Source organism: Streptomyces sp. NPDC026301, from assembly GCF_055567935.1.
The window spans coordinates 1-56,159 of sequence record NZ_JBVHPN010000020.1 but is presented as its reverse complement, the minus strand read 5'-3'; the positions used below and the strand labels follow the sequence as shown (position 1 = coordinate 56,159).

Annotated in this window: 50 protein-coding genes (1 of these 50 running past the window's edge); 25 read left to right on the top strand and 25 right to left on the bottom strand. The window is 72.3% G+C overall.

What is annotated here, in order from left to right; all coding sequences use genetic code 11:
• The 3 genes from ACZ4MH_RS28940 to ACZ4MH_RS28930 form a co-directional block, all read right to left on the bottom strand.
• On the bottom strand, positions 1–241 hold the 5' portion of the coding sequence (locus ACZ4MH_RS28940) for a peptidoglycan-binding domain-containing protein (RefSeq protein ID WP_351587424.1). 1,103 nt of this gene lie to the left of the window's left edge; only the first 241 of its 1,344 coding nucleotides appear in the window; its start codon is at positions 239–241; its stop codon lies off the left edge, out of view.
• 26 nt (positions 242–267) lie between these two features.
• On the bottom strand, positions 268–843 hold the full coding sequence (locus ACZ4MH_RS28935) for a hypothetical protein (protein WP_351587426.1): 576 nt from the start codon (positions 841–843) through the stop codon (positions 268–270).
• A gap of 176 nt (positions 844–1,019) precedes the next feature.
• Positions 1,020–1,544, bottom strand: a complete 525-nt coding sequence (locus ACZ4MH_RS28930) for a hypothetical protein (protein WP_351587428.1) — start codon at positions 1,542–1,544, stop codon at positions 1,020–1,022.
• Positions 1,545–1,656: 112 nt separating this feature from the next.
• Here ACZ4MH_RS28930 and ACZ4MH_RS28925 point away from each other — a divergent pair, with 112 nt between their 5' ends.
• A complete protein-coding gene (locus ACZ4MH_RS28925) occupies positions 1,657–2,121 on the top strand; it encodes a MarR family winged helix-turn-helix transcriptional regulator (protein ID WP_351587429.1) in 465 nt (154 codons plus the stop codon).
• 54 nt (positions 2,122–2,175) lie between these two features.
• A complete protein-coding gene (locus ACZ4MH_RS28920; RefSeq protein ID WP_351587431.1) occupies positions 2,176–3,651 on the top strand; it encodes an MFS transporter in 1,476 nt (491 codons plus the stop codon).
• Here the strand turns inward: ACZ4MH_RS28920 and ACZ4MH_RS28915 are convergent.
• Positions 3,629–4,171: a GNAT family N-acetyltransferase gene (locus ACZ4MH_RS28915; protein ID WP_351587433.1), complete on the bottom strand. Its 543-nt coding sequence runs from the start codon at positions 4,169–4,171 to the stop codon at positions 3,629–3,631. The genes ACZ4MH_RS28920 and ACZ4MH_RS28915 overlap by 23 nt on opposite strands.
• On the opposite strand from ACZ4MH_RS28915, the gene ACZ4MH_RS28910 reads away from it, so the two are divergent.
• Entirely contained in the window at positions 4,170–4,781 is a 612-nt protein-coding gene (locus ACZ4MH_RS28910; RefSeq protein WP_351587435.1) for a helix-turn-helix domain-containing protein, read from the top strand. The genes ACZ4MH_RS28915 and ACZ4MH_RS28910 overlap by 2 nt on opposite strands.
• 49 nt (positions 4,782–4,830) lie before the next feature.
• Positions 4,831–5,487, top strand: a complete 657-nt coding sequence (locus ACZ4MH_RS28905; protein ID WP_351587437.1) for a GOLPH3/VPS74 family protein — start codon at positions 4,831–4,833, stop codon at positions 5,485–5,487.
• A 41-nt stretch (positions 5,488–5,528) separates the two neighbouring features.
• Here ACZ4MH_RS28905 and ACZ4MH_RS28900 read toward each other — a convergent pair whose 3' ends face one another.
• The gene (locus tag ACZ4MH_RS28900; RefSeq protein WP_467754759.1) at positions 5,529–6,770 is read right to left on the bottom strand and encodes a benzoate/H(+) symporter BenE family transporter; all 1,242 of its coding nucleotides are present in this window, start codon (positions 6,768–6,770) and stop codon (positions 5,529–5,531) included.
• A gap of 149 nt (positions 6,771–6,919) precedes the next feature.
• Between ACZ4MH_RS28900 and ACZ4MH_RS28895 the strand changes: the two genes are divergently transcribed.
• Complete coding sequence (locus tag ACZ4MH_RS28895) at positions 6,920–7,483, top strand: helix-turn-helix domain-containing protein (RefSeq protein WP_351587439.1); 564 nt, start codon at positions 6,920–6,922, stop codon at positions 7,481–7,483.
• Positions 7,484–7,534: 51 nt separating this feature from the next.
• The gene (locus tag ACZ4MH_RS28890; RefSeq protein ID WP_351587441.1) at positions 7,535–8,812 is read left to right on the top strand and encodes a DUF1479 domain-containing protein; all 1,278 of its coding nucleotides are present in this window, start codon (positions 7,535–7,537) and stop codon (positions 8,810–8,812) included.
• A 45-nt stretch (positions 8,813–8,857) separates the two neighbouring features.
• Here the strand turns inward: ACZ4MH_RS28890 and ACZ4MH_RS28885 are convergent, their stop codons facing one another.
• Positions 8,858–10,114 carry an ROK family transcriptional regulator gene (locus ACZ4MH_RS28885; protein ID WP_351587443.1) on the bottom strand — a complete coding sequence of 419 codons (1,257 nt, stop codon included), beginning with the start codon at positions 10,112–10,114 and terminating at the stop codon, positions 8,858–8,860.
• Between the two features lie 108 nt (positions 10,115–10,222).
• Between ACZ4MH_RS28885 and ACZ4MH_RS28880 the strand changes: the two genes are divergently transcribed.
• A complete protein-coding gene (locus tag ACZ4MH_RS28880; RefSeq protein WP_351587445.1) occupies positions 10,223–10,807 on the top strand; it encodes a nucleosidase in 585 nt (194 codons plus the stop codon).
• 173 nt (positions 10,808–10,980) lie between these two features.
• Positions 10,981–12,102: an NADH:flavin oxidoreductase gene (locus ACZ4MH_RS28875; protein ID WP_351587447.1), complete on the top strand. Its 1,122-nt coding sequence runs from the start codon at positions 10,981–10,983 to the stop codon at positions 12,100–12,102.
• Positions 12,103–12,122: 20 nt separating this feature from the next.
• On the opposite strand, the gene ACZ4MH_RS28870 is transcribed toward ACZ4MH_RS28875, so the two are convergent.
• The 5 genes from ACZ4MH_RS28870 to ACZ4MH_RS28850 all read right to left on the bottom strand — a co-directional run bounded on the left by ACZ4MH_RS28870 (position 12,123) and on the right by ACZ4MH_RS28850 (position 17,583).
• Positions 12,123–13,127, bottom strand: coding sequence for an alpha/beta hydrolase fold domain-containing protein (locus ACZ4MH_RS28870; RefSeq protein ID WP_351587449.1), 1,005 nt, complete (start codon positions 13,125–13,127; stop codon positions 12,123–12,125).
• Between the two features lie 100 nt (positions 13,128–13,227).
• Positions 13,228–14,163, bottom strand: coding sequence for an NAD(P)-dependent oxidoreductase (locus ACZ4MH_RS28865; protein WP_351587501.1), 936 nt, complete (start codon positions 14,161–14,163; stop codon positions 13,228–13,230).
• Positions 14,164–14,183: 20 nt separating this feature from the next.
• On the bottom strand, positions 14,184–15,383 hold the full coding sequence (locus ACZ4MH_RS28860) for a Cmx/CmrA family chloramphenicol efflux MFS transporter (protein WP_351587451.1): 1,200 nt from the start codon (positions 15,381–15,383) through the stop codon (positions 14,184–14,186).
• Positions 15,384–15,458: 75 nt separating this feature from the next.
• Entirely contained in the window at positions 15,459–16,040 is a 582-nt protein-coding gene (locus ACZ4MH_RS28855) for a TetR/AcrR family transcriptional regulator (RefSeq protein WP_351587453.1), read from the bottom strand.
• Positions 16,041–16,071: 31 nt separating this feature from the next.
• Positions 16,072–17,583, bottom strand: coding sequence for an APC family permease (locus ACZ4MH_RS28850; protein ID WP_351587455.1), 1,512 nt, complete (start codon positions 17,581–17,583; stop codon positions 16,072–16,074).
• Positions 17,584–18,190: 607 nt separating this feature from the next.
• Between ACZ4MH_RS28850 and ACZ4MH_RS28845 the strand changes: the two genes are divergently transcribed.
• The 3 genes from ACZ4MH_RS28845 to ACZ4MH_RS28835 all read left to right on the top strand — a co-directional run bounded on the left by ACZ4MH_RS28845 (position 18,191) and on the right by ACZ4MH_RS28835 (position 21,282).
• Positions 18,191–18,676 (top strand): SRPBCC domain-containing protein, encoded by a 486-nt coding sequence (locus ACZ4MH_RS28845; RefSeq protein WP_351587457.1) that lies wholly within the window; start codon positions 18,191–18,193, stop codon positions 18,674–18,676.
• A 363-nt stretch (positions 18,677–19,039) separates the two neighbouring features.
• Positions 19,040–20,050 carry a tryptophan dimethylallyltransferase family protein gene (locus ACZ4MH_RS28840; RefSeq protein ID WP_351587459.1) on the top strand — a complete coding sequence of 337 codons (1,011 nt, stop codon included), beginning with the start codon at positions 19,040–19,042 and terminating at the stop codon, positions 20,048–20,050.
• A gap of 5 nt (positions 20,051–20,055) precedes the next feature.
• Positions 20,056–21,282: a pyridoxal phosphate-dependent aminotransferase gene (locus ACZ4MH_RS28835; RefSeq protein WP_351587461.1), complete on the top strand. Its 1,227-nt coding sequence runs from the start codon at positions 20,056–20,058 to the stop codon at positions 21,280–21,282.
• Positions 21,283–21,339: 57 nt separating this feature from the next.
• Here the strand turns inward: ACZ4MH_RS28835 and ACZ4MH_RS28830 are convergent, their stop codons facing one another.
• From ACZ4MH_RS28830 to ACZ4MH_RS28800, 7 genes are all read right to left on the bottom strand, one after another.
• Positions 21,340–22,815, bottom strand: coding sequence for a cytochrome P450 (locus ACZ4MH_RS28830; protein ID WP_467754758.1), 1,476 nt, complete (start codon positions 22,813–22,815; stop codon positions 21,340–21,342).
• Complete coding sequence (locus ACZ4MH_RS28825; protein WP_351587465.1) at positions 22,809–23,432, bottom strand: GTP-binding protein; 624 nt, start codon at positions 23,430–23,432, stop codon at positions 22,809–22,811. Before ACZ4MH_RS28825 ends, ACZ4MH_RS28830 begins: the two co-directional genes overlap by 7 nt.
• Positions 23,413–23,784, bottom strand: a complete 372-nt coding sequence (locus ACZ4MH_RS28820) for a DUF742 domain-containing protein (protein WP_351587467.1) — start codon at positions 23,782–23,784, stop codon at positions 23,413–23,415. Before ACZ4MH_RS28820 ends, ACZ4MH_RS28825 begins: the two co-directional genes overlap by 20 nt.
• On the bottom strand, positions 23,781–24,167 hold the full coding sequence (locus ACZ4MH_RS28815) for a roadblock/LC7 domain-containing protein (RefSeq protein ID WP_351587503.1): 387 nt from the start codon (positions 24,165–24,167) through the stop codon (positions 23,781–23,783). The genes ACZ4MH_RS28820 and ACZ4MH_RS28815 overlap by 4 nt, the downstream gene beginning before the upstream one ends.
• Positions 24,168–24,221: 54 nt before the next feature.
• On the bottom strand, positions 24,222–25,718 hold the full coding sequence (locus ACZ4MH_RS28810) for an ATP-binding protein (RefSeq protein ID WP_467754757.1): 1,497 nt from the start codon (positions 25,716–25,718) through the stop codon (positions 24,222–24,224).
• 453 nt (positions 25,719–26,171) lie between these two features.
• Positions 26,172–27,356, bottom strand: coding sequence for a phosphate ABC transporter substrate-binding protein PstS (pstS, locus tag ACZ4MH_RS28805; protein WP_351587471.1), 1,185 nt, complete (start codon positions 27,354–27,356; stop codon positions 26,172–26,174).
• Between the two features lie 26 nt (positions 27,357–27,382).
• Positions 27,383–27,988, bottom strand: a complete 606-nt coding sequence (locus ACZ4MH_RS28800) for a flavodoxin family protein (protein ID WP_351587473.1) — start codon at positions 27,986–27,988, stop codon at positions 27,383–27,385.
• A gap of 253 nt (positions 27,989–28,241) precedes the next feature.
• Between ACZ4MH_RS28800 and ACZ4MH_RS28795 the strand changes: the two genes are divergently transcribed.
• Entirely contained in the window at positions 28,242–29,702 is a 1,461-nt protein-coding gene (locus ACZ4MH_RS28795) for an aldehyde dehydrogenase family protein (protein WP_351587475.1), read from the top strand.
• On the opposite strand, the gene ACZ4MH_RS28790 is transcribed toward ACZ4MH_RS28795, so the two are convergent.
• Together ACZ4MH_RS28790 and ACZ4MH_RS28785 are read right to left on the bottom strand one after the other, a co-directional pair.
• Positions 29,690–31,060, bottom strand: a complete 1,371-nt coding sequence (locus ACZ4MH_RS28790; protein WP_351587477.1) for an MFS transporter — start codon at positions 31,058–31,060, stop codon at positions 29,690–29,692. The genes ACZ4MH_RS28795 and ACZ4MH_RS28790 overlap by 13 nt on opposite strands.
• A 130-nt stretch (positions 31,061–31,190) precedes the next feature.
• On the bottom strand, positions 31,191–32,120 hold the full coding sequence (locus ACZ4MH_RS28785) for a LysR family transcriptional regulator (RefSeq protein ID WP_351587480.1): 930 nt from the start codon (positions 32,118–32,120) through the stop codon (positions 31,191–31,193).
• A 114-nt stretch (positions 32,121–32,234) separates the two neighbouring features.
• On the opposite strand from ACZ4MH_RS28785, the gene mdlC reads away from it, so the two are divergent.
• On the top strand, positions 32,235–33,827 hold the full coding sequence (gene mdlC, locus ACZ4MH_RS28780; protein WP_351587482.1) for a benzoylformate decarboxylase: 1,593 nt from the start codon (positions 32,235–32,237) through the stop codon (positions 33,825–33,827).
• On the opposite strand, the gene ACZ4MH_RS28775 is transcribed toward mdlC, so the two are convergent.
• Complete coding sequence (locus tag ACZ4MH_RS28775; protein WP_467754756.1) at positions 33,814–38,238, bottom strand: cation-translocating P-type ATPase; 4,425 nt, start codon at positions 38,236–38,238, stop codon at positions 33,814–33,816. The genes mdlC and ACZ4MH_RS28775 overlap by 14 nt on opposite strands.
• Before the next feature lie 139 nt (positions 38,239–38,377).
• Between ACZ4MH_RS28775 and ACZ4MH_RS28770 the strand changes: the two genes are divergently transcribed.
• Positions 38,378–38,779: a hypothetical protein gene (locus ACZ4MH_RS28770; RefSeq protein ID WP_351600376.1), complete on the top strand. Its 402-nt coding sequence runs from the start codon at positions 38,378–38,380 to the stop codon at positions 38,777–38,779.
• Positions 38,780–38,914: 135 nt separating this feature from the next.
• Here the strand turns inward: ACZ4MH_RS28770 and ACZ4MH_RS28765 are convergent, their stop codons facing one another.
• The 3 genes from ACZ4MH_RS28765 to tap form a co-directional block, all read right to left on the bottom strand.
• Positions 38,915–39,790, bottom strand: coding sequence for a YihY/virulence factor BrkB family protein (locus ACZ4MH_RS28765; RefSeq protein ID WP_351600377.1), 876 nt, complete (start codon positions 39,788–39,790; stop codon positions 38,915–38,917).
• 308 nt (positions 39,791–40,098) lie between these two features.
• Positions 40,099–40,656 carry a telomere-protecting terminal protein Tpg gene (tpg, locus tag ACZ4MH_RS28760; RefSeq protein WP_351600378.1) on the bottom strand — a complete coding sequence of 186 codons (558 nt, stop codon included), beginning with the start codon at positions 40,654–40,656 and terminating at the stop codon, positions 40,099–40,101.
• Between the two features lie 12 nt (positions 40,657–40,668).
• Complete coding sequence (gene tap, locus ACZ4MH_RS28755; RefSeq protein ID WP_351600380.1) at positions 40,669–42,861, bottom strand: telomere-associated protein Tap; 2,193 nt, start codon at positions 42,859–42,861, stop codon at positions 40,669–40,671.
• Positions 42,862–42,966: 105 nt separating this feature from the next.
• Here tap and ACZ4MH_RS28750 point away from each other — a divergent pair, with 105 nt between their 5' ends.
• The 6 genes from ACZ4MH_RS28750 to ACZ4MH_RS28725 all read left to right on the top strand — a co-directional run bounded on the left by ACZ4MH_RS28750 (position 42,967) and on the right by ACZ4MH_RS28725 (position 49,700).
• Positions 42,967–43,551 carry an AAA family ATPase gene (locus tag ACZ4MH_RS28750; RefSeq protein ID WP_351600382.1) on the top strand — a complete coding sequence of 195 codons (585 nt, stop codon included), beginning with the start codon at positions 42,967–42,969 and terminating at the stop codon, positions 43,549–43,551.
• Between the two features lie 69 nt (positions 43,552–43,620).
• Complete coding sequence (locus tag ACZ4MH_RS28745) at positions 43,621–44,181, top strand: DUF2243 domain-containing protein (protein WP_351600384.1); 561 nt, start codon at positions 43,621–43,623, stop codon at positions 44,179–44,181.
• Positions 44,181–45,032: a cytochrome c oxidase assembly protein gene (locus ACZ4MH_RS28740; RefSeq protein WP_351600386.1), complete on the top strand. Its 852-nt coding sequence runs from the start codon at positions 44,181–44,183 to the stop codon at positions 45,030–45,032. The genes ACZ4MH_RS28745 and ACZ4MH_RS28740 overlap by 1 nt, the downstream gene beginning before the upstream one ends.
• Positions 45,033–45,171: 139 nt before the next feature.
• The gene (locus tag ACZ4MH_RS28735) at positions 45,172–46,638 is read left to right on the top strand and encodes an aldehyde dehydrogenase family protein (protein WP_351600387.1); all 1,467 of its coding nucleotides are present in this window, start codon (positions 45,172–45,174) and stop codon (positions 46,636–46,638) included.
• Between the two features lie 39 nt (positions 46,639–46,677).
• Positions 46,678–48,213 carry a GMC family oxidoreductase gene (locus ACZ4MH_RS28730; RefSeq protein WP_351600390.1) on the top strand — a complete coding sequence of 512 codons (1,536 nt, stop codon included), beginning with the start codon at positions 46,678–46,680 and terminating at the stop codon, positions 48,211–48,213.
• Positions 48,213–49,700, top strand: coding sequence for an APC family permease (locus ACZ4MH_RS28725; RefSeq protein WP_351600388.1), 1,488 nt, complete (start codon positions 48,213–48,215; stop codon positions 49,698–49,700). The genes ACZ4MH_RS28730 and ACZ4MH_RS28725 overlap by 1 nt, the downstream gene beginning before the upstream one ends.
• Here the strand turns inward: ACZ4MH_RS28725 and ACZ4MH_RS28720 are convergent.
• Positions 49,633–50,697, bottom strand: coding sequence for an SDR family oxidoreductase (locus tag ACZ4MH_RS28720; protein ID WP_467754755.1), 1,065 nt, complete (start codon positions 50,695–50,697; stop codon positions 49,633–49,635). The two genes, ACZ4MH_RS28725 and ACZ4MH_RS28720, sit on opposite strands and share 68 nt — an antisense overlap.
• 133 nt (positions 50,698–50,830) lie before the next feature.
• Here ACZ4MH_RS28720 and ACZ4MH_RS28715 point away from each other — a divergent pair, with 133 nt between their 5' ends.
• The 5 genes from ACZ4MH_RS28715 (at position 50,831) to ACZ4MH_RS28695 (ending at position 55,989) form a co-directional block, all read left to right on the top strand.
• A complete protein-coding gene (locus ACZ4MH_RS28715) occupies positions 50,831–51,304 on the top strand; it encodes an SRPBCC family protein (RefSeq protein WP_351601163.1) in 474 nt (157 codons plus the stop codon).
• Position 51,305: 1 nt separating this feature from the next.
• A complete protein-coding gene (locus ACZ4MH_RS28710) occupies positions 51,306–52,934 on the top strand; it encodes a phytoene desaturase family protein (RefSeq protein ID WP_351601166.1) in 1,629 nt (542 codons plus the stop codon).
• A gap of 158 nt (positions 52,935–53,092) precedes the next feature.
• Entirely contained in the window at positions 53,093–54,283 is a 1,191-nt protein-coding gene (locus ACZ4MH_RS28705; RefSeq protein WP_351601169.1) for a Gfo/Idh/MocA family protein, read from the top strand.
• 8 nt (positions 54,284–54,291) lie between these two features.
• On the top strand, positions 54,292–55,227 hold the full coding sequence (locus ACZ4MH_RS28700; RefSeq protein WP_351601172.1) for a DUF6807 domain-containing protein: 936 nt from the start codon (positions 54,292–54,294) through the stop codon (positions 55,225–55,227).
• 15 nt (positions 55,228–55,242) lie between these two features.
• Positions 55,243–55,989: a cupin domain-containing protein gene (locus tag ACZ4MH_RS28695; protein WP_351601175.1), complete on the top strand. Its 747-nt coding sequence runs from the start codon at positions 55,243–55,245 to the stop codon at positions 55,987–55,989.
• Positions 55,990–56,159 lie beyond the last annotated feature (170 nt).

The following is a 56,159-nucleotide window of genomic DNA, read 5'->3' as shown; positions in this document are numbered from 1 at the left end:
CGAGCCGGCCGTCGATCTCGGTCTGGTCGGTCAGCGTGCCACGGGTGACCCGTACCGCCTGGCTGCTCCTGCTCTGCCCCGATTGATCGGCGTCCGCGCCGCCTCCGCCCAGCCCGAGGGCGCCGACCGTACTGACCCCGGCGACCAGGAGAATCCCGGTCCCCACGAGTACGGGGCCGCGCCTGCGCCGCCCGGCTCTCCGGCCGTCGGCGCGGCTCTCCGATTCCCGTCCCGTGTCCATGATTTCCCGCCCCCGCCCCGTTCCTGTCAGCCCTTGGGCGTGGGCGCGTTGTCCGGGATGCCGATGATCGAGGCGCACTTGCGCGCGGCCCGCTTCGCACCCGCCGACGTCGAATCCCACTGGACGTCCCGGAAGTGGCCGTCCTCACCGGTGTCGGGGAAGTCGGCAGCGCCGTGCTCCTGCATGCACTTCGCGTACTCCCGGTTCTTCCCGATCTCCTCCTTGGAGAGCTCGGGCTGCTGCTCCTGCTGGACGCTGTCGGGGACGGGCAGGCTGAGGTCCGCGCACTTCTCCTGCGCTTGCAGGGCCTTCTGGTCGCGCTTCCACTTGGCGTTGTCGCCGAAGTCGACCCGGCCCTTGGCGTCCGGGTCCGGCACGTCGAGTCCCGCGTCACGCAGGCACTTGACCCACTTGCGCTGCCCCTCGACGTACTCGGCCAGCTCACTGGCGCCGCTCTTGGACGCACTGGCGCCGGTCTTGCCGTTCCCGGCGGACGCGATGTCGTCCCCGCCGTCGTCGCTCCCGCAGCCGGTCACCGTCAGCGCCACCACCGACACCGCCCCGACCAGCAGCCGTCCCCCGAACCACCGACGCGAACCCATCCCCGCACTCCTCATCCCTCGGCCACCGCCCGGCCCACCGAGGCCGGACGCGCCGAATGTAGAGCCGCACCGATGAAGAACCTATGAAGAAGCCATCAAGAACTTCTCCGCACGGATCGAGGAGGGGTCCGCACGGACCGAGGAGAAGGGAGGTAGGCCGGTTCTCGGACGCCGGGTCAGCAGCCGGTCCGGGTCGGGGTGAACCGCATCCGGTCGTGTTCGTCCTTGCCGAGCGCGGTGGTGTAGGTGGCGTGCGTAACGCGGTACCAGACGTCGTCCTTGCCGCGCCGGCCGTTGACGTCGTCGAGCTTCACGCACCACCGCTCCGGCCGGACGACCCGCCGGTACGTCTCCGTGCCCTGCCGGACCTTCCGGCACTTGTCGTACCGCTCGGTGGTGTACCACGTCTTCTTCGTGCGGCCGCTGCGCTTGGTGTGCTTGACCCGCTTCGTGGCGAGCGTGCACTTCTTCACCTTGTGCGGCCGGGTGGCCTTGACCGTCTTCTTGGTGACGTGGCGGACGCCGGCCCGGAGCCCGGTGACGCCGTCCGAGTGCGGCCGCGCGTCCTGGGCGCTCTTGCCCGTACCGTGACTGCCGCCGTCGCTCCCCCGGTGGCCGTCCGCTCCGGCTCCGCAGGCGCCGAGCGCCGCCACGAGAAGTGCCGTCAGCCCGGCCTGTATCAGTCGCTGCTTGGTGCGCATGTCTCCCCCTGCGGTCCTGCGGTCTGCGGTCGCTCCGGCAGCGGTCAGCGTAGCTGATCTTCACCATGCGCATGGCGAACCGCGGTGAACACTCTTGAACTATGCTGAAGAGATGTCCTCCGGCGAAGAGCTCGATCACGCGGCCGTCGAACTGCGCAACAGCCTGATGCGCATGGCGCGCCGCCTACGGGCGCAGCGCCCGCCCGGTGAGCTGACGCTCGGCACGATGGCCGTACTGGGGCGGCTGGAGCGCGACGGGCCGGCGACCGCGAGCGAGCTGGCCGCGGCGGAGCGCGTCACCCCGCAGTCGATGGCGCGCCCGGTGACCCGGCTCGTGGATCTGGGCCTGGTCGACCGCCGCCCGGACCCGGCCGACGGACGACAGACGCTGCTGCACGCCACGGACAGCGGCCGGGAGTTGATCCGGGTCGATCGCGCGCGCAAGGACGTCTGGCTGGCCCGCGCAATGGCGGCCCACCTCAACGACGTGGAGCGCGATCTGCTGCTGCTCACCACCCGGCTGCTGGACCGGCTGGCCGCCGCCCCCGAGGACGGGGAGCCGGGGCCCTCGGGCTGAGGGTGCGGTCCTCCCCCGTACTCCTCTCCCGCGCCACCAGAATGGACCGCCCCCGTGTCCCCCTCCCCCTCCTCCCCTGATTCCGCTCGCGCTTCCGGCGCCGAAATACCCAGCAAGGCTGAAGACCAGGGCGGCGCCGTCCCGACCGAGAAACGGCCCCAGCTGCCGCAGCGCATGGTCGGCCCCATCGCCTTCGGCACGATCCTGCAGCCGCTGAACTCCTCGATGATCGCGGTCGCCCTGGTCGGCATCCAGGCGCACTTCGGAGCCGGACCCGCGACCGCCTGGCTGGTCTCCGGCCTCTACCTCGCCACCGCCGTGGCCGCCCCGGCCGCCGGCCGGCTGGCCGACACGCTCGGCCCGCGCAAGGTGTCGCTCGCGGGGCTGGCCCTGGTCGCCCTGGCCTCGCTCGCCGCCCCCTTCGCCCCCTCCGTCGGCGTACTGGTCGCCTGCCGCGTCGTCATCGGCATCGGCACCGCCGCGCAGTACCCCTGCGGGCTCGCCATGGTCCGCCGCGCCGCCGACCGGATGCGGGCCGACTCGCACAACGCGCTGGCGGCGCTCACGGTCTGCTCGCAGGTCATGGTCGCGCTCGGCCCGACCCTGGGCGGCGTGCTGGTCGGCGGCTTCGGCTGGTCCGGCATCTTCTGGGCCAACGTGCCGCTGACGGTGATCGGCGCGGCCGCCATCCTGCTGTGGGCCCCCGCCGACCCCGTACGCAAGAACAGTGCGCTGCGCCGGACCGTCGTGGAGCTGGACCTCCCCGGGATGCTGCTGTTCGTGGCGGCCATGGGCCTGCTCATGTACTGGCTGCTGTCGCTCGCGGAGACGCCGTACTGGTGGGCGCTGGGCGGAGCGGTGGCCGCCGGGCTGTGCACGGTGTGGCGCTCGCTCCGGGCCCCGGTGCCGTTCCTGGACCTGCGGCTGCTCTCGAACCGCGCACTGTCCTTCACGTACGTACGGACCATCGCCACGTACACCGCGTACTACGGCATCTTCTACGGGCTGCCGCAGTGGCTGGAGGAGTCCCGGGACCTGGGCGCCTCCGGGGCCGGGCTGGTGATGCTGCCGCTGGCTCTGATGGGCATCGTCTCCACGCTCACCGCCACCCGGGTGCAGAAGACCCGCGGGCCCGGCCCGCTGCTCCTGATCGGTTCGGTGGTGCTCGCGGCGGGCGGGCTGCTGCTGACGCTGCCCAACCACTCCTCCCCCGTATGGCTGCTGGTCCTGCTGTGCCTGGTGCTCGGCATCCCGAACGGCTACAACTCGATGGCCAACCAGAACGCCGTCTACCAGGCCGCGCCGGCCGCCCAGGCGGGCGCGGCGGGCGGGCTGTACCGCACCGCGCAGTACGTCGGCGCCAACCTCGCCTCCGCGATGCTCGCCCTGCTCATCGGCAGCCACTCCACCGACGGCGGCCTCCACCGCACCGGTCTCGCCATCGCCGCGATCAGCGGCTGTCTCGCGCTCGCCGCAGTGGGCGGGCTGCGCCGCGGGCGGCCAGGGCTCAGGCCAGCGCGAGGCGCATGATCGTCAGGTCCAGCCACCGGCCGTACTTGATGCCGACCTCGCGCACGGTGCCGACGTCCTGGAAGCCGAACCGTTCGTGCAGGCGGATCGAGGCGGCGTTGCCCGACTCGATGTCGGCGATCATGACGTGGTAGCCGGCCGCCCGCGCGGAGGTGATGAGGGTGGCCAGGAGCGCGGAGCCGACGCCCAGTCCGTGCCGGTCGGTACGGACGTAGACGGAGTTCTCCGCCGAGTGCCGGAAGCCCTCCAGCTTCCGCCAGGGTTCGTAGACCGCGAAGCCGACGACCTCGCCCGCGTGCTCGGCCACGAACGCCGCGCCCTTGTCCAGGAACGCGGCGAGCCAGGCGGCGCCCTCGGCGGGCGTCTGGAGCGTCTCCGTCCACAATGCGGTCGAGTTCTCGATCGCATCGTTGCGAATGGCGAGAATGGCGTCCAGGTCACCGGACCGCGCCGGACGCACCGCCGCCGCTTCCGCCACTGCGACCGCCGCTCCCTGCTCCTTCTCATATATTGGATGCATGTCCCATATAATAGATCCTCTGGTGACCCGGATCGGGGCACGGGTACGTGCCGAACGGGAACGGCGCCGGTGGACCTTGGCGCAGCTGGCCGATGCCTCCGGCGTCTCACGCGCCATGGTCCATCGGATCGAGCGCGGCGAGAGCAGCCCGACCGCCGTCGTCCTCGGCAAGCTGTCCGGCGCCTTCCGCATCAGCGTCTCGTCGCTGCTCGCGATGGCGGAGGACGCCACGGACGGCACGGACGGCGGGAACGCCACGGGCGGTGGGGACAGCAAGCACGGCGGCGCCGTGGACGCGGCGGAGTGGCGCGACCCGGCCACCGGGTACCGCCGCCGCCAGCTCTCCTCTCCGCGGTTCCCCGCGGAGCTCGCCGAGATCCGGCTGCCCGCCGGCGCGCACGTACCGTATCCGGCCGCGGCGTTCGCCTTCGTACAGCAGATCGTCTGGGTACTGGACGGCCGGCTCACCTTCCACGAGGGCGACGAGACCCACGAACTCGCGGCGGGCGACACGATCGAGCTCGGCACCCCGGCCCCGCGCGCCTTCGCCAACCGCACCGAGCAGGAATGCCGCTATGCCGTCATCCTCGTCCGCTCCGAGGCGCCCTGACCACCATGACCGTCGCAACCGTGATCGCCATGGCTGCGTCCTCCCTGCTATGACGATGCCTCCTGCCACCGAGCTGACGATGGCCGAGGAACTGCTGCTCCTGGGCCTGAACCCCGACCGCTCCAGGTTCCGCGTCCGGTCCCCTTATCTCCGTTACGGCCTGGCCGCCGCGGTACTGGCCGAGCTGGAGGAGTACGGCAGCGTGGCCGAGGAACGGGGCAGAATCGTCGTCCCGCGTCCGCTGCGCACCGGACAGCCCTTGCTCGATCCGTTCCTCGACGGCCTCGCCGCCGCCTCCCGCGGCTCCGCCGGCAAGGGCAAGGGCGAGCACCTGCAGAGGTGGCTCCGCCGCAACGGAGAGCGGGCGGAGCGGCTCGCCGCGGATGCCCTCGTCGCCCGCGACGCGATCCGGCTGGAGGAGCGGCGCGCCCTCGGCCTCTTCCCGTACCGGCGCTACCACGTGCGCGATCATGGGATGCACGGCCAGGTGCTCGCCGCCTTCCACGGCGCGCTGAAGCGCGGCGTTCCCGACCGCCGCTCCCGCGTCCTCGTCGGCCTCGCTCTGGCGACGGATGTGGCCGCCCGTCTCGGCGTTCCCTGGCGGGTGCGCCGCGAACTCAAACCGCTCGTCCGCGAACAGTGGTTCGCGCGGGCGGTGCACAAGCAGGTCCACTCGGACAAGGCCGCAAGCAACGGGGGCGGTTGAGCGGGCACGGACGGGTGGGCGCGGCGATCAGGGTGCGGTGGTCAGGTACGCGTCGTGAGGCGGGGCGAGCGGGCGGTGGGGGTGGCGCCCGATGCGGGGTCGTCCGGCTTCCGCCGCTTGCGCCCCGCCGAGAGGATCACGCTCGTGAGGACGCCTGCGAGCAGGCCCCAGAAGGCCGAGCCGATGCCCAGCAGCGTCACGCCGGAGGCCGTGGCGAGGAAGGTGACGACGGCCGCTTCGCGGGACGCCGTGTCGGACAGTGCGGTGGCCAGCGAGCTGGTGACGGTACCGAGCAGGCCGATGCCGGCGATGCCCATGACGAGGGCGTGCGGCATGGCGGCGAGCAGGGACGCCACCGTCGCGCCGAGGACGCCGACGCACAGGTAGAAGACGCCGGCCCAGACGCCCGCGACATAGCGTCTGCGGCGGTCGGGGTGCGCCTCTTCGCTGGTGCAGATGGCCGCGGTGATCGCCGCGAGGTTGAGGCCGTACGCGCCGAACGGCGCCAGGAGGAGGTTCGCGGTGCCGGTCCAGGTCATCAGCGGCGAGACCGGTACGTCGTAGCCCGCGCCACGGATCACCGCGACGCCGGGGAGGTTCTGGGAGGCCATGGTGACGACGAACAGCGGGACGCCGACGCTGATCAGTACCTTCCAGTCGAAGTCCGGGGTGACGAACACGGGCGTGGCCACGGAGAGCCGCACCCGCTCCGCGTGCCAGCCGCCGGTGAACACGGTGGCGACGACGCCGGCGGCGAGGGCGAGCAGTACGGCGTAACGGGGCAGCAGCCGACGGCCGAGCAGGTACGCCACGAACATCGGGAAGGCCACGGCGAAGCTGCCGTGCATGGTGGTGAAGAGGCCGGTACCGAACTGGAGCAGGACCCCCGCGAGCAGCGCGGCCGCCATCGGCACGGGGATGCGGTTCATGGCACGGGCGAACCAGCCCGTCACCCCGCTGGCGAGGATGAGCAGCGCGGAGAACAGGAACGCGCCCACGGCCTGGGCCATCGACACGCCGCTCAGGCTCGTGGTCAGGAGGGCCGCGCCAGGCGTCGACCAGGCGGTCACCACGGGCGCCCGGTAGCGCACGGACAGGCCGATGCAGGTGCACGCCAGGCCCACGCCGAGGGCGAGCATCCAGGAGGAGATCTCGCGGGAGTCCGCGCCGGCCGCCTTGGCGGCGGTGAAGACGAGGGCGGCCGAGCTGGTCACGCCCACGGTCACCGCGATCAGTCCCGCGACGACCGCGGAGGGCGGGGCGGCAGCGCGTATTCGAGCCATAGCCATCAGGGACATACCGTTCGTTGTTCTCAGTCGGTCCTTCAGAGCGTCCGCTGTTCTCTTTATGGAACGTTCTGTTTGTGGAACGGTAGAGAGTAGGCTGGTCGCTCGTCAATGACCTTTCGAAGACGGGAACGGACGCGCGCGGCATGGGCCTGAACGACGAGGTGGGGCGCCGGCTCCGGGAGCTTCGCCAGCAGCAACGCCTGTCCCTGTCCGAACTGGCCCGGCGCTCCGGCGTGGGCAAGGGGACGCTCTCGGAGCTGGAGGGCGGACAGCGCAACCCCACCCTGGAGACGCTGTACGCGCTCACCACCGCGCTCAACAGCCCGCTCAGCGCCGTGCTCAGCGACCAGCCGCCGCACGCCTTTCAGGCGCAGGGCGCGGGCGTCTCCGGCAGCGCCGTCACCGCGGTCCTCATCGAGCGCTTCGAGGAGCCGCCGGCCGTCACCGACATCTTCCGGATCCGCATCGCCGCCGGCAGCGTGCAGGAATCCGCCGCGCACATCGCAGGCACGTCGGAGAGCCTGATGGTGCTGACCGGCACGGCCGTGGTCGGCGAGCCGGCGCAGCCGCAGACGGCGGGCCCGGGCGAGTACGCACACTGGCGCGCCGACGCGCCGCACGTCTACAGCGCGCCGCACGGCGAGGACGTGCACGGGATTCTGTTCGTGCGGTATCCGCAGGCGGCCCCGGGCGTTACGTTGCTTTAGTCAGGAGCCCTGACCAAAGCTTCCCGAAGGACCGATCCCGAGGAGTCCGCCATGTCCGCCGATACCGCGCTGCCCCACTGGGAGGCCGTTCCCGAGGACCTGTCCGCAGCGATCCGCCGGATCAAGCCGGCCCTGCGCGCCCGCATCGAGGCCTCCGGGCGCAGCGTCGCGGAGGTCTTCGCCGTCGTGGAGCGCCGGGTCGCCGCCCGGGTGGCCGAGATCGCGGCCGACAAGGAGCGCGGCGAGGAGGTGTGGCCGGTCATCGACTACGCCGACATCGCGCACGGCACCGTGCCCGCCGGCCTGCTCGACAAGCTCGAGCGGCGCGGCTGCCTGGTCGTGCGCGGCCACTTCGACCGCGAGCAGGCCCTCGCCTGGGACGCCGACATCGTCGAGTACGTCGAGCGGAACGAGTTCTTCGAGAACTACGCCGGGCCCGGCGACGACTTCTTCGGCAGCGTCGGCTCGAAGCCGGAGATCTACCCGATCTACTGGTCGAACGCCCAGATGCAGGCCCGGCAGAGCGACCGGATGGCCCGCGTCCAGACCTTCCTCAACTCCCTCTGGAAGCACGAGTCCGACGGCGTGCGGTGGTTCGAGCCGGACCGCGACGCCATGTATCCCGACCGCATCCGGCGCCGTCCGCCGGGCACCGACTCCGGTGGGCTGGGCACGCACTGCGACCCCGGGACGCTGGACCTGTGGATGACGCAGGCGTACCAGCTGGCCTTCCGCCACCTGTTCGACGGCAGCGTCGAGGAGTACGACCCCTGGGACGCGGCGCACCGCACCGCCGGGCCGCAGTACCCCGGCTCCACGATGTGCTCCGCGTTCCGTACGTTCCAGGGCTGGACCGCGCTGTCGGACATGGACCACGACCAGGGCGTCCTGCACACCGTGCCGATCCCGGAGGCGATGGCGTATCTGATGCTGCGTCCGCTGCTGCCGGACGTGCCCGAGGACGACATGTGCGGTGTCACCACCCATCAGGTCTTCCCCGCGAGCGAGAAGTGGCATCCGCTGCTGATGGAGGCCCTCACCGGCATCCCCGACGTCAAGGCCGGCGATTCCGTCTGGTGGCACTGCGACATGATCCACAGCGTCGCGCCGGTCACCGGCCAGCAGGGCTGGGGCAACGTCATGTACATCCCCGCGGCTCCCTGGTGTCCGCGCAACGAGGAGTACGCGGCGAGCGTGCGGGAAGCGTTCGTCACCGGGTCGAGCCCCGCCGACTTCCCCGAGGAGCACTACGAACGCGGCTGGACCGGCCGCTTCACCGTCGATCAGCTCAACGAGGCGGGCCGCCGCGGCCTCGGCTTCGACGGCTGACCGGACGCGGTACCGGACGGCTGACCGGCGAGGCGCCAGGGCCGGTCAGCTGTTGGCGCGCGCCCACAGGTCCGTGCGGCCGCGGCGTACGGCGAGGGCGAGGGCGCCGCGGAGGGTGGCGTTCGCGCCCAGCGTCCCGGTCTCCACGCGCGGGGCCAGCGGCGCGAGCGCGTCGACGGTGGCGCGGACCGGTGCGAGCAGCGCGGGGTGGGCGCCGATGGGGCCGCCGAGCAGGACGAGTTCGGGGTCGACGACCGCGCAGACGGCGGCGACGGCCTCACCGATGGTGCGGCCTTCCCGTTCCACCACGGCCTGTGCCTCGGGGTCGCCCCCGGCGGCCCGGTCCAGGATCGCGCGGGCGGCTTCGACGGCGGCGGGGCCGCGGAGCCCGGCCGCCCCACCGCCGGTTCCGCCATCGGTACCTGTGCCGGTGCCCGAGCCGGCACCTGAGCCGGTACCGCCCATGGCGAAGCCCTCGGCGACCGCTCGGGCGAAGCCGTGGCGGCCGTCCGTACGGCCGTGGCTCCCGCCGAGATAACCGATCTCGCCGGCCATCCCCCGGGCGCCGCGGACCAGTTCGTCCCCGATCACCAGGCCCATGCCCATCCCGGCACCGATGTGGACGTACGCACAGCTGCCGGCCTCCCCCGTCGCGCCGTGCCACCGCTCGGCGAGCGCGGCGAGGTTGACGTCGTTCTCCACCAGCAGCGGCGCGTCGGTCACGCCGGCCAGCGCCTCCCGGGGCTGGAAGAGACCGGCGGGGTGCGGCGTCTCGGGCAGCGGGATCACCGCCGACGTGCCGGGGTCGACCGGGTTGGCCACGGACAGGCCCACCGCGAGCAGGGGGCCGCGCGTGCCGCGGCTGCCGGCGATCGCGTCGCGCACCATCGTGCGCAGCTGTCCGGCCGCGTCGGCGGGCTTCCCCGTTGCGGCGGGCGGGACCGAGGTCTCGTGGAAGGGCGTGCCGAACAGGTCGGCGGCGGTCAGCCGTACCTCGGTGGAGTCCAGCGAGGCCGCGAGGACGAAGCCGGCGTCCGCTGCCACCTTGTAGTACGTACCCACCCGGCCCTGCCGGCCCGTCTGGGCGCCGGCCGGCAGCAGCAGACCCGCGCCCTCCAGGCGGCGCACCGCCTCCGAGACGGTCGTCTTGGAGATGCCGGTCACCTGGGCGACCTCGGCGCGGGTGATGGGCGCCTGCTCGAACACCGTGTCCAGCACGATCTGGTCGGTCAGTTCACGCAGCAGCGTCATGCTCGGCAGCGCCGCGCGGCCGAGTCCGCCGAGCCCTCTGCGGATGTCCATTCCACCCCTCGTCCGCCGTCGATGCGGCTGCCACTTTATCGCCGGCGTGCTGGTCAGGGGCCCGCCCCGGCAGCCGGGGCCAAAACGTGTGAGGTTAGCGTGACGTCCATGGAACTCATAGGAGAGATCACTGCCGACCGGCCGCTGCTCGTGGTCGCCGTCAAGGAAGAGGCGCAGTTCCTCGGCGCCGACTTCCCGGTCCTGCTGACGGGCATCGGCAAGGTCAACGCGGCGACCGCGCTCGCCACCGTACTGGCGCGCGGCCCCCGCCCCTCCGGCATAGTCAACCTGGGCACGGCCGGCGCGCTGCGCCCGGGCTGGCGGGGTACCCATGTGATCGGCTCGGTCATCCAGCACGACCTGGACAGCCCGATGCTGGCCGCGCTGACGGGCGAGACGTACGGCGCGCCGCTGGACCTGGCGGACGAGGGCGGACCGGTACTGGCGACCGGCGACTCCTTCATCGCCGACGACGCTGCCCGCGACCGCCTCGCGGCGCGCGCCGCGCTGGTGGACATGGAGGGGTACGCGGTCGTGGCCGCCGCGCAGCAGGCCGGCGTGCCGGTGCGCCTCGTCAAGCACGTCAGCGACGAGGCGGGCGACGACGCGGCCAGGACGTGGCAGGAGTCGGTGACGGAGTGCGGCCGCGAGCTCGCCGCGTGGGCGGCGGAGCACATCGCCGTCGGTTCCTGAGCAGCCTTCCGGTACCTGGCGGTACTTGGCGGTACCTGGCGCCTGCACGGGCCACTGTGGCGCAGGCGACAGTGAAATACGGATGACCATGGTGGCGGCGGGTGTTCCGAACAACGGAGCGCCTGCCTCCCGGCGGCGCTCTCCCATCGCGTCACAACCGAGGAGAACCACACGTGTCATCCAGCGACCCCGCCGCCCGCGCGGCCCAGGTGCTCTCCCGCCCCTTCTCCCTGGGCGGGCTGACCGTGCCCAACCGCATCGCCATGGCGCCGATGACCCGCGAGTTCTCGCCGGGCGGCGTCCCGGGCGCCGATGTCGCCGAGTACTACGCGCGCCGTGCCGCGGGCGGCGTCGGCCTGATCATCACCGAGGGTACGTACGTCGATCACCCGGCCGCCGGGACCAGCGGCGCCGTCCCCCGCTTCCACGGTACGGACGCGCTCGACGGCTGGCAGCGGGTCGTGGACGGGGTGCACGCGGCGGGCGGCACGATCATGCCGCAGCTGTGGCACGTGGGCATGGCCCGGCAGGCGGGCGCGCCGCCGTTCCCCGATGCCCCGCCGTCCGGCCCGTCCGGGCTCGGCCTCGACGGCACGCCGTCCGGGCACGCGATGACGCAGCGCGACCTCGACGACGTCATCGCGGCGTTCGCGGACGCGGCGCGCGCGGCCGAGCGGCTCGGCTTCGACGGCGTCGAGCTGCACGGCGCGCACGGTTACCTCATCGACCAGTTCCTGTGGTCGGGCACCAATCAGCGCACCGACGCGTACGGCGGCGACCCCGTGGCCCGTACCCGCTTCGCCGCCGAGATAGCGGCGGCCTGCCGCGCGGCGGTCTCCCCCGACTTCCCGATCCTCTTCCGGATGTCGCAGTGGAAGATGGGCAATTACGAGGCCCGGCTCGCCGACACCCCGGAGGAGCTGGACGCGCTCGTGGCGCCGCTCACCGCTGCGGGCGTGAGCGCCTTCCACTGCTCGACGCGCCGCTACTGGCTGCCGGAGTTCGAGGACTCGGACCTGAACCTCGCCGGATGGGTCAAGAAGCTCTCCGGTCTCCCGACGGTCACCGTCGGCTCCGTCGGTCTCGACAACGAGTTCATCCAGGCGTTCCAGGGCAAGCAGGCCGGCGTCGCCGGCATCGACCGGCTGCTGGACCGGATGGAGCGGGACGAGTTCGACCTGGTCGCCGTGGGCCGGGCGCTGCTCGGCGACCCGGAGTGGGCCGCCAAGATCTTCGAGGGCCGCACCGGCGACCTCGTACCGTTCGACGCCTCGATGCTGCGCACGCTGAGCTGACGCGCGCGGCGGTACGGCGCTCATCGCCCCCTGTGCGCCAGCAGCTCTCGGATCCGGTCGCGGGGCAGTGACCGGCGCGGTGAGCGGCGGGCGCCGTCCGGGCCCGCGAGGGACGAGTGGCGGGACGGCTCGGGTCCGGGCAGCGAAGCGAGCAGGTGGCGACGGGCCTGATGGCCCTCGGCGGTGGGCCAGAGCGGGTAGACGTGGATCTGGCCCACCCCCTCGGCGAAGTCCACGTCGACCCCCTCGCGCGCCGCCAGGTCGCGGAAGCGGCGGGCGTCGGCGGTGAGGATGTCGCGCGTCCCGGCGAACACCGTCGTACGGGGAAGCCCCGCCAGGTCGCCGTTCAGTGGGCTCACCCACGGATCGGCGAGCTCCAGCTCGCCCGCCCACAGGGCACCGCAGTACCGCAGCGCCTCCGTCGCCAGCATGGGATCGTGCGGCTGCAGCCCTGCGATGCCGGGGTTGTCCAGTACGAGGTCCAACCACGGGGATATCAGCACCAGTTGGTCCGGCGGGGTGCCGCCCGTGTCCCGCAGCCGCTGTGCCAGCGTCACGGCCATCCCGCCGCCGGCCGAGTCGCCCATGAAGACGGTGGGGGCCGTCCCCTCACCGGTGAGCCGGCCCGCCAGTACGGTCAGCTCGGGGACGACGGCGGAGGCCGTGCCGCGCGGCGCGAGCGGATACACCGGTACGACCACCCGCGCGGCACCACTGGTCACCAGCTCCTCGACCAGGTTCCAGTGGTTGTCGCCGATCTCCTCGATGTAGGCACCGCCGTGCAGGTACAGCACCTGCCTGCGCACGGCACCGTCGCGCGGGACGACCTCGTAACAGGGCCACCCGTGGCGGAAGTGAGCCGTCACCCGGCAGTGCCGGTCCAGCCGCTTGGGCGGCCCGAACACGGCGGGCCGCCGCTGCTGCCGCTCGACCTTCCGCCGGACCTCGTCCAGGTCCCGGTACCCCATCCGGTGCCCCAACGCCGACGCGACGAGCAACAGCACTCGGCTGCTCAAGCTGGCCACGACACCACCTCCCTCGTCCACGACTGCAGTACACCCAGACGCGTTCCACACAGCCTCGATCGAAAACTGAGGGCGCGCATCCGCAGTGGACCCGGCCGGGTCAGGCTCCGAAGCTCGCGAAATAGCCTGCGGCCATGTCCTTGTCGCCGTGGCCCTGAGCCGAGGCACGCCGGAAGCGCTGGTGCCCGGCTTCGACGGTGTCCATGCGGATGCCGGTGCGCCGTGCGGCCTCCAGTACCAGCCGCGCGTCCTTCTCCGCGTTGTCCACCGAGAAGCTCGTGGTGAAGTCGTCCGCGAGGATGGCAGCGGACTTGCCCTGGAAGAAGCCGTTGTCCATCGGCCCGCCGGTGACGACGTCGACGAACTGCCGCGGGTCGACGTCCAGCCGCCCGGCCAGGGCAAGGGCCTCGCCCACCCCGTGCGTCAGCGCCACCACCCAGGTGTTGAGCACCAGCTTGAGGCGGCTGGCCGCGCCCGTGGTGCCGTCCTCGCCGACCCACAGGGTGCGCGAACCGATGGCGTCGAAGACCGGCTGCAGGGCGGGGCGCATGCTCTGCGGACCGGCGGCCATGACCACGAGTTCGGCCGTTTCGGCCGGGCGGCGGGTGCCCTGGACAGGAGCGTCGACGAAGACCAGCCCGGCCTCGTCGGCATGGGCGGCGAGCTCGTCAACGGCCTCGCCGACGGTGCTGAGCTGTACCCACACGGTGCCCTTGGCCAGGCCGGGCGCGGCCGCTTCCATGGCCTCGATGACCCGGGGGCCGTCGCTGAGGACGGTCAGCACCATGTCGGCGCCTTCCACCGCGTCGGCCGGGGTGCCGGCGACATGCACGCCGTCGGCGGCCAGGGCCTCGGCCTTGCTCCTGGTGCGGTTCCACGCCCGTACGGTGAAACCGCCCCGGCTCAGATTGCGGGCCACGGGCGCTCCGATGATGCCGGTGCCCAGTACCGCGATGACGGGCTGGGTGATGGCGGTGTCAGTCATGTCGCATGCTCCTGGTGATCTGGTGTGAAATGTGCGTATCGACTGATGAATATTGCGGGTGATCCGGCTGTTCAGGCCTCGGAGCGCTCAAGGGCAGCCGTGGCCGGCAACGGCTGTTGTGCGTGGCCCGCCCGGCGTTGCAGCACGCCGGAGACGGCGGCCGCCCCCAGCCCGCCCAGAGCCAGCAGGGCCCCGGCCCAGGCGGGGGCCGTATAGCCGAGGCCGGCGCTGATGACGCTGCCGCCGATCCACGGCCCGATGGTGTTACCGACGTTGAACGCCGAGGTGTTGGTCGTGGTGGCCAGCGTCGGGGCGTCCCCGGCCTCCCGCATCACCTGTGCCTGCAGGGCGGGATTGATCGAGAACGCCGCCACACCGAAGACGACGATGCTCAGCACAGTGGCGGTGCGGCTGTGCGCGGTGACGGTCAGCACGGCCAGGACGAGGGCCATGGCGCCGGTGCCCATGTACAGATTGGGAAGCAGGTACCGGTCGGCGAATTTTCCCCCCAGGACGCTGCCGGCGAAGCAGCCGACGCCGAAGAGCACGAGCAGCAGGGGCACGGCCCCCTCGGAAAAGCCGCTGACGTCCGTGAACAGCGGCGAGAGGTAGCTGAAGCAGCAGAAGATGGCCGCCTGGGTCAGCATCGAGGTGGTCAGCGCCACCCAGACCCGCGGATTGCGGAAGGCGGCGAGCTCCGCACGTACCCCCACGTGCGGCCCGTTGGGCCGGCGCGGTACGAGGAGGGTCACGCCGAGCAGCGCCAGTACGGCCAGGGCGTCCACCACCCAGAAGCTCGCCCGCCATCCGGCGTGCTGGCTGAGGAAGGTTCCCGCGGGGACCCCGAAGACATTGGCCACGGTCAGGCCGGCGAACATGATCGCCAGTGCTCGCCCGCGCCGCCGCGGCCCCGCCAGCTCCACGGCCACCACCGAGCCGATACCGAAGAAGGCCCCTTGTGCCAGCGCGGCTATCACCCGGCCCGCCATCAGGACCCCGTAATCCGGCGCCGAGGCGCCCATGGTCTGGCCCACGACGAACAGCACCAACAGGCCGGTCAGCGAGGTCTTCCGGTTGATCCGCAAGGTGGCGACCGTCAGCACCGGGCCGCCGATGACCACGCCCAGCGCGTAGCCGGAGATCAGCAGGCCCACCGCGGGCACCGATACGGACAGATCCCCGGCCAGGTCCGGCAGCAGCCCGGAGATCATGAACTCGGTCGTCCCGATGCAGAACACGGTCAGTCCGAGGACGTACACGGCGACAGGCATCGACGCTCCTCACTTTTGAACGAACGTTACAGAACTTGCCCAGCGAAAAGGCCGACGCTTCCGTCGGCCTTTTCGCTAGAGAGCCAGCAGGGTCTTGTCGACGATGCCGGTCAGGGTCCGCCGGTCGGCGACCTTGCCCAACACCCGCAGCCCGTACATGGAGTTGAGCAGGTACTGCGCCAGGCAGCGCGGGTCCTGATCCGCGCCGATCACCCCATCGCGCTGACCTTGCTGGATGCACACACTCAGCGCTTCCTCCATGCGTACGAACGTGCGTCGGACGAGATCGGTGACCTCCGCGTCCTGCCCTGCCAGCTCCATCGCGGAGTTCACCACCAGGCAGCCCCGGCGCTCGGGAACCTCGGCCGCCTCCTCGTCCACCACACTCATCAGCACCGCCCGGATCCGGTCCGGCGCCGGGCCTTCGCCCTCCTCCAGCAACTCCACCAGCCGGGACGTGTTTTCGCCGTCGTACCGCCGCAGCGCGGCGACGAACAGGTCGCGCTTGCTGCCGAAGGTGTTGTAGAGGCTGCCGCGCCCAAGACCCGTACTGTCGACCAGGTCCTGGGCAGAGGTCGCGGTGTACCCCTTGCTCCAGAACGCGGCCATGGCGGCATCGATGGCGTGGTTGAGGTCGAAACCCCTGGGACGGGACATGATCGAGAGAGTAGCAGTTCTGGAATGAGCGTTAAAGTTTTTCGCTGACGGTCTCGGCGGTCGCTTCGGCCGGGGTGTCGGCCGCACCGGCGCCCGCCGGCTCGGTGGCGGTTTCCGGGAGGAGGGTGTCCTCCGGGAGGGTGACCAGCCAGTGGGTTTCCTGGCGGGGGCGGAGGTAGCCGGCCCAGTAGACGGTGGCCACGGCCATGATGCCGCCGGTCCACAGGAGGTACTGCGTCTCCTGCTGGCTGAGGATGTAGACGAGGACCACGATCAGCAGCAGCGGCACCGCCGGCCACAGCGGCATCCGCCAGGCGGCCATCTTCTTGTGGGCGCCGCGCCGGGCCGCCAGTGCCGCGACGGCGACGAGCAGGTACATGCCGCTGACGGAGACGCCAGTGACACCGTAGAGCGTGTCGAGGTTGACGAAGCACAGGGCCGCGCCGGGGAGGCCGACGAGCAGGGTCGCGACCCACGGGGAGCCGAAGCGGCCGAGGCGGGACAGCGCCTGGTTGACCGGCTGGGGCCATGCCTTGTCGCGGGCGGAGGCGAACAGCACGCGGGAATTCTGGATGACCATGACAATTCCGGCGTTGATGATGGCCAGGGCGACACAGAGGCTGACGAAGGTGCCGACCGCCGAATTGCTCCAGGCTGTGACCATGGTGCCGATGTCGCCCGAGGTCAGGGCCGCGAGGCTCGGGGCGCCGAGGGTGATGGCGATGACCGGCACGAGGATGACGGCGGTGGAGATCGCCAGCGTCGCCAGCACGGTACGGGCGACGTTGCGGCGCGGGTCCTCCAGCTCCTCGGAGAGGTAGACCGCGGTGGAGAAGCCCTGGGTGACGAAGAGGGCGATGGCCAGGCCCGAGACGATGAGCAGGGCGGTGACCGGGCCGGGGGCGCCGGTGGGGCCGGCGACGGTGCCGTGCAGGAGGGTGGAGCCGCCGCGCTCGGTGTGCGCGAAGCCCAGTACGGCCACGACGCCCGCGGCGATGACCTCGAGGACCAGGAAGATGCCGGTGATCCAGGCGTTGGCGCGCAGGTCCAGCAGGCCGGCGAGGGTTGCCAGGAGCATCACCGCGGCACCGGCGATCGGTGCCGGGATGTGAACCAGGGGGGCGAGGTAGTCCGCGGTGCCCATGGCGATCACCGGCGGCACGATCATCACGACCAGCAGCGACAGGACGAACACCAGCCAGCCGGCCAGCCGCCCGGTCAGCGTCGAGACCATGGCGTACTCGCCGCCGGCGCTCGGGATCAGGGTGCCCAGCTCCGAGTAGCAGAACGCCACCGCGATGCAGAGGACGGAACCGATCGCGATGGTCAGGGCCGTGTACGTACCCAGGTCGGCGAAGAGGTCGGGCACGACCACGAAGAGCGTGGAGGCGGGCGTGACGCAGGACAGGGTCAGCAGGGTGCCGCCGACGACGCCGATCGAACGCTTCAGCGTCTTCGGGCTGTCCTGGCCCGCGGCGTCGACGGCGTCGGTGGTCACCGCGGTGCGGTCACCGGTGGGTGGCTGGCTGAGGATGTCGGTCATGGAGCGGTTCCGATCGACTGGAATGTGCATGTGATGGCGGGAGCCTTATCGCCTCCGGGACGGCTGGGTCGTGCTTCCGAGCTGACCGGCGGCTGATCGTCCGATGACGGGGCGGCCGGTGAGCTGATCTGCTCCCGGCGCATATAGAAGCCCGACGAGATCCGGAGCGTCAAGGCCTCTACGCCTGCGGAATTCGTCGCCACAGGGGGCCGTCGATGCGGTTTTCCGCAGAAGGGGGGTAAGGGGTGCTCTTCGAGTGTCGGTCGCGCAGGCGCGGCATTGCCTTGGAAAGTGAGGCAGTGGAGGTCATGGCACCTTGGTTGCGCAGGCGACAGGCGGTATTGGTCGGGAAGTGAACGACTGTTGATTGCTCGCTACGGGAACCGCAGACCAGCGGCATCGAGGAATTCCGCAGGTCAGGCGTGTCCGGCGGCGACGAGCATGACGGGCGGCGGATCGCGGCGGATCGCGGCCGACCGAGGGCCGCCGCCGCGGTCGTCGGCGTAGCCTGAGCCGCGGAAGAAGCCGCCTCCTCCCCCGCCCCCGAGACGTTCCCCTTCCGCGCCCGCGGGTGGCGCGAGAGGAGAGGACAAGGAGCGTGCACGCCGTGGACCAGGAGAACGTGAGCGCCACGCTGACTGTCGCCGCGCCCGCCGCGAGGGTGTTCGCGGTACTGGCGGACCCGGCGACCCACGCTGCGATCGATGGCACCGGCTGGGTTTCGGACGTTGTCGACCGGGCGCCGCTGACCGAGGTGGGGCAGATCTTCCGGATGGACATGTACCACGCCAACCACCCGAACGGTGACTATCAGGTGGCCAACAAGGTCCAGGTGCTCGACCCGCCGCGCGCCATCGGCTGGCTGACGGGGACGGAGAGGGACGACGGTCGCCTGGAGTTCGGCGGCTGGCTCTGGCGTTATGACCTTGCGCCGCTCGGTCCGTCCGAGACCGAGGTCACGCTCACCTACGACTGGTCGGCGGTGCCGCAGTCCATCCGGGAGTACCTCCGGTTCCCGCCGTTCGGCCCCGAGCATCTCAGCAACTCGCTGCACCACCTGGCCGAGCTCGCCGCACCGACGTCCCGGGCCTGAACACCCGGCGGCCAAAAGGCTGTCCCACATTCACACACGGCGTACCCGATACCCGGACCCCATGAGTCCGCTCCTGCCTCTCTGGGCGTTGACCGGCACATCCGTCAGACGAGGGCGTGCGCCGCCCACGCGGAACGTTCTCGCGAGCCCCCCGCGCGCCGCTGTCGACCCGGAAGATTCTTCGTTATTTGTAGGGTAATAAGACCGGGCCCCGAAGAAATCAACGGCAGCTGCTGAAGAATTGAGAGACAGGGAGGGGATTCCATGTTGTCTATGCAGACTAATTCTCGGGGATCGTCTGTGGGCGTGACATTCCGGGATTATGGGATTGCTACCGCGACGCGCCTCCTCGACAGTGCGGGCATGGATGTCGAGACGGGGACAAAGGTTCTTCGGAGGATGCTTTCGCCGTGGGGGGAAAGGGCGATCGCGGAGCAACCGGATTGGCAGTCGGATGTATGTGCCGATGGTTCGCCGATCGAGTTTTCTGCGGCCTTTTCGGCCGGTTGCGTGAAGATCCGGGTGCTCGTGGAGGCCATTCCGGACGAGCCGAGCACTCTCGCCGCACAGCAGTCGGCCCTCGACCTCACGCAAGGGCTGACCCGCGAGTTCGATGCCGCTGACAGCCGACTCGCGGCAGTGTCGGACCTGTTCCTGCCGGACGACGACCCGACCGGTTTCGCCATGATGTATGCCGCCATTTTCGCGCCGACCGGGCCACCCGAGTTCAAGGTCTATCTGAACCCGAGCGCGAATGACGCCATGACCGGCGTCGAGCGGACCCGCGAGGCAATGGAGCGTTTGGGATTCGGTAAGGCGTGGACGGCGGTGAGCGCATATGCTCACCGGGGTTTCGACCTCGATCGAATCGTCTACTTCGGTCTCGACCTGGTCGACGGCCCCGAGTCGCGCATCAAGGTGTACTTCCGCCACTACGATGTCTCTCCGGCGGAGCTGGACGCTCGCATGGAGATCTCCGCTCAGCATGAGAGCGGTCTCCTGGAAAATTTCTGTCGTAGGCTGACCGGACGAGCCGGCGAGCTCAAGGAGCAGCCCCTGGTCAGCAATCTGACTTTTACGTCGACCGGCGGGCATATCCCTGTGTCCGCTACGGTGTACGTCCCGCTGTGGCTGTATGCGGAAAGCGACCGAATAATGCGCGATCGCATCAGCTCCGTCATGGACGATATGGGGCTTCCCGGCTGCCGCTACCGGTCACTGCTGAATCACATGGCCCGCCGTCCGCTGTCGGACGGGCGTGGGATACACACATACGCCTCAGCGCGTGTGTACCAGGGCCGCCCCCACTTGGCCACGTACTGGTCCTCGGAACTGTACGACCGGTATCCGCCTGCCCGATATCAAGGAGGCTGATCCCGATGCGGTTCCAGGGCACGCCCGGACCACTCGGGTCGCTGTTCGACGACGCGCGGGTCCGCCCGGATCTGTTGCGACAGCAATCGCCTATCCGGTGGGGTGCTCAGCCACCCGATGTCATCCCGTTGACGGCGGCGGAACCGGATTTCCCGGGGCCCCAGGTGGTCAGGGACGCCATCGCCCTGTCTCTTGCCCATGGCCACTTTCCCTATGCGCCACCTGCGGGACTCGATGAACTGCGGGAAACATTCTCCGAGGTGGCCGAGACACGCTACGGGATCAACGCGGACCCCGATTGCGTGGTGCTCACCGCCGGCACGGCGTCCGCGCTCTGGGGAGTGGTGCGTCTTCTCTGTGCGGAAGGCGACGAGTGCATTCTGCTGGACCCTGTTGATCTGCTGTTCGGTCAAGCAATCGATGCCGCGGGGGCCCGGCGGGTGCACTGCCCGATGGACAAGCGCACGGGCCAGTTCGACCCGGACCGGCTCGCCTCTCTGATAACTCCGCGCACCGCCCTGATCTGTCTGTGCAATCCGCACAACCCACTGGGTACGGTCTTCACCGAGGCGACGCTGCGCAGGTCAGCGGAGATAGCGGACATGCATGGTGTGCCGATACTTTGCGACGAGGTATGGGGCGAGATCGTGTACCCGCCCGCGACGCATGTCAGCATGGCGAGCCTGGACACCGCGAACAGCCGGCAGATCTACACGGTTACCGGGCTCTCCAAGACCTTCGCGCTGCCCGGGCTGCGGATGGGATTCGTGCTCGCCCCCAATGCGCGAGCGGCGAACAACCTGCAACTCACCTTCCAGCGTCTCGGTGCCGCGTACAGCCTGACGCCCTTCACTCAGGTCGGAGCCCTGGCGGCACTGCGGCACGGCTGGCCTTGGCGGAATGCCTTCGTGCAGCATCTGCACGAGATGCGGAACTACTGCGTGGCACGGCTGAACGCGATCCCGGGCATGTCCTGCGGTCGCCCGGACGGGACGTTCGTCCTGTTTCCCGACATCTCTTCCACCGGGCTGAGCAGTAAAGCGATGGGAGAGTTTCTGCTGACGGAAGCCCGGGTCGCCGTGGTGGGCGACACACCCGAGTACTTCGGTCCGGCCGCCGAAGGCAATATCCGTATCAGCTATGCCACTTCCCGAGGGGTGCTGGAAGAGGCGTTGGACCGCATGGAATCGGCGGTTGCGGACCTGTGCTCCGACAGCCCGATGGCGTCCTGACCATCGGCCCTGACCATCGGCCATCGGAGCACGTAGGGCGCTGTCCTCATTTCCGGGTCACCGGATGCGCAGCCATGCTTTCAGCGAGTCCCACCGGCGTACGCGCCTCCGGGGGGCCTGCGCCGGGACCGGCACCGGCGCAGGGGCCTGCGCCGGCAACGGCACCAGGGCCGGAGCCGGAGCCGAGGGAAGCGCGGACGGAACAGGGAGTCCGGCAGCGGGACCCGAGCCGCCGTCCGTTCCGGACGACCGGGGCCTGGTGAACGTCACCGGGAGGCTGATCAGGTGGCGCGTCATCCAGCCCGACTTCCAGCGCAGTTCCTCCTCGGGGATGCTCAGGCCCACGTCGGGCAGCCGTGCCAGCAGGGTGTCGATGGCCGTGTCGGTGATGGCACGGCCGATGTTCTGCCCTGGACACTCCTGCGGGCCGCTGCTGAAGGCGAGATGCGAACGGTTTCCGTGCAGCGGAACCGTGGGGTCCGGCCGGACGGCCGGGTCGTGGTTCCCGGCGGCCAGGCCGAGCAGCAGCATGTCCCCCGCCTCGACCTTCTGGCCGCCGACCTCCGTGTCCACGGCAGCCCAGCGGCCGGGGATGGTCATGAGCGGCGGCTCGCTCCACAGCACCTGCTCCACCACGTCGGGCAGGGTCATCTGCCCGCCGGCCAGCGACGCGTGGCAGCGGGGATCGGTCAGCACCATCCGCAGTGTGCTCTTGAGGAGGTTGACCGTGGTTTCGTTCGCGGCGATGAGGATGACCCGCAGGTGATTCCACACCTCCTCATCGGTCAGCTGGGAGGAGTGCTCGATCAGCCAGGACGTGATGTCGTGGCCGGGGTTTCCGCGCTTTCGCCGTACGAGCTGCTGGAGGGTCTCCACGATGAACTCGTTGCTGGCGACCGAGGTATCGGTGCCCGCCACCATGTCTCTGCTGGCCTCGACCAGCCGCGGGCCGTACTCGTCGGGCATTCCCAGGAGCTGTGTCAGGACGAGCATGGGCAGCTGTTCCGAGAACTCGCCCACCAGGTCGGCTTCTCCCCGGTCGGCGAAGCTGTCGATCAGCTGATGCGCGGAGCGGGTGATCTGGCGTCGGATTCCGCGCCGGTTGAAGCGCTCCAGGCTGTCGGTGACCGCCAGGCGCAGCCGGTCGCGTTCCGCACCGTCCAGGAACAGACAGACCGGCTGCCAGGCGATCATCGGGAGCAGGGGGAAGTCCGGCGGCACCCGGCCTTCCTTGAACCAGCGCCAGGTGCGGGAGTCGCGACTGAACCGGGAGGGGGTACCGGCGACCTCCAGGATCTCGCGGTAGCCGAGGACGATCCAGGCCGGCAGGCCGCCGTCCAGCAGGACGGGCGCAACGGGCCCGTGCTTGGCGCGCAGGCTCTCGTACAGCCCCATGGGGTCCTTGGCCGCCTCGGGTCCGAGGAGGTGCGCGAGTCCGGAAAGATCTCCGAACCGGGAGTGTGCCGGGCACGACGGAGGCGGCTTTGATGCTGACGTGGCGCGGGGCGGGTCGGGGAAGGAGGCGGTCACCATTGCTCCGGGGTCGTGGTGGTGAGGGTGTGCAGGTAACGCATGAGGGCCAGCAGGGCATCACGGCTGGACACCCGGTTGCGGGCATCGCAATCGATCACGGGTACGGCATCGGGGATGTCCAGGGCCGCTCGGAGCTCGGACACGGGGTGGCACGGGGCGTCCGGGAAGGCGTTGATGGCGACGACGAAGGGCACACCGCGTTCCTCGAGTCGGCCCATCACATCGAAGCTTTCCTCCAGCCGCCGGGTGTCGACCAGGACCACGGCGCCCAGCGCGCCTTCGAAGAGGCCGTTCCACAGGAACCAGAACCGCTGCTGGCCCGGGGTGCCGAACAGGTACAGCACCAATTCGTCGTTGAGGGTGATCCGGCCGAAGTCCATCGCCACGGTGGTCTCGGACTTGCGCTCGATGCCGGCGATGTCGTCCACCCCGGCACTCGCCTGGGTCATGGTCTCCTCGGTGGTCAGCGGCCGGATCTCGCTGACCGCACCGACCAGGGTGGTCTTGCCGACTCCGAAGCCGCCGACGACCACCACCTTCACCGCCGAGGTGACCGAAGCCGGCAGGGCGTCCTCGCTCCTGGGTCCGACACCGGATTCAGAGATTTTGAAGTCCATGCATCACCGCCTCCAAAAGTTCGACGTCGGGCAACGACGCGGCCGGGACCGGTGCGCGGGCTTCGACGTGGCCGCTCGCCAGCAGATCCGTGAGCAGCGCCGTGATCACACTGACCGGCAGGTGCAGGTGGGCGGAGATCTCGGCGACGGACAGCGGGTAGTCGCACATGGCGATGAGGGCGGCCTGTTCGGGCTGCATGCTGACACTGGCCTCGTTGCGGCTCACGATCAGCGTGACCATGTCCAGCGGGGAGCTCTTGTCGGGCCGGTTCCGGCCGGACGTGAGGACGTAGAGCCGTTCGGGACCGCCCTCTTCCCAGGCCGCGCGCTGTGGCTGCTCCGGGTCGCTCATGGAACCTGCCGGTCGGCCCGCGGCGGGCTGGTGAGGTGCTGGCCGATCCGGGCGACCAGGTCCCGCATCCGCTGTCCCATGAGCCCGGCGTCCACGTCGTCGTCGGCCAGCACCGCCAGATACGCTCCGGCGCCGGCCGCCATCAGATAGAAGAAGCCGCCGTCGACCTCGATGACCACGAGTTTCATCCGCCCGTCGCCGTGCGGGAATTCCGTGGCGACGGCCGCCGACAGGCTCTGCAGTCCGGCGCAGGCGGCGGCGAGGCGGTCTGCGGTGTCTTTGTCCGTACCGAACTGCGCCATGCACAAGCCGTCCGAGGACAGCACCACGACATTACGAGTCTGCGGAACGCTGGATGCCAATTCCTCGAGCATCCAGTCCATATTGAGCCGTTGCTGTGTCGCCACTTGCTTATTCACCCTTACCTAATGGCTCAGTTACTGATCGGACTCGTCATCGCTCGGCTCATGGGGACGATGTGCCGGGGACTCGGCTCGGGACTCGCCGTAGGCGCCCTCGTGGAAGGCGGCCAGCCACATCCCGGCCTGTGGGGGTTGCTCGACCGACGCCGGGGACGGGGAGTCGGTGGTGGTGGAGCGTGCGGGCTTCGGCCGTACGGGCGGAACCACCGCGCGCGTACGACTCCTGCGCTGTGGAAGGCCGTTGGTGGTGCGCGGAGCGTCGGTGGACACCGGTTCCTCGACGGCCACCCCGTAGCGGCGCTGCGGCCCGAGGGTGTGCCGGGGCGGCGGCAGGGTGGCGGCCTTGGCCACGGCTCCGCCGGGCGCCGGCGTTGCGGTGATCAGGGCCGGGGGGACGATCAGGACGACGCGTACGCCGCCGTACGCGGATTCGCGGAGGGAGACTTTGAAGTTGTTCGTGTGGGAGAGCCGGCCGACCACCGCGAGGCCGAGTCGTGGTGACTCGCCCAGGTCGTCGAGGTCCAGTCCGCTGGCGGAGTTCTGCGCCAGGGCCCGCTCGGCGCGGATGCGGGCCTCATCGGTCAGGCCGAGCCCGGCGTCCTCGATCTCGACGGCCACCCCGGACTGGACCTCTGTCGCGGTCAGATGGACCTGTGTCTGCGGCGGCGAATAGCGAGTGGCGTTGTCCAGCAGCTCGGACACGGCGTGGATCAGTGGTTCGACGGCGCGTCCGAGAATGCCGACGTCGGCCACCGAGTGCAGATCGACACGTTGGTAATCGGTGATCCGGGACATGGCGCCGCGCAACACGTTGAACAGCGGGATGTTCTTCTGCCATTGACGTCCCGGCCGGGCCCCGCCGAGTACGGCGATGCTGTCCGCCAGCCGGCCGATCAGTGCGGTCCGGTGATCGAGGTGCAGCAAGTCGCCGAAGACGTCCGGGTCATTGCCGTGTCGGTCCTCCATCTCCCGCAATTCCTGGGCCTGTTGGTGAACGATGGCCTGGACCCGGCGGGCGATGTTGACGAAGGCGCGTTGGGCGGAGTCACGCAGATCCTCCTCGGCCTCGACGGCTTGGAGGACGTAGCGCAGCACCGCATGGTGTGCGGTTTGGAACCGGGGGCTCACGCGGGACAGGGGGCAGGTGTTGAGCAGTACGTTCTCGACCGGCACGCCTTGCTGAAGCTGTGCCATGGCGGCCGGCAGGATCTCCTTGGCCATCCGCGCCGTTTCGGTCTCCTGCTCGGCCAACTGCCGTTGCAGTACTGCCTCCCTCTCGGCGCACTGCCTGCGCAGCCCGGCGATCGCCCGTCCCCGTCTCGCCGCCTCCCCGGCCGTGACGGCCACCGCCGCCGTGGCGATGGTGCCGATCCAGGCGGCGTGGGCACGGGCCACCGAGGGCGTCAGCAACACGGCCACGGCCGTGCATATGGCCAGTAGTGCGGGTGGCAACAGCCACATTGCGGTGGAGGTGCGCCCCGGCCTTCCGGGCGGCGAATCAGCACGAACCATCGGCATCCTCAAAGGACTCGTGGAGAGGGACGAGGCGTCATGCACGGCAAATACGGTCGCCAGGAAAGACGCCAGGAAAAGGGATGGGAACAAGGTGGACGCTCGTCGGTTCACACTCACCAACGCTTGGCCGCAGCGCATTCCAAGTTCGCATTCCGCGCGCGGAGCCGGGTCCCGGGACGCCCGAGCACTCGTGCGGATGAACGGCAGCGCGACAGCCAGCAGAGAGGCCCTGTGACCGCCGCAACTCGCTGCGCGGCAGTGAGCATAGCGGGGCCCGAATGGCTTTGTGTGATGAGTGCATATAACACATGAATGTACGTGCGTGCGAAATTCAGCAGAATCGTTTAGCGCTGGCTATTCAGCGAAATCGCGCAGGGCCGGCGCCGCCGTGCCGCCGGCCCCAAAGACGCGGTCCTCGCGCAACACCCGCACAGAGAACTCTCCGGCAGGTCAGGAAATGCTGTTGAGCTTGTTGCGTACCTTGTCCATGACCTTGGCGGGGAGGGTGGCGTAGCCCTGGAAGGAGAGGTCCTGCTGGCCCTGCATGCCGGCGGCGTACAGGAGGAAGGACTTGGTGGCGGGCCAGGTCTTCGCCTTGTTGCCCTTGTCGCAGACGATCTCGTACGTGACCATGCCGATCGGGTACGCGCCGGCGGTCCTGGGCTTGTAGTCGAGGCCGAGGACCAGGTCGCCGTCCGAGCCGGCGACCTTCGCGCCGGCCAGTGCCTTCGAGGCGTTGACGACGGTGGGGTCGACCGGCGCCGCGGCGCCGGTGTCGAGCGAGGCCGTGGGGATGGACTTGCCGATCGCGTAGGCGAGTTCGACGTATCCGATGGCGCCCTCGGTCCGCTTGACCTTGGCGGCCAGCCCGGACGAACCGGTGGCGGAGTCGCCGCCCTTGGCGGGCCACTTCTGGCCGTGCGGGTGCGGCCAGCCGCTCGGGGTGGCGGCGTGCAGGTACGCGGTGAAGTTGTCGGTCGTGCCGGAGGCGTCGGACCGGTGCACCGCCTTGAGGGGCGTCGCGGGCAGGTCGGCCTTGGGGTTCAGCTTCGCGATCGCCGGATCGTTCCACTTGGTGATCCTGCCGTCGAAGATCCGGGCGAGGGTGGGGGCGTCCAGTACCAGCTTCTTGACGCCCGGCAGGTTGTAGGCGACGGCGATCGGGCCGCCGAGCATCGGCAGGTGGACGGCGCGGCCGCCGTCCGCGCACGCCTTCTTGGACCGGTCCCGCTGTGCCTGCCGCAGCGCGGAGTCGGAGCCGGCGAAGGCGGTACGGCCCGCAAGGAAGTCCTTCTGACCGGCGCCGGAGCCGGAGCCCTCGTACTGGATCCGGGTGCCGTCGCAGGCCTTCCGGTAGTTCCTGATCCAGAACCGCATGGCGTTCTGCTGCGCGGTCGAGCCGGAGGCCCGCAGCGTGGCCGCCTTGCCGCACTTCACCGCGCCGCCCGCGGCCGCGGTACCGGAAGCGGACGCGCTACCGGACCCGGAGCCGGAAGCGGACGCGGACGTCGCGCCGGACGAGCCGCCGGACGCCGGAGAACCGTCCGAGCCGCAGGACGCGAGGGCCAGTACGCCCGAGAGTGCCGCCAGGGCGGCGGCCAGGGCGCGCGGGCCCCGGGGACGCTGTGTTGTCACGGTCGAGTACTCCTTGAGCTTCGGGGTCAGGAGGGAGGTGCGGGCAGCGGGTGCGCGGCAAGCGCGCGGGCCGTGTGGGCCAGCTGGGAGGCCATGGCGCGGGCGGTGGAGGCGGACCAGTCGTGGCCGCGGTCCTCGTCGAGGTAGTCGGGGCCCGGGCCGGGGCCCAGGTGCCAGTACGTCCAGCTCTGGCCGGGGATCGTGTAGCCGATGTCGACCAGCGCGCCGTTGATCTCGCTGATGACGTGGTGGGCGCCGTCCTCGTTGCCGGTGACGACGACGCCGGCCACGCGGTTGAAGGCGACCGGGCGCCCCTGGTCGTCGGTCTCGCTGAGCATCGCGTCCATCCGCTCCAGTACGCGCTGCGCCACGGAGGACGGCCTGCCCAGCCAGGTGGGCGAGGCGATGACCAGGATCTCAGCGTTCAGGATCTTCTCGTGCACCGACGGCCAGTCGTCGCCCTCGCCCATGTCACTCTGCACGCCCGGCAGGAGATTCAGGTCGACGGCCCGGACGGTCTGCGCGGTGACGCCGTGGGTGTCCAGGGCCTTGACGACGACGCCTGCGAGGGCTTCGGTGTTCGACGGCTGCGGGGAGGGTTTGAGGGTGCAGTTGATCACGAGGGCGCGCATGGGATTTCTGTACCCGGGTCCGGCGCCCGTCCGCGGCGGCAGGTGGGGGCTTCACCCGCACGGCACCAGCACGGCACCCGCTGGTGGCCGCCCGGTGGAGCCCGCGCCCGGATCTTGACATTCACGGCGCGCGGAAGCAGCATTTCCCAGAAATGTGAACAAAGGTTCACTATACGAACGTCGAGTCATGCGAACGTCGAGTTCCTCGCTCCCCCTCTCCCCCCTCCCCCTCTCTCGAAGGATCACTCAGCCCATGGCCACCACCCGTGAACTGTTCATCGGCGGCGAGGACGTACCCGCCGCCTCGGGCCGTACCACCGAGGACGTCAGCCCCTTCACCGGTGAGGTGTACGCGACCGTCGCCGCCGGCGGGCCCGAGGACATCACGCGGGCCGTGGACGCCGCGGACGCGGCCTTCCCCGCATGGGCCGCGCTCGCCCCGTTCGCCCGCCGGGCCATCTTCCTCAAGGCCGCCGACCTGCTCGACGCCAAGGGTGAACAGGCCGTCGAGCTGATGGCGCAGGAGGTCGGCGGCACGGCGCCGTGGGCGCACTTCAACGTCGCGCTCGCCGCCAATGTGCTGCGCGAGGCGGCCGCCGCGATCACCGCGCCGCGCGGCGAGGTCCTCAGTACGCAGGAGAGCGGCGCGCTGGGCATGGCGGTGCGCGAACCGCTGGGCGTCGTCGGGGCGTTCGCGCCGTGGAACGCGCCGCTGATCCTCGGGGTGCGCGCCGTCGCCGCGCCGCTCGCGGCGGGCAACACCGTCGTGGTCAAGCCGAGCGAGGACGCGCCGCTGGCCTGCGGGCTGTTCGTCGCCGACGTGCTGCGCGAGGCCGGGCTCCCGGACGGCGTACTGAACGTGGTCACCAACGCCCCCGAGGACGCCGCCGCCGTCGCCGAGACGCTGATCGCCGACGCACGCGTACGGGCCGTCAACTTCACCGGCTCGACGGGCGTGGGCCGGATCATCGGCACCCACGCGGCGCGGCACCTCAAGCCCGCGGTGCTGGAGCTGGGCGGCAAGAACGCGATCCTCGTGCTGGACGACGCGGACGTGGATTACGCGGTCGACGCGGTCACCTTTGGCGTGTTCATGAACGCGGGGCAGATCTGCATGTCCGGTGACCGGATCCTGGTGCACGAGAGCCTGGCGGAGGAGTTCACGCGGAAGTTCACGGCGAAGGTGGCGACGCTGCCGGCCGGTGATCCGCGCGAGCCGCAGACCGTCGTCGGTCCGCTGGTCAGCGCGGCCGCGGCGGAGCGCGTCGCGGCGCTGGTGAAGGACGCGGTGGACAAGGGCGCCACGGTGCTGACCGGGGGCGGGGCGCCGGAGGGCGCGGTGCACCCGGCGACCGTGCTGACCGGCGTCACCAAGGAGATGGAGCTGTACTACGGCGAGGCGTTCGGACCGGTCTGCGTCATCGAGACGTTCGCCGACGACGACGCGGCCATCGCCCTGGCCAACGACACGGAGAACGGCCTGACCTGCGGCATCCTCACCGAGAACGCCACGCACGGGCTGGCCGTCGCGCGCCGTATCCGTACCGGCATCGTGCACGTCAACGACCAGTCCGTCGGCGACGAGCCGCAGGCGCCGTTCGGCGGCGTCAAGGACTCCGGTTACGGGCGGTTCGGCGGCCGCTGGGGCATCGAGGCGTTCTCCAGCACCCGGTGGCTGACGGTCGCGACGCAGCAGGCGCACTATCCGTTCTGAGGCGCCCGCACAGCGGTATGACGTTCCGTCGCCCCTGGCACGCCCTTGCGGCGCGCCAGGGGTACGAGGGCGATGGCGGCGGCGCCGAGGAGGCCGGCCATGGCGAAGGCCGTGAAGCCCATGCTCTGGCTGCCGGTGGCGGCGAGGACGCCGATCAGCCAGGGGCCGAAGGCCGCGCCCATCCGGCCGACGCCGGTGACCAGGCCGAGCCCCGCGGCGCGTTCGCTGTCGCGGTAGACGGTGTCGGTGACGGCGTAGACCATGACCTGCGCGCTGAAGAGCCAGACGCCGGTGAGGGCGATGACGGCGTAGGTGAGGCCGAGCGGCATGTGCGACTTGAGGAGCAGCGCGCCGGCCGCGGTGAGGGCGAACCAGAGGGCGGAGATCTTCACGGAGCCGAAGCGGTCGGCGGCGCGGCCCGCGACGAACATGCCGACGATGCCGCCCGCGTTGATGACCATCAGGAAGGTCACCGAGGAACTGAGGCCGTAGCCGGAGGCGCGCATCATCTGCGGCAGCCAGGTGGACACGCCGTAGACCAGGACCAGGCCGCAGAAGGAGGCCAGCCAGAGCAGGAGGGTGGCCCAGCGGGACTCGGCGCTGAAGAGGGCGCGGACGGCGGCCAGGCGGCCCTTGGCGCCGGCGGCCGGGGCCTGGACGGGGGTGGGCCGGGGCAGGCCGTACCGGTCGGCGACGGCGTCGGCCCGCGTGCGGTCACCGCGCGCGAGGAGCACGCCGGGCGATTCGGGGAGCAGTTTCAGCAGCAGCGGTACGGCGACGAGGGCGGGCAGCACGCCTGCCCAGAACACGGCGCGCCAGCCCGCGGCGGGCGCCAGCCCGAGGCCGATGCCGGTGGCTGCCATGCCGCCCGCGTGGTACGAGGACATCAGCAGGCCGGTGGTGAGGGCCGCCCGGCCGGGCGGCGCGAATTCCAGCACCATGGCGAGGGCGAGCGGGGTGAGGCCGCCGAGGCCGATGCCCGCGACGAAGCGGCCTGCGCCGAAGGCGGCCGGGCCCGCGGCGAGAGCGCAGACCGCGGAGCCGAGGGAGAACAGCGTGACGCTGGCGACCAGCGTGGGGCGGCGGCCGAGCCAGTCGGTGATGTTGCCGGCGGCGAGCGCGCCGAAGAACATGCCGAAGGCGGTCCAGCTGCCGATCGAGCCGGCGCTCGCGGGGGTGAGACCGAGGCCGGGGTCGTCGAGCATGTGCGGCATGACGGCGCCGTAGATGTTGACGTCCATACCGTCGAAGAAGACGGCCAGCCAGCACAGGGCCAGGACCGGGAAGACCGTGCGGAAGGTGTGCGGCGGGCGGTCGGCGGTCGGGCTTGCCGGCCCGGTCGTGCCGGAGGAAGTCATGGGTGTCCCTGGGATCTGTCGGCTCGTGCAGGTGGCGTCTCACGGGAAGCTGTTCACCTGGCGACTGTTCGCCTGGTGAAGTCTCGTTCACCAACTGGTGGCATGAGTGTCAGCGCGCTTCCGGCGCCTGTCAATGGTCTTGCCAGGACCGTTCTGTCGTCCGGTCCGTCGTCGCGAGGAGCCCGGCGACCGTGTCGCGCAGCCACTCCACCGCCGGCGCGGGCAGCGTCCTGCGGTACGTGTACAGCGCGACCTCGGCGGTGGGGAGGTCGAAGGGCAGCGTGAAGGTGCGCACCGGGGCCGCGCGGGTGAAGGACCGTACGGCGCGGCCGGGCACGACCGCCAGGTATCCGGTGCGGGCGACCAGTTCGGGCAGCACGGCGAAGTGCGGTACGTGGGCGACGATGTCGCGGGGGTGGCCGAGCCGGCCGAGCACCTGGTCGGCGTCGAGGTGGCCGGCCGCGGCGGCCACGGCGATGTGCCGTTCGGCCAAGTACTCCCCCAGCCCCGGCCGGTCGCCGATACGCGGGTGGTCCTCGGCGCGGAGGCCGACGTAACGCTCCTGGAAGAGCGGGTCGCGGCGGATGTCGGGCGCGTCGATGCGGGGCGTGCAGATCACGGCGTCGGCCCGGCCCTGGCGCAGCTCCTCGGCGGCGCCGGCGGAGTCCAGCGGTGCGACCTCCATCCGGCAGTGCGGCGCGCGGGCCTCCAGCTCCGCCAGTACGGCCGGCAGCAGGATCATCTCGCCGAGGTCGGTGGCGCGGATCCGGAAGGTGCGCTGCGAGGTCAGCGGGTCGAAGGCGCCCGCGCCGGAGACGGTCTCCGTGATCACCTCCAGGGCCTGGCGCAGTCGCGGGTACATCCGCGCCGCGGTCTCCGTCGGGCGGAGCCCGTCGGCGGAGCGGACGAACAGCTCGTCGCCGAAGTGCCGGCGCAGCCGCCGCAGGGCGTGGCTGGCGGAGGGCTGGGTAATGAAGAGGGCCTCGGCGGTGCGGGTGACGCTCCGGGTCTCGTAGAGCAGCACGAAGGTCTTCACAAGGTTGAGATCCAGGTCGGTCACGGCGCGACCCTACATAGGCGACCTCTATGCAGCCATCGACAGCAGTCATTGGACCTATACCCGGGCCGCTCCTACCGTGAGGCGGGTCACCCGGCACAGGAATGGGGAGAACCGATGGCCACCGTGAGGGACGCGACGTACGAGCTGCTCCGGGCGCACGGCCTGACGACGGTCTTCGGCAATCCGGGCTCCAACGAGCTGCCGTTCCTCGCCGGGATGCCGGCGGATTTCCGTTACGTCCTCGGGCTGCACGAGGGGGCCGTGCTGGCGATGGCCGACGGGTACGCGCAGGCGCGCGGTGGCGCCGCGTTCGTCAATCTGCACGCGGCCGCCGGTACCGGCAATGCGATGGGCATGTTCGCCAACTCCGTGTACGCGCACAGCCCCCTGGTGATCACCGCCGGCCAGCAGGTGCGCTCGACGGTCGGCCAGGAGGTCATGCTGGCGAACGTGGACGCGTCGGCGCTGCCGAAGCCGCTGGTCAAGTGGGCCTGCGAGCCGGCCTGCGCGGCGGACGTGCCGCGCGCGCTCAGCCAGGCGGTCCACCTGGCGAACCTGCCGCCCAAGGGGCCGGTGTACGTGTCGGTGCCGTACGACGACTGGGCGCAGGAAGCGCCGGAGGGCGCCCGGCATCTGACGGTGCGTCGGACGGCGGCGGCCGGCGCGCTGAGCGGGGCGCAGCTCGACGACCTCGTCGCGGCCCTGGACGGGGCCGTGAATCCCGTACTGGTACTGGGCCCCGAGGTCGACGCCGAGGAGGCCAATGGCGACGCCGTGCGGCTGGCGGAGAAGCTGAGCGCGCCGGTGTGGATCGCGCCCTCGGCGTCCCGCTGCCCGTTCCCCACCCGGCACCCCGCCTTCCGCGGCGTGCTGCCCGCCGCCGTGCGGGGCGTGAGTGACGCACTGGCCGGGCACGACGTGATCCTGGTGGCCGGGGCGCCGGTGTTCCGGTACCACCAGTTCGTGCCCGGCGCGTATCTGCCCGAGGGCGCGCGGCTGATCCACCTCACCAGCGACCCGGGCGAGGCCGCGCGGGCGCCGATGGGCGAGGCGCTGGTCGGCGGGGTGCGGGACGCGCTGGCTCGGGTGGCGGACGCGGTGACCGGCGGGCGGCGCCCGGCGCTGCCGCCGCTGCCGGACTTCCGGCCCGCGCCCGCGGCCGCGTCCGGCGACCGGCTGCACCCGGAGGAGCTGTTCGCGCTGCTGCGCAGGACCGCTCCACAGGACGCGGTGTACGTGAAGGAGTCCACCTCGACGACCGGCGCGTTCTGGGCGCAGACGGACCTGTCGCTGCCGGGCAGTTACTTCTTCCCGGCCTCCGGCGGGCTGGGCTTCGGGCTGCCGGCCGCCGTCGGCGCGCAACTGGCGCACACCGAACGGCAGGTGATCGGGCTGATCGGCGACGGGTCGGCGAACTACGGCATCACGGCGCTGTGGACGGCCGCCCAGTACGGCATCCCGGTGATCATCGTGATCCTCAACAACGGTACGTACGGCGCGCTGCGCTGGTTCTCCAAGGTGCTGGACTCCGGGGAGACACCGGGCATGGACGTGCCCGGCATCGACTTCGTCCAACTCGCCGGGGGTTACGGGGTCGCGGCGAGCGCCGTGCGGACCGGCGAGGACTTCATGCGCGCCCTGAAGGACGCGCTCGGCAGCGGCCGGCCCGCCGTCATCGAGGTGGCGACCGAACTCACGGAGCCGTAGCCGCAGCCGTGACCGGTTCTCCCTTCTTCCGGGTCGCCAGCGCCTCCATGCGGGTGACCAGCGGCGGGAGGAAGGGCGAGCCCGCCGTCGCCGCGCCGGCCGCGCCCAGGGCGATGGTCCAGGCGACCGGGCCGAGCGGGGTGCAGCCGAAGAAGTGGCTGAGGCCCGGGGTCTGGACGACCGCCGCGAGGGCGGCCATCGAGCCGAGCGCGGAGGCCACGACCGTACGGTCCCGGCCGCCGATCAGCAGGGTCTGGCCGAGCTGGCTGGCGACCAGCGCGGCGAGCGCGACCGTACGGGCGCGGGCCGGGCGGCCGGTGAGGCGTGCCGCGAGCCAGCCGGCGGCGGCGCCCGCCGCCGTGGCGAGCGCCCGTTGCGCGGTCTCGTCGGTCAGCGCGGTGCCCAGCGACGCCTCAGGGCCCTCGCGGAGCAGCCGGTCGGCGGCATCGGGGTGCGGCCGGCGGACGGCGAGGGCGATGGCCGGGAGCAGGTCGGTGAAGAGGTTGACCAGCAGGAGTTGACGGGCCGTCAGGGGCGAGGTGCCGGAGACGGTGGCGCCGAGTACGGTGAAGGCGATCTCGCCGAGGTTGCCGCCGACCAGCATGGCGAGCGCCTCGCGCACCGAGGCCCACATGGCGCGGCCCTCGATGAGCACCGCGAGGATGGTCTCCAGCCGGTCGTCGGTGACCACCAGGTCGGCGGCCGCGCGCGCCGCTGGGGTGCCCCGGCCGCCGAGCGCGATGCCGACGTCGGCGATCCGGATGGCGGGCGCGTCGTTGGCGCCGTCGCCGGTCATGGCGACCGTACGGCCCAGCCGCTGGAACGCCTGGACGACGCGTACCTTGTGCACCGGCGTGGAGCGCGCGACGACGCCGACGTCGGGCAGCGCCTTGTCCAGCGCGTCGTCGTCCAGGGCGTCCAGCTCGGCGCCGGTGATGACGCGGCGGCCGTCGATGACGCCGAGTTCGATGGCGATGGACTCGGCGGTCTGCGGATGGTCGCCGGTGATCATGACGATGTGCACGCCCGCGTCGGCCAGTTCCCGCACGGACCCGGCGGCGGTGGAGCGTACCTGGTCGGCGAAGGCGAGGAAGCCGAGGAAGCCGAGCTTGCCGACGGTCTCGTCGGCGAGTGTGCCGTCGGCGGCCGGGTCCTTGCGCGTGCGGCGCTCGGCGACCGCGAGGACGCGGTGCCCCTCGGCGGCCAGCTTCTCGCCCTCGGCCAGGATCTCGTCGCGGTCGGCGCGGTCCAGCCGCCGCCCCTCCTGGGTGGTACAGCGCTGGATCACCTCCTCCGGCGCGCCCTTGACCGACAGCACCCACTCCTTGCCGCTGCGGCCGACCGCGGCGTGGAAGCCGCGGCTGGGCTCGAACGGCAGGTACGCGGTGCGCTTCCAGCCGGCGGCCGAGCGGGTGCGGTGCACGCCCGCCTCCTCGGCGCCGCTGACCACCGCGCTGTCGGTGACGTGCGCGAACGGCTGCTTGCGGCGCCGGCGGGGCGTGGCACGCAACCCGGCGGCCAGTACGTCCTCGTGCTCGGGCGCGAGGCGGTCCAGTGCCAGGTTGCGGCCGGCCGCCGAGACGGCGCTGAGCGAGATCTGCCCGTGTGTGAGGGTGCCGGTCTTGTCGAAACAGAGTACGTCCGTGCGGCCGACCGCTTCGATGGTGCGGGGGTCGCGGACGAGGACGCCCTGCGCCGACAGCCGCCGCGCGGCGGCGAGTTGGGCGGCCGAGACCAGGAAGGGCAGCCCTTCGGGGACGCTGGCCACCGCGAGGCCGACGCCCGCGCCGACGGTCTCCCGGGCTGGGCGGCCGCGCAGCAGGCCGACGGCCATCAGGGTGGCGGCGGCGCCGAGCGCCACCGGCATCGTGGTGCGGGTGATCTGCGCGAGGCGGCGCTCCACGCCGACCGGGGCCGCCGCGCCCCGCCCGGCCTGCGCGCCGCGGCCCGCTTCGGTGGCCGCGCCGGTGGCGACGACCACGGCACGCGCCCGGCCCGCCGCCACGGTGGTCCCCTCGTACGCCATGGACGTACGGTCGGCCACGTCCGAGGCGAGCACGGGCGCGATGTCCTTGGCCACCGGCAGCGACTCGCCGGTCAGCGCCGACTCGTCCGCCTCCAGGCCGCGGGCGGTGAGCAGCCGGCAGTCGGCCGGTACGACGTCGCCCGCGGCCAGCGCGACCACATCGCCCGCGACGAGCTCTTCGGAGGGGAGCCGGCGCTCCTCGCCGTCGCGCAGCGCGTGGGCCATGACGGCCGAGCGGCGGTGCAGGTCGGCCACGGCGCGGTCGGCCAGGTACCGCTGGACGCCGCCGATGCAGCCGGAGAGCAGGGTGACCCCGATGATGATGTACGCGTCGAGCAGCGCGCCGACCCCGGCGGACAGGGCGGCGCCGCCGGCGAGTACCGGGGTGAGCGGGTTGGCGGTCTCGGTGGCGACCGCCCGGACCAGCGAGGGCTGCCGGACCTGCTCCCCCGCCGTCCGGGTACGGCTGCGGGCCTGACGGGTACTCAGACCGCCCTCACTGCCGTCGGTCAGGGCCAGCACCGTTTGCGGGGTCATGGCGTGCCAGGGCTTGCGGGCGGCGATCGGGGCGCCGTTGGTGCGCAGCGCCTGCGCCGCCGCCCACACGCCCTGCGCCATGCCGAGCGCGGCCGCCGCGTTGACGGCGAGCAGGCTGCGCGCGGCCAGGCCGCGCCGCCGGCGGCCGGCCAGCGTCGCCACCGCGCCGACCACGGCCGCCGCCTGGGCCAGCCGTACGCCGCGCTGCGAGACGGGCCGGGCGGCGCCGCACGCCGCGACCAGCACCGCCGCCTGCGCGAGATCGTCGCCCACGTACAGGTCGGCGCCCCAGGGAAGTACGCCGTCCCGGCCGGTGACGCCCACGCCGACGTCGGCGGCGGCGAGCGCGGCCCGGTCCCGGGAGAGCAGCAGCACGCCCGTGCCGTCGCGTTGCGCGTCGCGGACGGCGGCGGCCAGCCGGTCGCCGCCGGGCACCGTGCCGTGCGCGTCGGAGAGGGCGACGTGGTCCGCGTGCGCGCCCGCCGCCAGGACGGTGAGCCCGGACCGGCGGCCCGCGGTGACCAGTCCTTCGGCGGCCTCGTGCAGTTCGGGCACCACGGCGATCAGCGCGCAGGTACGCCCGTCGTGGGTCAGCGCCAGGATGTGCTGCGCGCCGGCGCCCCGCAGCCGGGCCGCCGCGGCCGCCTCCTCCCCGCTCGCGCCCTCGCGTCCCGGCTGCCGCAGCGGCGCCAGCGACCAGCCGTCGTCCTCGTGCTCCGCCGTGGGGTGCTTCCCGTCGAAGAGCCGGTACGCGGTCGCGGCGAGGTCGCCGGTGGAGCGCTCCGGGTCCAGCGGGGCCAGGTCGGCCAGCAGGTGACCGCCGGTCAGCAGGGCGTCGGTGTCCAGTACGACGGTGCCGACGCGGTCCAGCCGGCGCAGCGCGCCGGGGTCGGCGACGAGGGTGCCGCGCAGGGACAGGCCCCGGCCCAAGGTGCCGGCGAACGCCTCACGGGCCGCCCAGGGCGGTTTGGGCACGGTGGCCAGGGTCGCGCTCGCCGCGGGCGTCGGCCTGCGGGTCACCGCGAGGGTGCCGGCGAAGACGGTACCGGCGACCCATCCGGCCCGGCGCGCGTACCGCTCGACCGGGCCCTCCCGCAGCGGAACCTCGCGCGGCGTGCCGGGCGGCGCGGCGGCGCGGGCGTGCCGCTCGGTCTCGGCGATGCGCGGCGCCGCGGCCTCCCAGGCGTCGCGGTGGGCAACGGTCTCGGCGAGCCGCAGGGCGTGCCGGACGGCGTCCACGCCGAGCCCGGGGAGCCCGCCGGCGCCGGCCTGGGCGAGCGCGCTCAGGCCGGCCAGCACCACGTCCACGTTGCGGGCGCCCACCACGGCCGTCGCCTTCCGGCGCAGCGCCGGCTGGGTGTCGACGACGGTGACCAGTGCGGAGAGCGCGACCGGCAGCGGGGTGCGCCGGGAGAGCCGGACGGCGGTGGCGACCGGTACGGCCGCCGCCTGCAGGGCGAGGGAGAGCGCGGCGCGCCGAATGTCGCCGGGCGCGAAGGGGTGTTCGGGCAGCGGGCCGGTCAGCCCGTGCTCCTCCTCCACCGTCTCGACCGCTTCGGTCAGCGCCTGTGCCGTCTCGACGAGCTCCGGGGAGCCGTCCAGGACGACCACCGCGTACCCGAGCACGGCGTTGACCGCCGCCCAGCGCACGGCGGGCAGTTCGACGAGCCGCCGTTCGACGGCGGCGGTCACCGCCGCTGCCGTCGCCTCCTCGGCTTCCCGCAGTCCGCGCACGGCGATGTGCGCCTGTTCGCCGATGATCCTCGTACGTGGTCGCGCCGACGAGCCCAGAGCGCTCGCCGCGGTGCGCGCCATCGTGTGCACGATGCCGATCCCCGGAACGTTCACCGTCCGCCACCCGCCTCCCGGCATCCGGTCCCCCGAAGCCGTTGCCCGCCCGCTTCGTTCCGATGCCCCGACGCGTCGCCGGACGCGCGAGAATGGAGTACGCACAGCACACCGTACTCGGGCCAAACGAGGAGTTGGGATGCCCAGTACAGCTGAAAGCACGCGGAAAACCGCTGCGAAACGGACCGCTCCGCCGGAGACCACCGAGGACACCCACATCCACCGCAGCAAGCAGGGCCTGAGCGTGCACACTCTCGACGTCCGGGCCCCGCTGCACGTCCCCTACTTCACGCCGGGGGACGTGGTGAACAACGCGCGGACGGCCGGCGACTGGCTGCCGCCCCTGCCGCCCGCCAGGGAACTCCTGTACTACGGCGGGCTGGGCGCGCTGGCCGTCGCCGGGGCGCTGGAGTGGCCGGTGGCGCTGGCCGTCGGCGGCGCGACCGTCCTGTTGCGGCGCTCGGGGCGGCGGGAACCGGCCGAACAGCAGGAGCCGGAGCGTGAGGACGCCTCTCAGCAGGCCGCCAAGAAGAAGGACTGACGGCGCGGAAGGGGAGAAGGGAGTGGAGAACAGCCGCCGGAGAAGCGGCGCCGGGCCCGGTTCCGCGAGGGACCGGGCCCGGCACCGCACCGCGGCGGAGGCGGTCCTCCGCCGGGTGCGTAGTGGGGGGCTCGCTCAGAGCTTCCGGGTGTCGCGCGGTTCGACGTACGGCTCCTCGTCCCGCGGATGCCCGGCTTCCAGGGCGCGGCTCCGCTCCATTTCGGCGTTGAACTCCAGGCCGAGCAGGATCGCGAGATTGGAGATCCACAGCCAGACCAGGAAGATGATGATCCCGGCCAGGCTGCCGTACGTCTTGTTGTAGTTGCTGAAGTTGGCGACGTAGAGCGCGAAGAGGGCCGAGACGACCAGCCAGAGCAGCACGGCGAGCAGGCTGCCGGGAGTGACCCAGCGGAACCGGCGCTTGACGTTGGGCGCCGCCCAGTACAGCAGCGCGATGATGAAGCTCACCAGCACCACCATCACGGGCCACTTGGCGATGTTCCACACCGTGATCGCGGTACTGCCGAGCCCGATGACGTCCCCCGCCTTCTTGGCCAGCGAGCCGGTGAACACCACGGCCACGGTGATGAGCGCGAGGAGGACGACGGTCACGACGGTGATGAGGAAGCGGGTCGGCAGGATCTTCCACGCCGGCCGGCCCTCCTCGATGTCGTACACGGCGTTCGAGGCGCGCATGAAGGCCGCGATGTAGCCGGAGGCCGACCACAGGGCGATGACGATGCCGATGACCAGGGCGATGCCGGCCTTGCCCTGGCTGCCCTGCATCTGTTTGAGCATGTTGGTGATGACGTCGCGGGCGGCGCCCGGCGCGAACTTGCCGACGTTGTCGATCATCGGCTGGAGCGTCCCGCTGCCCATCAGGCCCAGGATCGATACCAGGGCCAGCGCGGCCGGGAAGATCGCGAGCACGCCGTAGTAGGTCAGCGCGGCGGCCAGGTCGGTGAGGTTGTCCTTCTTGAACTCCTTGGCGGTGCGCTTCAGCACCGCCATCCACGACTGCTTGGGCAGGTCCCCCGGGCCTTTGGGCGCCCGGTGATGGCCGCCGCCGGCCCTGCCGCCGGTGCCCGCACCGGCCCCGGCCCCGGCTCCAGCCCCGGCCCCAGCGCCTGCACCGGCACCGGCACCGGCACTGGCGCCCCTACCGACGCTCGCTCCACCGCTGCCGTCGTCGTTCTCGTCTCGCTGATGCCCTCGCATGGGTACAGCACCTTCCGAAGCGGGTGATCGGATACCCAGCCTCACCTGCCCGGGCCGCGGCCCGCCCGCCGGACTGGTCCGTATGGAGTGGTCCCGACGTGTCAGTAATCCGTCTCGACGTAGTCGATGTCGGTGAATTCGACCTGGAGGCCGTCGGCGCGGCGGCCGCGGTCCTTGAAGTAGATCTCCTGGAGGCCCTCGGCGGCGATGTCGCGGAGCTGCTGCTCGGTGGCGCCGGCGTCCTGGGCGTCGAAGAGCCGGGCGGCGTAGGCCGGGGGGAGCTGCTGGGTGATCAGCCGCAGCCGGCTGTCGTCGGTGCTGCCGGGCGCGGCGGTGAAGCCGAAGCGGGCGCGGGTCTCGATGACGATGCCGCCGGTGGTCGCCGCCTGCTTCCTGGCCCGCTCGCGCACGCGCGGCTGCCAGTGGCGGCGTACTTCGTCCCGCAGCCGCCCGGCGAGTTCCGCGCGCGGCCGCTTGAGCTGGCCCTTCACATAGCGCTCCACGGTCCGCTGCGAGACGCCGAGCCGTTCCGCCACCGCCCTCGTCGAGCCCTTGGCCTGCTTGACCAGGAACGTCATCTGCGCCTTGGCCGATTTCGGGATCGGCCGGGTGAAGGTGGCCTGCGCTGCCGCGTCCAGGCTGTCGCCGAAGAGACCCATCGTGTGCTCCTCCTACTCGCCGTCGGCGGCCGCGTCGGTGCCCTTGATGTGCCGGGCGGGGTTGTGGCCCTGGTCGAGCAGTTCGACCGCCCACACCAGCGACTGGGTGCCCTCGTGCTTGACCATGCCGGGGCTGACGCCCAGCCGGAAGGTGCCGGGGGCCGGCTTGCCGTCGGGCGTGTACGGCAGGAAGTCCAGCGGTGACGGCCCGTCGGAGAGGTAGACGGCGCAGTCGGAGAGCACCGCGACCGGGTACAGGCCGGCGGTGGCCGCCATCTTGAGCATCTTGCGGTGCATGTTCACCCGCGCGGCGGAGATGACCGCGGCGCGGATGTCGGGGCGCCAGGTCGGCCGTTCCAGTGCGGGCCAGCGCTCGCCGGGCCGGTACTTGGCGCCCTGCGGGCGCTCGCGCAGCTTGCCGATGCCGCCCTTGACCGTCGCCTTGACCGCCGAGAGGACGGCGGCCGGCCCGGGATCGGCCTGCTTGTGCTGCTCCGCCGCCGCCATCGCGGCGAGGAAGTCGGGCGCCGCCATGCCCGTGGTGACGCCGAGGCCCTCCATGGTGGCGAGGTAGGCGTCGCGCAGCCGGGTGTACCAGGCGTCGAGGTAGGCGCCGCGGTCGGGCCGCACGTACGCCTCGGCGGGCCGTACCGGGTGGCCGAGCTCCGCGGCGTACGCGACGGTCGGCGTGGCGTACCAGGCCGGGCCCTCGGGACGGGCGCCGTGCGGGGTGAACGGGCTGGGCAGCCGCGGGTCGAGGTCGAGGCCCGAGAGGTCGACGAGCCAGCTGCCGGGCAGCGTCTTGTCGAAGGCCGGAGCCGTGACGTGCACGGGCTCGCCGAGGCCGACCGTGAGGCGGTTGGCGGCCGCGGCGAACGCCATGTTGACGTCGATGCCGACCGCGTACGGCCGCGCGCACTCGGCGTCGGTCAGCAGCTCCGGGTCCCGGATCCAGTCGTACGCCTCCTCGTCGAGGACCTGGTCCGGGGTGCGCTGGTGGCCGCGCGGGTAGAGCTGGGCGACGACCGGGTGCTCGTCGGGGGCCTCGGGGGGCGCGGGATCCACGGCGGTGGTGAGCGAGCCGGGGTTCGGCCCGGAGACGTACGTGCCGGTCGCCTCGTCCTTCACCGCGCGGGTCGGCGGGCGCAGCGCGGTCATCAGCTCCAGGCCCGAGACGGCGGTGGAGCCGCGCGGGGTGAGGACGCGGGTGGCGTACGTGCCGAGCGCGTCGGCGAGTTCCGCGGGCGGGAGCCGGTCGGCGTGGCCCCAGGAGCGGGCGTCGAGGGCGCCCCACGGGAGGACCGCGAGCTGGACGCACTGGCGGCGGCCGCCCGTCACGGGCCGGTAGACGCGGGCCCAGGGCCCGAAGCCGCGCTGCGTCAGCTTCCACTTGGCGCGGGTCAGCTTCCGTACGGCCGGGTGGTCGTCGGGGAGCCGCAGGCCGCGGCGGTCCGCCAGCTCGGCGGGGAGGCCGAGGCGTTCGGCGGCCGCGGCGGTGAGGACGAGCAGCGGGTCGGCGTCCCGGCCGTGGCGGTGCAGCCGCTCGGCGCCGAGCCGCGCCTCGGTCAGCGCCCACGCGGCCAGCGACGCCACGTCCTCGGCCGGGCAGTCCAGGACCAGCCCGCCGACGCAGTACGCCGCGCCGTCCCCGTCGAGGACGGCGAGGGGACCGTGCGCGTAGCGGCCGTCGGTGGCGGCGGGGCGTGCGGGCACGGTCGGCGTCCGGCGTGCGGGGGCGGCGGACACCGGGCGCGCGGGCGCGGCGGACGGCTTCGGGGGGCGGGGCGCGGCCGGGCGCGGGGTGGGGGGTACCGTCTGCTTCGGAGCCTGGGCCGGAGACGCGGGCGCGGGTACTTCCGCGACCGTCTCGGCGACCGGCTCAACGACCGTCTCGGCGACCGGCTGCACCATGGGTGTCGGCGCCGGCGCCGGCTCGGCGACCGGTGCCGGATAGCGCGCCGCCAGCCCCTCCAGGAGGCGCAGGTACGCAGCGCGCTTCGGGGGGCGCGGCTCTGTCCGTCCCGCCTCCCAGGCGGTCACCGTCTCGCGGCGCACCCGCAGGGCACGGGCGACGTCCCCCTGGCTCATCCCCCCGGCCTCGCGCAGCCGTTTGCGCTCCTCGGGCTCCGGCAGCGCGTCGAGCGCGGCGCTCTCCTCCAGCAGCGCGTCGACCGCCGCGAACAGCTCGTCCTGCTCGTGCGACACGAAGATCCACCTCCGCTCGCACCCTACGCGAACCGCACCCCGAAACGCACTCGGAACACACCACGAACGCGCCCCGAACGCGCCCCGAACACACAGGGAGTCCTCATGTCCCGCCCCTTCATCGTCCTCACCGGCGGCCCCGGCGCCGGCAAGAGCACGCTCATCGACCGGCTGGCGGCGCTCGGGTACGCCCGGTCCGAGGAGGCGGGCCGGGGCGTGATCCGGGATCAGGTCGCCGTCGGCGGGCGCGGCCTGCCCTGGGCCGATCCGGAGCTGTTCGCCGAGCTGATGCTGTGCTGGGAGCTGCGCTCGTACCGGCTCGCGGCGCAGCCACAGGGCCACTCGAACGCCTGCGAGCAGTCCCCCGGCCCCGTCTTCTTCGACCGCGGCCTCCCCGACGTCGTCGGCTACCTCCGGTTGCAGGGGCTCCCGGTACCGGCCCATGTGCATGCCGCCGCGCAGACGTACCGCTACCACCGCCAGGTGTACGTCGCCCCCTTCTGGCCGGAGATCTACGCGGCGGACGCCGAGCGGAAGCAGTCCCCGGAGGAGGCGGAGCGTACGTGCCGGGTGATGGTCGAGACGTACGCGGAGTACGGCTACGAGCCCATCGAGCTGGAGCGCGCGCCGGTCGAGGAGCGGGTGCGGGCCGTGCTGCGGATGGTGGACCGCTCCCCGGCGGCCGGGTGACGGACGGCCGCGCGCGGGAACCGGTACCGGGACCGGGGGAAGAGGCGTCGGACCGGAAGGAGCGACCGCATGGCCACCACCACGGACGAGGTACGGGCCGGCCCGTCCCCCCGCAGCATCCGGCTGCCGGGGATCGTGCTGGGCGTGGGCCTCGGCGGGTTCGTCGACGGCATCCTGCTGCACCAGCTCCTGCAGTGGCACCACATGCTGACCAGCACGAACACCGACCGCATCGGCGTGCAGTACTACTCGCCGCACACGGTGTCCGGGCTGCGGATGAACACCGTGTGGGACGGCATCTTCCACACCGTCTGCTGGCTCGCGGTGCTCATCGGGCTGGCCCTGCTGTACTCCCGGGTCACGCACGGCCGGCGGCGGGTGTGGGGCTCGCGGGTGCTGTGGGGCTGGGTGCTGGCGGGCTGGGGGCTGTTCAACCTCGTCGAGGGGCTGCTGGACCATCAGGTCCTCGGCATCCACCACGTGCACGGCGGGCCGTACCAGGTCTGGTGGGACGTCGGCTTCCTGGTACTGGGCGCGCTGCTGCTCCTCGGGGGCTGGGCGCTGCAGCGCGGCGGCCGGGCGTTCGCCCCCGACGAGGCAGTCGCCGGCCGTCGCGGGCGGGTGTCCTGATGGGTGGTCATGAGCACCACACTCCGGGCGCGCACCCGCTGCCCGGCGGCCCGCTCCCGACGGCGGCAGCCGTGGCCGCGCTGGTGCTGCTCGCCGTCGGCTACCTGCTGCTCGTCCGCCGGGCCGCCCGGCGCGGCTCCGCGCGAGGCTGGAGCCCGTGGCGTACGGCGAGTTTCGTGACGGGGTGTGCGGTGGTGGCCGGGGCGCTGCTGCCGCCGCTGGGCGCTTTCGCGCACGCGGACTTCCGCGGTCACATGGCCCAGCACCTGCTGATCGGGATGTACGCGCCGCTCGCGCTGGTCCTCGGGGCGCCGGTGACGCTGCTGCTGCGGGCGCTGCCGCCCCGCCGCGCCCGGCGGCTGACCGGCCTGCTGCACAGCCGCCCGCTGCGACTGGTGGCCCATCCGGTGACCGCGCTGCTGCTGAGTACCGGCTCGCTGGCCCTCCTGTACGGCACCCCGCTGTACGACGCGACCGCCGGGCGCCCCGCGCTGCACTGGCTGGTGCACGCGCACTTCCTGCTCTCGGGCTGCCTGTTCGCCTGGGTCGTGGCGGGGCCGGACCCCGCCCCCGCGCGGCCGGGCGTGCCGGCCCGGCTGGTCCTCCTGGGCGTGGCCGTCGCCCTCCACGCGACGCTCTCCCAGCTCCTGTACGGCGGGTTCCTCATCGGCGTGCACGCGCCGGTCGACCAGGTGCGGGGCGGCGCCGAACTGATGTACTACGGCGGCGACCTCGCCGAGCTGCTGCTGGCCGGCGCCCTGGTCGCCACCTGGCGCCCGGCCCGCGCACCGCGCCGGGGGCGGCTCACCAGTACTCGGCCGGACGCCGCTCCCCGTCGCGAGCCTGCTTAGCCCGACCGAGTCACTTTCCCCGCCCTGGGCAGGGTCCTTCGGTGCGCCCCGCCGCGCGCCGCCGTCGACTCAGGACGATGGTGCGGGTCCATGGCCCGGCGTACGGCCCCCAAGACACGGGGAGCGAGGAGACCAGCAGATGGCTGACCTGTACATCGACGGTGAGTGGACGGAGGCGGCGGCGGGCGGCCGGCGTGATGTGGTCAATCCGTTCGACGCTTCCGTGGTGACGACCGTCGACGACGCGGACGGTACGGACGTCGACCGGGCGGTACGGGCGGCCCGGCGCGCCTTCGACCAGGGGGATTGGGCGAACGCCCCGACCCGGCGCCGCGCCGACGTGCTGCACCGGGTGTACGAGCTGCTGCTGCGCGACCTGGAGGACATCGCCCGCACCGAGACGCAGGACACCGGCAAGACGATCGCGGAGTCGCGGCTCGATGTGGAGGACATCGCGAACGCCTTCCGCTACTTCGCCGAGATCGCCGACAAGGACGGCGGGCGGGTGGTGGACGTCGGCCCGGACGTGCTGAGCCGGGTGGTGTACCAGCCGGTCGGCGTGTGCGCGCTGATCGCGCCGTGGAACTATCCGCTGCTCCAGGCGACCTGGAAGGTGGCCCCCGCGCTCGCGGCGGGCAATACCTTCGTGCTGAAGCCGAGCGAGACGACGCCGCTGACGACGGTCATCCTGTTCCGGCTGCTGGAGGAGGCGGGGGCGCCGCCCGGGGTGGCGAACCTGGTCCTCGGTCCGGGGTCGACGGTCGGTGCCGCGATGACGCAGCACCCGGACGTGGACCTGGTGTCCTTCACGGGCGGGCTGGCCACCGGCCGCACGATCATGGCGGGCGCCGCGGCGGACGTGAAGAACATCGCGCTGGAGCTGGGCGGCAAGAACCCCAACGTGGTCTTCGAGGACGCCGACTTCGACGCGGCGGTGGACTACGCGCTGGACGCGGCCTTCCTGCACTCGGGTCAGGTGTGTTCGGCCGGGTCGCGGCTGCTCGTCCAGGACGGCCTGTACGACCGGTTCGTCGAGGCGCTGGCCGACCGGGCGCGGCGCATCCGGCTCGGCAACGGCATGAAGGAGGAGACCGAGAGCGGGCCGCTCAGCTCCGCGGAGCACCGCGAGAAGGTCGAGAGCTATCTGGAGGTCGCTCGTGACGAGGGCGCACGGCTGGTGTGCGGCGGGCGCCGCCCGGACGACCCCGAGCTCTCCCGCGGCTTCTTCGTGCTGCCGACGATCTACGCCGACTGCGACCGGTCGATGCGGATCGTGCAGGAGGAGGTGTTCGGCCCGGTGGTCACGGTCGAGCGGTTCCGGGACGAGGAGGAGGCCGTCGAGCTGGCCAACGACACGAAGTACGGGCTGGCCGGGGCGGTGTGGACCAGTGACGCGAGCCGGGCGCAGCGGGTGGCGCAGCGGCTGCGGCACGGCACGGTCTGGATCAACGACTTCCACCCGTACGTGCCGCAGGCCGAGTGGGGCGGCTTCGGCCACTCCGGCGTCGGGCGGGAGCTGGGGCCGACGGGGCTGCGCGAGTACCAGGAGGCCAAGCACATCTACCAGAACCTCAGGCCGGCCCCTTCCGGCTGGTTCAAGGGCTGAGGCGCGGGCGTGGCGACCGGAGCGACCGAGGAGCGGGGCATGGCGGACGAGGCGGCGTACGACTACGTCATCGTGGGCGGCGGCACGGCGGGCTGTGTACTGGCCGCGCGGCTGACCGAGGATCCCGACTGCCGGGTGTGCGTGGTCGAGGGCGGGCCCAGCGACGTGGGCGACGAGAAGATCCTGCGGCTGCGCAATTGGATCAACCTGCTGGACTCGGAGTACGACTACGGCTACACGACCGTGGAGCAGCCGCGCGGCAACTCGCACATCCTGCACTCACGGGCGCGCGTGCTCGGCGGCTGTTCCTCGCACAACACCCTGATCAGCTTTCTGCCGCTGCCGGAGGACATGGACGAGTGGGCGGCGCTGGGCTGTACCGGCTGGGACGCCGCGACGGTACTGCCGTACCGCGACCGGCTGCAGAACCGCATCGTCCCGGTGGCGGAGCAGGACCGCAATCCGATCGCGAAGGACTTCGTGACGGCCGCGGCGTCCGCGCTGGGCGTGCCGGTGGTCGAGGACTTCAACGCCCGGCCGTTCGCCGACGGGGTGGGGTTCTTCTCGCTGGCGTACGAGGCGGAGGGCAACAAGCGGTCGTCCGCGTCGGTGGCGTATCTGCACCCCGTCCTGGACCGGCCGAACCTGACGCTGCGGCTGGAGACCTGGGCGCACGAGGTGGTGCCGGACGGGGACGGCCGGATGACGTGCGTGCGGGTGCGGGACAAGGACGGGCGCGAGGCGACGCTGCGCGCTGAGCGGGAGCTGCTGCTGTGCGCGGGCGCGATCGACACGCCGCGGCTGCTGATGCTCTCCGGCATCGGCCCGGCGGACCGGCTGCGCGAGCTGGGCATCGGGGTACGCGCCAACCTGCCGGGGGTGGGCGAGAACCTGCTGGACCACCCGGAGTCGGTGATCGTCTGGGAGACGGACGGGCCGCTGCCGCCGAACTCGGCGATGGACTCCGACGCGGGCCTGTTCCTGCGCCGCGACCCGGACGGCGGGCCGCGCCCGGACCTGATGTTCCACTTCTACCAGGTGCCGTTCACCGTCAATACGGAGCGGCTGGGCTATCCGGTGGTGGGGCACGGCGTGTGCATGACGCCGAACGTGCCGCGCGCCCGGTCCGTGGGCCGGATGTGGCTGCGCAGCGCGGACCCGGCGGAGAAACCGGCGCTGGATTTCCAGTACTTCACCGATCCGGACGGGCACGACGAGAAGACGATCGTGGACGGGCTGAAGGTGGCGCGCGAGGTGGCGGCGACGCCACCGCTGCGGGACTGGCTGAAGCGGGAGGTGGCGCCGGGCCCCGACGTCACCTCGGACGCGGCGCTGTCCGAGTACGGGCGGCGGGTCGCGCACACCGTCTACCATCCGGCGGGCACCTGCCGGATGGGCGCGGCCGACGATCCGATGGCCGTGCTGGACCCGCAGTTGCGGGTGCGCGGCCTGGACGGCATCCGGGTGGTGGACGCCTCCCTCTTCCCGACGATGCCGACGATCAACCCGATGGTGACGGTGCTGCTGGCGGCCGAACGGGCGGCGGACCTGCTGCGGGGCGGAGGCGGCCGGTGATGACCACGGCGAACACCCCGGCGGACGGCGCGGACGGCGGCGGGAGCGAGAGCGGCGACGGCTCCGTCCCCGGCTCGGAGTTCCGCAAGGACATGGGCCCGTGGGCGAACTTCGCGCTGGGCTTCACCTACCTCTCCCCCGTCGTCAGCACCTACACCCTCTTCGCCACGGCGCTCGGCGAGGGCGGCCCGCCGATGGTGTGGGCGTTCGTGCTGGCCGGGTGCGGGCAGTTCCTGGTCGCGCTGGTCTTCGGCGAGGTGGTCGCGCAGTTCCCGATCGCCGGCGGGGTCTACCCGTGGGCCCGGCACCTGTGGGGCAAGCGCTGGGCGTGGATGACCGGCTGGGTCTACATGTGGGCGCTGCTGGTCACGATCACCTCGGTGGCGTACGGCGCGGGCCCCTACATCGCCCTGCTGATCGGCTTCAGACCCACGGTCCACACCACCGTCCTGTGCACGGTGGTGCTCATCATCGTCGCGGTGCTGATCAACTACGCCGGTACGAAGGCGCTTTCGGCGGCGGCCGTGATCGGCTTCGGTGCGGAGCTGATCGGCGCGCTGATCGTCGGCATCTACTTGCTGAGCACGCACCGCGCGCACAACCTCGGCGTCATCTTCGACACGTACAAGACTCAGGGCGACGGCAGCTATCTGCCGGTCTTCCTGGGGGCCGCGATCATCGGCTTCTATCAGTACTACGGCTTCGAGGCGTGCGGGGACACCGCCGAGGAGGTCGAACACCCGGGCCGGGTGATTCCGAAGGCGATGCGCCGCACGATCTACGTGGGCGGCGCGGCGGCCACCTTCACCTGCCTGTCCCTCCTGCTCTCCGTCGCCGACTACGGCGCGGTGATCTCCGGCAAGGACACCGACCCGGTCGTGCACCTGCTGTACGACGCGCTGGGCGAGGTCGGGGCGCGGCTGGTGATGGCCGTGGTCCTCATCTCCTTCCTCTCCTGCACGATCAGCCTCCAGGCGGCGGCCGGCCGGCTGATCTACTCGTACGCGCGCGACCAGATGATCGTCGGGCACCGGCTGCTGCGGAAGTTCGCGCACGCCAGGGCGGTGCCGGGCTGGGCGCTCTTCGTCGCCGCCGTCATCCCGGCGATCATCGCCTTCGGCTCGCTGGTGTCGGCGGACGCGCTCACCAAGATCGTGTCGTTCGCGATCCTGGGCATCTACGGCTCGTTCCAGATGGTGGTGCTGGCCGCGCTGCGCGCCCGGCTGAAGGGCTGGAAGCCGAGCGGCGAGTACCGGCTCGGCCGCTGGGGGCTGCTGGTGAACGCCGGGGCGCTGGCGTACGGCATCTTCGCCATCGTCAACATCTGCTGGGCCCGCACGCCCGAGGCCGCCTGGTACGACAACTACATCGTGCTGCTGTGCGGCGGCGTCGTCGTCCTGGCGGGCGTGATCTACATGTTCACCACGCACCATTACGGGCGCAGCGACGCCCCTTGCGGGGACGCGATCCCGGAGTCGCGGCGCTGAGCCGCCGGCTGCCGGGCGCGCGGCCGCCGCTCGCCCGGAGGGCCGCGTACGCGGCACCCGTCAGCACCGCCGCCGTGGCCAGGCGGCGGCCCGCCGTGCGGCGGCCGCCCGCCCAGCCGCCGCGGACGGCGCCGCCCGGCAGTGGGTGCGGCACGCTTCCCACCGTGTCCGGGACGTGTTCGGTGCGGGACAGGTGCGCGCGGTTCATCTGGTACGCCAGGCCCTTCTCCATCAGGCGCGGCGCGAGCTTCGTCTGGAGGGCCAGGAAGGCGGCTGCGGGGCCGACGTACGCCTCGCGGCGCGGCGAGCGCACCAGCCGGAGCGCCTTCCGGGCCGCCCGTTCGGGGGTGTAGACAGGGGCCATCGGGATGACCTTGCGGCCCGAGTAGTTGGCGGAGCTCTGGAAGAACGGCGTGTCCATGGTGGCGGGCAGCATCGTGCAGACGTGCACGTCCCGGTGGCCCTCCAGCCACAGTTCCTGGCGCAGGCTGGTGCCCAGCGCCCGGACGGCGGCCTTGGCCAGCGCGTACGGCGCGTTGTACGGGACCGGCGAGACGCCGACGACCGAGGAGACGTTGATCAGGGTGCCGCTGCCCTGGCGGCGCATCGCGGTGAGCGCGGCGCGTGCTCCGTACACATAGCCCATGACGTCGGTGTCGATCACCTTGCGGCAGACGTCGGCCGGGATGTCGTCGAGCGCGCCGAAGGCGGCGACGGCGGCGTTGTTGATCCAGACGTCGATCCGGCCGAAGGCCGCGACGGCCTCCTGGGCGAGCCGGTCCACGGCGGCGGCGTCGGTCACGTCGGTGGGGACGGGGAGCGCGCGCCCGTTGCCGCGCCGGCGGCAGCGGCGGGCGACCTCGTTGAGCTCCTCGGCGCGCCGCGCGGCGAGCACGACGTGCCAGTCGCGTGCGGCGAACGCCTCCGCGCACGCCCGCCCGACGCCGCTGGACGCACCGGTGATCACCACGACACCGCCCTCACCCTGGGGCACCATGGCCGCCTCCTCCGTACGTACGGCCGCGAACCGGGCCGCGGTGGTTGTCGGGCCCACAAGTACCCGGACGGGCATAATGCACACATATCGGATCATCCCTCGACCTCCTTCCGTCGCCCCGCAGGGAGTGCACATGGCCGTACGGCACCAGCTCATCGCACGGAAGCCGGCCGCCGTATGGGCGGTACTGGAGGACTGCACCCGGTACGGCGACTGGGTGGTCGGCCCCTCGGGCTCCGAGGCGCAGGACGGCGAGTGGCCGGACGTCGGCTCCTCCATCGGCTACACGCTGCGGCTGGGCCGCCTTGAGCTGGCGGGCTGTACCGTCGTGCGGCGGCACGAGCCGCCGCGGTGGCTGGAGCTGGAGGCGCACTGCGACCCGTTCGGCTCGGCCCGGATCGCGCTGGACATCCGGCCCTGGGGCGAGGAGACGCTGGTCATCCTCGACGAGCACCCGCTGCGCGGCTACGGCGGCCTGCTCCACAACTTCGCCTTCGACGCCCTGATCCAGCTGCGCCACCGCAACATGCTCAAGCGCCTGGCGAAGGTCGTCGAGGAGCTGCCCCGGGAGGCGGAGGCCGGGGCCGGGCGCGCGGCGGGGCGCTGACATGCCCGACGCGGTGGTGATCGGCGCGGGACCCAACGGCCTGGTGGCCGCCAACCTCCTCGCCGACGCGGGCTGGAGCGTCGCGGTACTGGAGGCGCAGCCCGAGCCCGGCGGCGCCGTGCGCAGCGACCGCGGCGTCCACCCGGACTACATCAGCGACGTCTTCAGCGCGTTCTACCCGCTCGCGGCCGCCTCTCCCGTCGTGCGCGGGCTGGAGCTGTACCGGTACGGCCTGCGCTGGAGCCACGCGCCGCACGTCCTCGCGCACCCGCTGACCGACGGCAGGTGCGCGGTGCTGGCCCGCGACCGGGCGGCGACCGCGGCCGGGCTGGCGGGGTTCGGGGCGGGGGACGGAGAGGCGTGGGAACACCTGTGCCGCATCTGGGACCGGCTCGGCGAGGACATCATGCGGGCGCTGTTCACGCCGTTCCCGCCGGTGCGGGCCACGGCCCGGCTGGCGGCCCGGCTGCACGGCGCCGGCGGGCTCCGGCTGGCCCGCAGCCTGGTGCTGCCGGTACGCCGGCTGGGTGAGGAGGAGTTCGCGGGCGACGGCGGCCGGCTGCTGCTGGCGGGCAACGCCCTCCACGCGGACCTGGCGCCGGAGGCGGCGGGCAGCGGCGGATACGGCTGGCTGCTGGCCATGCTCGGGCAGGCGATCGGCTTCCCGGTGCCGGTCGGCGGGTCGGGCGCGCTGACGGCGGCGCTGGTCACCCGGCTGACGGAACGGGGCGGCACCGTGCGCTGCGGGGAACGGGTGACCGAGGTGGTCGTGCGCGGCGGTCGCGCGGTGGGCGTGCGGACGGCGGGCGGCGAAACGGTCTCCGCCGACCGAGCGGTACTGGCGGACGTGGCGGCGCCGGATCTGTACCGGGAGCTGGTCGGCGCCGGGCACCTGCCGGCGCGGCTCTTCGACGATCTGCGCCGGTTCCAGTGGGACTTCGCGACGTTCAAGGTCGACTGGGCGCTGGCCGGCCCGGTGCCGTGGACCGCGCCCGAGGCCGCGCGGGCCGGCACCGTCCATCTCGCCGACGGCGTCGATGAGTTGACCCGGTTCGCGGCACAGATCGCGATGGGACTGGTGCCCGACCGGCCGTTCGCGCTCTTCGGCCAGATGACGACGGCGGACGCGACCCGCTCGCCGGCCGGCACGGAGTCGGCGTGGGCGTACACCCACGTACCGCAGACCGTGAAGGGGGACGCGGGGCCGGACGATCTGACGGGGCGTTGGAGGCCGGGCGAGCAGGAGGCGATGGCCGACCGCATCGAGGAGCAGGTGGAGCGGTTCGCGCCCGGCTTCCGCGGCCGCGTACGGGCCCGGCGCGTCCTCGCGCCGCCCACCCTGCAGGCCGCGAACGGCAATCTGCACGGCGGCGCGCTCAACGGCGGCACCGCCAACATGCACCAGCAGCTGATCTTCCGGCCGCTGCCCGGCACGGGCCGCCCGGAGACCCCGGTCCCCGGCCTCTACCTCGCCTCGGCGTCCGCCCACCCCGGCGGCGGGGTGCACGGCGCACCGGGCGCGAACGCGGCGCGCGCCGCCCTCCGCGCGGGCGGCCCGGCCCGCTTCCTCGCCACCGCACAGGGCGCGCTCGCCAAGCGGGGGCGCGGCGGCGAGAAGGGCCGCGCCTAGGGCAGCCCCGGCCGCCGACCGTACATCGCACGGTTCCGGCCACCGGTCATCGTTCGGACAGCCGAACTCCGTTCCTGCACGGGTCTTGTCGCCGCGCGCGGCGCGGGCCTAGTGTCGCCAGCCGGTAAGCGCTTTCTATCCGAGGGAGCTGTCACGGCATGCCCGTTGCGGAACCGCCCGCCCAGCCGCCGACCACCGGCACCACCGCCCGCTCCGCCCCCGTCCGTGCCGCGGTCGTCGGCACCGGCGGCATCGTCACCGGCAGCCATCTGCCGGCCCTGCGCGAACTGCACGGCCGGGTACGGTTGGTGGCCGCCGTCGACACCGATCCCGCGCGGCTCACCGCCTTCCGCGACCTGGCGGGCGACGACGTGCACGGCTACGGCGACCTCGCCGGGATGCTCGCCGCCGAGCGCCCGGACCTGGTACTCCTCGGCACCCCGCCGGCGCTGCACGCCGAACAGGCCGAGGCCGCGCTGCGGGCCGGTGCCTGGGTGCTGTGCGAGAAGCCGCTGTGTCTCTCGCTCGCCGAGTACGACGCGATCGCGGCGGCGGAGGGCGACGAGCGCGCGGCGGACGACCACGGCGCGGCGGGCGGTCCGTACGCCTCGGTCGTCTTCCAGCACCGGTACGGCTCGGGCGCCGTGCACGCGCGCGAGCTGCTGCGCTCCGGGGAGCTGGGGCGCCCGCTGGTCGCGCACTGCCAGACCACCTGGTACCGGGACCGCGCGTACTACTCCGTCCCCTGGCGCGGCCGGTGGGCCACCGAGGGCGGCGGGCCGACCATGGGCCACGGCATCCACCAGATGGATCTGCTGCTGCACCTGCTCGGCGACTGGACCGAGGTGCGGGCGATGGCGGGCCGGCTGGTGCACGACGTGGAGAGCGAGGACGTCTCCACCGCGCTCGTCCGGTTCGCCGACGGCACCATGGCCACCGTCGTGAACAGCGTGCTCAGCCCCGACGAGGTGAGCCGCATCCGCATCGACTGCGCGGACGCCACGGTCGAACTGACGCATCTGTACGGGCACTCCAACGACGACTGGGCGTACACCCCCGCCGTACACGCCCGCGGGGACGAGCGGCGTACAGCGCACTGGCGCACCCCGGCCGCCGACGTGCCCAGCTCGCACGCCGCGCAGCTCGACGGCTTCCTGGACGCCATGGAGAAGGGCGTACGCCCGCCCGGCAGCGGCACGGAAGCGCGCCGCACGCTGGAATTCCTCGCCGCGCTCTACAAGTCGGCGTTCACCGGGCGCCCGGTCGGCGCGGGCGAGATCGGCCCGGACGACCCGTACTACCACGCCATGCACGGCAACCACCCCGACTGGGCACCGAAGGAGCAGTGACCGCTGCGATGAGCGCACCGACGCCGATCACCGTCACCCACACCCACGGCGAGCGCATCCGGGTCGCCGCCGCCGGCACCGAGCTGCTGTCCTACGTGTACGCCCCCGACCCGGTGGCCTTCGAGGCGCGCAAGCCGTACGTGCACCCGCTGCGCACCCTCGCGGGGCACACGGTCAGCGGCTACCGGCCCAACGACCACCGCTGGCACAAAGGTCTGCAGATGACCGCGAGCCACCTGTCGGGCCAGAACTTCTGGGGCGGCAACTCCTACGTGCACGGCGAGGGTTACCTCCCGCTCCACGAGCGGATCGGCTCCATGCGGCACGACGGCTTCGACACCTTCGAGGCCGCCGAGGACCGGCTGGACTTCACCGAACTGCTCACCTGGGTCGAGAACGGCGGCCAGGAGTGGGCGCGCGAGCGTCGCACGGTCGCGGTGCACTCGGTGGACGCGGAGGCCGGCGCGTACGCGCTGGACTGGTCGATCCAGCTGACCAACGTCCGTGACGAGGCACTGCGCTTCGGGTCGCCGACGACCGCGGGACGGGAGATGGCGGGCTACACCGGGCTGCAGTGGCGCGGCCCCCGGGCCTTCACAGGTGCGCAGGTGCTGACCCCGGCCGGCCCGAGCACCGACGAGGAGACGATGGGCAGGCCCGTCACCGAGCACCCGTGGATCGCGGTCGTCGGCGAGCACGACGACGTGGACGGGCACGCCACCCTTGCCTTCGCGCACGCCCCGGAGAACGCCGACGCCGTCCATGCCTCGCACTGGTTCGTACGCTCCGAGCCGATCCCGTCCGTCGCGTTCTCCTGGGCCTTCTTCGAGGAGTTCGCGCTGGAGCCGGGCGAGTCCTTCGCGTACCGGTACCGGGTGGTGGTCGCGGACGGAGCGTGGGATCCGCACCGCATCGAAGCCCATCTGAAGTCGCTGGCCTGGTAGGAGAAGGAGCCGGTCATGGTCATGGACGCACCGCTGCCGGGCGGCATCGGTCTTTCGCACCTCAGCGCCTACGAGTGGGAGGCCGCCGACGGCGTGTGCGGGGGCAGCCCCCATCTGCACCTCGCCTGCACAGAGGCGTACGTCGTCACCGGGGGCCGGGGCGCCGTACAGACGCTGAGCGTCGCGGACGGCTACCGCGAGACGCCGCTGGAGCCGGGCGTGATCGCCTGGTTCACGCCGGGGACCGTGCACCGCATGGTCAACGGCGACGGGCTGCGGGTCACGGTACTGATGCAGAACGGCGGGCTGCCGGAGGCCGGGGACGCGGTCTTCACCTTCCCGCCCGATGTACTGGCCGACCCCGAGGCGTACGCGGCGGCCGCGGCGCTGCCCGCGAAGGAGGGGCCCGGGGCGGAAGCCGCCGCGCGCAAGCGCCGGGACCTCGCCGTCGAGGGGTACCGCACCCTGCGTACGGCGTCGGCGGCCGGTGACGACGGGCCGCTGCGCGCCTTCCAGGAGGCGGCGGCCCGGCTCGTCGCCCCCAAGGTCGACGGCTGGCGGGAGCGCTGGCGCGAAGGCGCGCTGGCCGCCGCCGAGCGCACGGGGCGCCAGCTGACCGCGCTCGCCGGGGGCGACGCGGCGCATCTCGCCGAGGGTGGGGTCCGGTCGGCCGGGCCGACCCGGCGCGGCGGCTACGGCATGTGCGGCCGCCGCGACGAGTACGAACTGCCCGGTACGACGCTTCCGTACTACGGGGAGTGAGCCGTGCGGCGTCTCAGAACTCTCGCAGCGGTGTCGCTCACCCTCTGCCTGGCCCTCGCGGGCTGCGGTGGTGGGGGGGGGGGGGGGGGGGGGGGAGGGGGAAGGAGGGAAGGAGGGGGGGGGGGGGGGGGGGACGACAACCAACAGGCTCGGTGATCTCCCACTCCCAA

Coding starts and splice junctions, on each gene's coding strand:
- ACZ4MH_RS28750 (WP_351600382.1), top strand. CDS start 42,967: ATGTCCCGCCCCTTCATCGTCCTCACCGGCGGCCCCGGCGCCGGCAAG.
- ACZ4MH_RS28885 (WP_351587443.1), bottom strand. CDS start 10,114: ATGGACATCCGCAGAGGGCTCGGCGGACTCGGCCGCGCGGCGCTGCCG.
- ACZ4MH_RS28745 (WP_351600384.1), top strand. CDS start 43,621: ATGGCCACCACCACGGACGAGGTACGGGCCGGCCCGTCCCCCCGCAGC.
- ACZ4MH_RS28905 (WP_351587437.1), top strand. CDS start 4,831: ATGACGATGCCTCCTGCCACCGAGCTGACGATGGCCGAGGAACTGCTG.
- ACZ4MH_RS28740 (WP_351600386.1), top strand. CDS start 44,181: ATGGGTGGTCATGAGCACCACACTCCGGGCGCGCACCCGCTGCCCGGC.
- ACZ4MH_RS28815 (WP_351587503.1), bottom strand. CDS start 24,167: ATGGACTGGATGCTCGAGGAATTGGCATCCAGCGTTCCGCAGACTCGT.
- ACZ4MH_RS28850 (WP_351587455.1), bottom strand. CDS start 17,583: ATGACCGACATCCTCAGCCAGCCACCCACCGGTGACCGCACCGCGGTG.
- ACZ4MH_RS28765 (WP_351600377.1), bottom strand. CDS start 39,790: ATGGCGGTGCTGAAGCGCACCGCCAAGGAGTTCAAGAAGGACAACCTC.
- tpg (WP_351600378.1), bottom strand. CDS start 40,656: ATGGGTCTCTTCGGCGACAGCCTGGACGCGGCAGCGCAGGCCACCTTC.
- ACZ4MH_RS28830 (WP_467754758.1), bottom strand. CDS start 22,815: ATGGTGACCGCCTCCTTCCCCGACCCGCCCCGCGCCACGTCAGCATCA.
- ACZ4MH_RS28860 (WP_351587451.1), bottom strand. CDS start 15,383: ATGCCTGTCGCCGTGTACGTCCTCGGACTGACCGTGTTCTGCATCGGG.
- ACZ4MH_RS28800 (WP_351587473.1), bottom strand. CDS start 27,988: ATGCGCGCCCTCGTGATCAACTGCACCCTCAAACCCTCCCCGCAGCCG.
- ACZ4MH_RS28705 (WP_351601169.1), top strand. CDS start 53,093: ATGCCCGTTGCGGAACCGCCCGCCCAGCCGCCGACCACCGGCACCACC.
- ACZ4MH_RS28935 (WP_351587426.1), bottom strand. CDS start 843: ATGGGTTCGCGTCGGTGGTTCGGGGGACGGCTGCTGGTCGGGGCGGTG.
- ACZ4MH_RS28715 (WP_351601163.1), top strand. CDS start 50,831: ATGGCCGTACGGCACCAGCTCATCGCACGGAAGCCGGCCGCCGTATGG.
- ACZ4MH_RS28855 (WP_351587453.1), bottom strand. CDS start 16,040: ATGTCCCGTCCCAGGGGTTTCGACCTCAACCACGCCATCGATGCCGCC.
- ACZ4MH_RS28810 (WP_467754757.1), bottom strand. CDS start 25,718: ATGGTTCGTGCTGATTCGCCGCCCGGAAGGCCGGGGCGCACCTCCACC.
- ACZ4MH_RS28895 (WP_351587439.1), top strand. CDS start 6,920: ATGGGCCTGAACGACGAGGTGGGGCGCCGGCTCCGGGAGCTTCGCCAG.
- ACZ4MH_RS28700 (WP_351601172.1), top strand. CDS start 54,292: ATGAGCGCACCGACGCCGATCACCGTCACCCACACCCACGGCGAGCGC.
- mdlC (WP_351587482.1), top strand. CDS start 32,235: ATGGCCACCGTGAGGGACGCGACGTACGAGCTGCTCCGGGCGCACGGC.
- ACZ4MH_RS28900 (WP_467754759.1), bottom strand. CDS start 6,770: ATGGCTCGAATACGCGCTGCCGCCCCGCCCTCCGCGGTCGTCGCGGGA.
- ACZ4MH_RS28795 (WP_351587475.1), top strand. CDS start 28,242: ATGGCCACCACCCGTGAACTGTTCATCGGCGGCGAGGACGTACCCGCC.
- ACZ4MH_RS28735 (WP_351600387.1), top strand. CDS start 45,172: ATGGCTGACCTGTACATCGACGGTGAGTGGACGGAGGCGGCGGCGGGC.
- ACZ4MH_RS28820 (WP_351587467.1), bottom strand. CDS start 23,784: ATGAGCGACCCGGAGCAGCCACAGCGCGCGGCCTGGGAAGAGGGCGGT.
- ACZ4MH_RS28915 (WP_351587433.1), bottom strand. CDS start 4,171: ATGCATCCAATATATGAGAAGGAGCAGGGAGCGGCGGTCGCAGTGGCG.
- ACZ4MH_RS28770 (WP_351600376.1), top strand. CDS start 38,378: ATGCCCAGTACAGCTGAAAGCACGCGGAAAACCGCTGCGAAACGGACC.
- ACZ4MH_RS28825 (WP_351587465.1), bottom strand. CDS start 23,432: ATGGACTTCAAAATCTCTGAATCCGGTGTCGGACCCAGGAGCGAGGAC.
- ACZ4MH_RS28930 (WP_351587428.1), bottom strand. CDS start 1,544: ATGCGCACCAAGCAGCGACTGATACAGGCCGGGCTGACGGCACTTCTC.
- ACZ4MH_RS28710 (WP_351601166.1), top strand. CDS start 51,306: ATGCCCGACGCGGTGGTGATCGGCGCGGGACCCAACGGCCTGGTGGCC.
- ACZ4MH_RS28730 (WP_351600390.1), top strand. CDS start 46,678: ATGGCGGACGAGGCGGCGTACGACTACGTCATCGTGGGCGGCGGCACG.
- ACZ4MH_RS28880 (WP_351587445.1), top strand. CDS start 10,223: ATGGAACTCATAGGAGAGATCACTGCCGACCGGCCGCTGCTCGTGGTC.
- ACZ4MH_RS28890 (WP_351587441.1), top strand. CDS start 7,535: ATGTCCGCCGATACCGCGCTGCCCCACTGGGAGGCCGTTCCCGAGGAC.
- ACZ4MH_RS28925 (WP_351587429.1), top strand. CDS start 1,657: ATGTCCTCCGGCGAAGAGCTCGATCACGCGGCCGTCGAACTGCGCAAC.
- ACZ4MH_RS28835 (WP_351587461.1), top strand. CDS start 20,056: ATGCGGTTCCAGGGCACGCCCGGACCACTCGGGTCGCTGTTCGACGAC.
- ACZ4MH_RS28840 (WP_351587459.1), top strand. CDS start 19,040: ATGGATGTCGAGACGGGGACAAAGGTTCTTCGGAGGATGCTTTCGCCG.
- ACZ4MH_RS28790 (WP_351587477.1), bottom strand. CDS start 31,060: ATGACTTCCTCCGGCACGACCGGGCCGGCAAGCCCGACCGCCGACCGC.
- ACZ4MH_RS28910 (WP_351587435.1), top strand. CDS start 4,170: ATGTCCCATATAATAGATCCTCTGGTGACCCGGATCGGGGCACGGGTA.
- ACZ4MH_RS28725 (WP_351600388.1), top strand. CDS start 48,213: ATGACCACGGCGAACACCCCGGCGGACGGCGCGGACGGCGGCGGGAGC.
- ACZ4MH_RS28695 (WP_351601175.1), top strand. CDS start 55,243: ATGGTCATGGACGCACCGCTGCCGGGCGGCATCGGTCTTTCGCACCTC.
- ACZ4MH_RS28720 (WP_467754755.1), bottom strand. CDS start 50,697: ATGGTGCCCCAGGGTGAGGGCGGTGTCGTGGTGATCACCGGTGCGTCC.